Below are 55,343 nucleotides of genomic sequence, written 5' to 3'. Positions count from 1 at the left end.
GAAGCAGTTGTGGACGTGCAGGACACCGATGTCGTGATCATTGGCGCGGGCGCCGCGGGGCTGATGTGCGCCGCGCTGGCCGGCAAGCGCGGCCGCCGCGTGCTGCTCGTGGACCACGCCAACAAGGCCGGCAAGAAGATCCTCATGTCCGGCGGCGGCAACTGCAACTTCACCAACCTGTACACCGAGCCGGCCAACTTCCTCTCGCAGAACAAGCACTTCTGCAAGTCGGCGCTGGCGCGCTACACGCAGTGGGACTTCATCGCACTGGTCAACAAGCATCAGATCCCGCACCACGAGAAGAAGCTCGGACAGCTGTTCTGCGACAACAAGTCCATCGACATCCTGCGCATGCTGCTCGCCGAGTGCGCCGAGGTCGGCGTGACGCCGATGCTGGACACCACCGTCGAGACGATCGAGAAGACGGAGACGGGCTACGCGCTTGCGACCACCGCGGGACCGATGCGCTGCCAGTCGCTGGTGATCGCCACCGGCGGGTTGTCGATCCCGACGATGGGCGCGACCGGCTTCGGCTACCAGGTCGCGAAGCAGTTCGGCCACACGCTGCTGCCCACGCGCGCCGGGCTGGTGCCGTTCACGATCACGGACCAGCTCAAGGACCTGTGCAACGAGCTCAGCGGGACCTCGGTCGACTGCCTGGTCAGCTGCAACGGCAAGAGCTTCCGCGAGAACATCCTGTTCACGCACCGCGGCCTGAGCGGCCCGGCGATCCTGCAGATCTCGTCGTACTGGCTGCCCGGCCAGGCGGTGGAGATCAACCTGCTGCCCGACCTCGACGTGCCAGGCTGGCTCGCGCAGCAGCGCAACGACCGGCCCAATGCGGAGCTCAAGACGCTGCTGGCGGAGCTGTTCACGAAGAAGATGGCGACGCTGATCGGCGAGCAGTGGTTCGTGTCCAAGCCGGTCAAGCAGTACACGCATGCGGAGCTGGAGCAGATCGCCGAGCGCCTGTCCGCGTGGCAGGTCGTGCCCGCGGGCACCGAGGGCTACCGCACGGCGGAGGTCACGCTGGGCGGCGTCGACACCAAGGAGGTGTCGTCCAAGACGATGGAGTCGTTGAAGGCGCCGGGGTTGTACTTCATCGGCGAGGTGCTCGACGTCACCGGCCATCTGGGCGGCTTCAACTTCCAGTGGGCGTGGGCGTCGGCGAACGCGGCGGCGCAGTTCGTGTGAACGGCTGATTTTTCGATCGAAGCCTGAAGGAGAGACAGCCACCAGAGGTGGCTGTCTCATACGGGGCTCTCTATCGCATTGCTGCGAACGACCAGTCCAGCTGGAACCCGATCACTCGGGTGGCTCTGCCCATCTCACCCCGCCCAGACAGAACTTGAGCTTCGAACTTTAGAGTCGTGTGCGGTGTGCCGCAATGGCCTCCATAGGCACTGCGCTTGTCAGTCTCGGGACTACATTCTTCAGTCACTCGCGGCGATCGATTCACACATTGAAGGTCGCGAACTCACGACGAACGCAGCACGTTCTGCTTGACCTGCAGAACCCTTGATCACGCGCAACATCGCAGGAGTGCTTCATCGGAAACATGACCGGCCCGTCATCACCAGGGCCGCCAAGTCATGTGCAGTTCAACGCTGGAGGGCGAGCCGCGCCCTGTTCGAGAAGATTCTTCCGTCATCGAGGTACCGATTGCCGATCACCTGGATGCCGTTCGTGCTCACCACCGGTTCAGGAATGTCGTTCGAGGTGGAAAAGCTTGGGATCTGTCGCACCTCGACCCTTTCGCATTCCGCGTTGACCCGGGGCTCGGCTTCGAGGTCATCGTTGTTGTGGTCTTCTCGTCCCACTGCTTCACACGGTCGTTGGTGCGCGACGGTCGCGCGCAACACGAGATCCCCTCGGATGAGTTGTTCGACGACGGACGCGAGGTGCGCGTGCTCTGCGAAGAGCGAGTCAAGCTTTCGCAACTTCGTCTACCTGCGCTGATCCGGAAGCTGCGAAGCAGCGCCATCCAAGTTGCAGGGGAAGATCCCTTGAACTTCATGTCGTCGGAAGCGATGGACGACAGCGACGTCCGCGATCCGCGCCACTATGTCGTCTTCTTCCAAGTGCTTCGAGATCTCAAACGCAGGCGCCGCCTGCTTCTCAACGTGCAGTCCGCGTATGCGAAAGAATTGATTCGTCAACGCCAGCGAGAGCGGCGACGGGTGTCCCTCTTCAAGATCCTGAAGACAACCAGTCTGGGACAACGAGTTAAGGCCTGACGCCGAACGCGAAGGCCACAAAGACAGACGGCCCCCGAAGGGGCCGTCGCATTGCGAGGTTCTCTATCGCGGAAACCGCGAACTCCCATTCCAGCTGGGACCCGATGACTCGGGCGGCACTACCTTTCTCACCCCGCGCTCAATGTAGATCTTGAGCTTCGCAGTTTATCGACGTCGATACCCCGCCGCAAGATTTCCGGATGACAACGATCAAAGACGGCGCGTGTCGCCTTGTCACACAGCCTGGCGAAGATGGCCCGCTTTCATGCATCGAGGCTCGACATGCGAACGATCGCCCTGCTGCTCCCCATCTGCGCTCTCTGCGGTCTTTCCGCGAACTTCAGCACCTCCGCGCAGGCCCAGACGCCCGCAACCGCAACGCCTGGCACCTCGCTCAAGGCCGCCGCCTGCGTCGAGACCGACCGCATGATGGACTGGCGCGAGATCACTTGCACCCTCCCCGCCGGCGCCGCGCCCCAGCGCTTCAGCTTCCGCGCGACGTTCACCGGCGGGCATGACGACACCTCCGCCAGCATCGCGCCGGAACTCGACGGCCAGCCGTTCGCCTGCGGCACCGGCAGCAAGCTCAGCCTGTTCGGCGAGGACGGCAACGTCAGCGTGTTCTGCCAGTTCGACCGGTCGGCGTTGCCCGCCGGTGCCGCGGCCAAGCTCAAGGTCCTGATCAAGTGGAGCCACGCCGAGTTCGCCGACTACGAGTTCAGCGGCGATTGACGCCATCCCGCCCATCCCGCCCATCCGGACTTTCCCGCTCGCCCGGGAGTGACGAATAGCCGAGTACCCTGCCTCCCGTTCCAATCGACGCCTCGTCGACCAGGGAGAGCACATGACGAAGACGACCCGATCCGCCCCCGCGCTGCCCGTCCGGCGCCGGACCTTGCTCGCCGCCGGCGTCGCCGGATGGATGACTGCCGCGCCCGCCCTCCATGCCCTCGCGGCGACCGGGAAGACCACGTACGGCGCCGCCGACTTCGACGCCTGGGCCGAGCGCACCGCCGCCGCCCGCATGAAGAGCCAGCCCGAACATGCGACGCGCATGCAGTACTTCAACGGCCCCACGCAGGACCGGCTCGACGGTCAATGGGACGAGCGCTCGCGGGCGGCCCAGTTGGCCGACATCGCCCGCGACCGCCAGGCGCTGGACGAGCTCGCCCGCTTCCCGCGCGAGGCGTTGACGCCCACGCAGCGCACCTCCGCCGCGCTCATGGCCTGGGTGATGCAGCAGGACGTGTCCGAAGCCGAGTTCCTCGATCACCGCTACGTCTTCGAGCACATGGCCGGCGTGCACGTCGGTCCGATCACCTTCCTCGTGCAGGAGCACCCGATGCGCGGCGCGCGCGACGTGCGCAGCTTCCTGAAACGGATGGAAGGCCTGGCCGCGAAGATGGACCAGGGCATCGACCGCGCCCGCGCGGCGCAGGCCAAGGGCGTGCTGATGCCGCGCTTCATCACCGCGACGACGATCGGCCAGATCGAGCAGTTCGTCGCCGCGCCGCCGGCAGGCAACCCGCTGGTGATCTCGCTGACCGAGCGCATGGCCGGCCTGAAGGACATGGACGACGGCGCCCGCAAGCGCGCCCGCGCGCGGGCCGAGACCATCGTCGCGAAATCCATCGTCCCCGCGTGGAAGCGCGGCCTGGCGCTGATGCGCGCCCAGTTGCCGCTGACCACCGACGATGCCGGCGTTTGGCGCCTGCCTGACGGCGACAGGTTCTACGCGGCGCGCCTGCGCGCCAACACGACCACCGAGCTCACCGCGGCCGAGATCCACGCCATCGGCCTGAAGCAGGTCGCCCGCATCGAAGGCGAGATGGACGGCCTGCTGCGCCAGCTCGGCTACGCGGACGGCACGATCGAGCAGCGCTACCGCAAGATGGACGCCGACCGGCAGCCCACGGGCGCCGCGCCGCAGGCGCAGCTGCTGGACCGCTACACCGCCTACCTGCGCGACGCCGAGGCGCGCGCTCGATTGATCTTCGACGTGATGCCGAAGGCGCCGGTCGAGGTCCGCCGCGAGCCCGCGCTGACCGAGCCCACCGCCGCCGCGCACTACACGACGCCCGCGCCGGACGGCTCCCAGCCGGGTGTGTTCTGGGCGCCGCTGGCGGGGCCGACCTTCGAGATCGCCGACATGCGGACGCTGGTGCACCACGAAGCGATCCCGGGCCACCACTTCCAGCTCACGATCCAGATGGAGGCCCAGGACCTGCCCTACTTCCGTCGCCGCGCCGCGTACATGGCGGGCTCGGCCTATGTGGAAGGCTGGGCGCTCTACTCGGAGCAGCTCGCCGTCGAGAACGGCTGGTACGACGGCGATCCGGTCGGCCACCTCGGCCAGCTGTACGGCGCCCTGTTCCGGGCGCGACGTCTGGTCGTGGACACCGGCCTGCATGCGATGAAGTGGACCCGGCAGCAGGCGATCGACTACGGCATCACGCCGCAGGAGGTCGACCGCTACGTCACCTGGCCGGGGCAAGCCTGCGCATACATGCTGGGCCGCCTGCGCATCGAGGCACTGCGCGAGAAGGCGCGCCAGCAGCTCGGCGACCGCTTCGAGATCAAGCAGTTCCACAACGTCGTGCTGCTGACCGGCGACGTGCCCTTGACGGTGCTGGAGCAGGTCGTCGACGCGTGGGTCGACAGCCGCCGCGGCGCGGGCTCGGGATCGGCCAACGCCGCGCCCTGAACAATCCCGCCGATCAGGCCCGCTGCGACGCCATCGGCGCGTGTCGGGCCATCAGTTCCTCGATCCAGTCCATGAACACGCGCAGCTTCGCGCTGACGTGCCGGTTGGGCGGATAGGCGAGGTACATCGGCATCGGATCCATGTCCCACTCGGTGAACAGCGGCACCAGTTCGCCGCGCGCCGCGTGCGGATCGGCCATGTAGCGCGGCAGCCAGAGCACGCCCATCCCGGCGAGCCCGGCGGCCAGATAGGCGTTGCCGTCGTCCGCGGCCACGACGTAGCGACCGCGCACCTCGACAGCCTCCTCGCCGCGTCGCATCTCGATGGACATCACCGTGCCCTTGCTGGCGCGCAGGAAACCGACGATGCGGTGGTGAGGTTCCTCGATCTCACGCGGGTGCGCGGGCGTCCCCGCGGCCGCGAGGTAGTCCGGTGAGGCGAAGACGCCGAGCTGCAGATCTCCGACCCGCCGCGCGATCAGCGACGGCACCGTGACCTCGCCGCCGCGCAGCACGGCATCCACGTTATCGCCGATCACGTCGACGATGCGGTCGCTGACGCCCATGTCGAGCTGGATCTCCGGATGTCTCGCATGGAAGTCCGGCAGCGCCGGCATCAGCACCATGCGCGCGAACGGGCTCGGCACGTCGACGCGCAGCCGGCCTCGCGGAGAACTCGTCGCATCCGACAGCGCGGTGTCCGCGTCGTCGAGTTCGGCCAGCACGCGCACGACGCGCTCGTAGTACGCGGCGCCGTCGGGCGTCACCCGGACCTGCCGCGTCGTCCGATGCAGCAGCTTCACGCGCAGCCGCGCCTCCAGCTGCTGCACCAGCTGCGTCACGGTGGTCTTGCTCATGTGCAGCGTCTGGGCCGCCTTGGTGAAGCTGCCCGCCTCCACCACGCGGGCGAAGGCCTGCAGCGCGTCGAATCGATCCATGTCGAGGGATTGTTTGGGGATGCCGAACAGTCATTGTGCGGCTTGCCGGCAAGGCGCAAATGCAGAAGCAGGCGCAGCGGCCGAGACCTGCGGCATGAGGGGTGGCACTTGCCTTGCCGCTGTCGACAGGCAACCATGAACCGCCTCGACAGGAGATTCCCATGACCACCCATCCCGCCCGCGTGATCTCCGAGACGATCGACGTGTCCGCCGACGAGGTCTACGACTTCGCCTGCGCGCCAGAGCGATTGCCGCTGTGGGCGTCAGGTCTCGCCACCGGCATCCAGCAGCAAGCCGACGGCTGGTTCGCGGAATCACCGATGGGTCGCATCCGCGTCGAGCTGGCGCCGCGCAACGCGTTCCGCGTGCTCGACCACGACGTGACGCTGCCGGACGGGCAGCGCTTCCACAACGCGATGCGGGTCACGCCGTCCGGCGACGGCTGCGTGGTGGCGTTTGTGCTCTTGCGCATGCCCGACGTGACCGACGAGGCCTTCGAGAGCGACGCGGCCCATGTGGCGCGCGATCTGGGAACGCTCAAGGCGTTGGTGGAGAAGCGGAACGCCTGATCCCGGGTGGCGGCGGCAGGCCGCCGGCGGTAGATTCGAGCATCGAGTGCCCGGAGACACCGCCATGCGTCCTTCCCTTGCCGCCGCCCGCGTGCTGATCCTCGCTTCGCTCTCAACGCTCGCCGCGCCGTCGGCGCATGCCGAGGACGCCCAGCTCGAACGCTTGAGCTGGCTCGCCGGCTGCTGGGCCGCGGAGAAGGGCGAGCCCGGCTCCGTCGAGCACTGGCTGCCGCTGGCCGGCGGCACGATGCTCGGCATCGGCCGCACGGTGAAGAACGGTCGTACCGTCGAGCACGAGTTCCTGCAGATCCGCCTGAATGCCGAAGGCCAGGTCGTCTACATCGCCCTGCCGTCGCGACAGAAGGAAGCGACCTTTGTCGCGACATCGATCGGCGATCGCGCGGTCACCTTCGAGAACCCGGCGCACGACTTCCCGCAGCGCATCCTCTACAAGGCGGTCGGCGACACCGGACTCGCCGCGCGGATCGAAGGGCAACGCAACGGGGCGACGCGGGGGATCGACTACCCGATGAAGCGCGTGGCCTGCGAGCCGGCCAAGACGCCATGAGTCGGCAGGAGGAACGCCCCATGGACCGATTCACCGGCGGCTGCCTCTGCGGCGATGTCCGCCTCGTCGCGACGGGCCGGCCCTACCGGGTCGGCCTCTGCCATTGCCTCGACTGCCGCAAGCACCACGGCGCGCTCTTCCACGCGTCGGCGATCTTTGCGCAGGACGCCGTCACGCTCTGGGGCGAGACCCACGAATTCCGCGGCCGGCATTTCTGCCCGCGCTGCGGTTCCTCCGTGTTCTCGCGCACCGGCGACGAGATCGAGGTCCACCTCGGCGCCCTCGATGCGCCGGATCAACTGACGCCCACCTACGAGCTGTGGACCGTCCGCCGCGAGACCTGGCTGCCGCCCTTCCCGCTCGTCAGGCACTACGAGCGCGACCGCGATGGCGAGGGCCGCGCAGAGGGCCCTTGAGGAAGCCCATGCGCGTCACGCGTGAGCGTCGGCCACCACGCGCCCTCCGAGGAAGCAGCCCAGCACCTCGCCGTCCGCCGCCCGATGGAATCGCACGTGGATCTCGGATCCCTGCCCCATCGCCCGCCCTTGATGCACGACGACCTCCGCGTCGTCCACCGGCACCAGACCGAGTGTCTTGAGTCCGAACAGCAGCGCCGCCGCGGCGATGCCGGTGGCCGCGTCCTCCGGATACCCCGACGACTTCGGGAACTGCCGCGCATGGACGATGCGGCGCTCCAGCGATTCGACGGCGAACGGGTAGAGCCCCGTCGAGCCGATCTCCTCGCAGAGCGCTTCCATGCGGGAGAAGTCCGGCTTCAAGCCGTCGAGCGCCGCCACCGAGCGCAGGGCCACGAGCGTCTTCACCCGGCTGGTCGCGGCGTTCAGCACCGGATGCGGGAGCAGGTCGTCGGCGGGGACGCGCAACACGTCGGCGATACGCCGCACCACGGCGGCATCGACGATGGGTTCGACGCGTCCCACCGGCTGGGTGATCTCGATGCGCTCCGACGGGGATCCCGACCCGCGGACGAAGCCCTCGACCACGCCGCTGAGCGTCTCGATCCGAGCACGCGGCGCACTCCAGATCCCCGCCTCCCGCAGGCACCACAGCGCGCCGACCGTCGCGTGACCGCACATCTCCATCTCGTGGCGGGGAACGAAGAAGCGGAACCGGAAGTCGGCTTGCGAGGCGTCTTCCGCAGGCAGCACGAAGCCGCTCTCGTGGCCGGCCTCGGCGGCGACGGCACGCATCTGCGCATCGCTCATGCCCACGGCGTCCAGCACGATGGGCGCAGGATTTCCGCCGCTGCCGTCCGCGGCGGCGAAGACGCGCACCCGAAGCGCCTCTCCGCGACCAACCTCGCGAGCACCATGACCGGCATCTGCAGCACGAGCTCCAGCGTGCGACCCCGATGGGAGAGTCATCTGCCCGCTCATTCCATCACCACGCCGGACGTCTTCACCACGTTCGCCCAGTACGGCACCTGCTGGTTCAAGGTCGCCGTGAACTGCGCGGACGTTCCCTCGGCGGGCGCCACGCCGTTGCTCTGCAGCGTGGCGACGGTGGTCCGGTTGGCGAGCACCTTGCGCAGCGCGTCGGAGAGCTGCTTCACCACCGCCGGCGGCGTGCCTGCCGGCGCCACGAGCCCGTACCAGAGCTGCGATTCGAAGCCCGCGAGGCCGGCTTCCTTGAAGGTCGGCACCTCCGGCAGCAGCGCGCTGCGCTGCGTCTGCGCGAGCGCCTTGATCCGGCCGCCGCGGATCTGCTGCACCAGCGTCGCGGGGTTGTCGAAGAGCAGGTCGACCTGACCGCCCATCAGCTCGGTCTGCGCGGGCGACGCGCCCTTGTAGGGGATGTGCACGAGGTCGGTCCGCGTCGCCTGCTTGAACTGCTCGCCGATCAGGTGCGACAGCGAGCCCTGCCCGACCGAGGCGAAGGTCAGCTTGCCGGGCGCGGCCTTGGCGTCGCGGATGAGTTCCGCCAGCGTCTTCGCCGGCAGCGTCGGGCGGGCCACCAGCACGTAGGGCGAGAAGCCGATCAGGCCCACCGGCGCGAAGCTGCGCAGCGGGTCGTAGCGCGCGCCCTTGACCACCGCGAGGGCGACGGCGTGCGTGCTCGTCGTCGCCACGCCCAGCGTGTAGCCGTCCGGCGCCGCATGCGCGACGGCGGCGGAGCCGATGGTGCCGGCGGCGCCGGCCTTGTTGTCGATCAGCACCGTCTGGTGCAGCTCCTGCGACAGCGCGGGCGCCAGGCTCCGGATCAGGGCGTCCGTGCCGCCGCCCGCCGGGAACGGCACCACGATGGTGATCGGACGGCTGGGGTAGGCGTCGGCGAGCGCCGAGGCGACCGGCGCGCACACGGCGGCCGCACCGAGCAGCAGGAAGAGAGAGCGCTTCATGGCGAGTCCTTGGAGGAGAGCGACAGGCCTGAAGGATCGCGATCCCGGCGCGGATGCGCGCCTTCGTTCGGGCCAAACGACTAGAACGATCGGGCCATCGGCAGCGGCGCCGTGCGACGCGGGGCGATGCGCATCCATGCCGCGTGCGGTCCGCCGGCGGGCCCGGCCCTCAGCGTCGCGACGGCGGATGCCCGTACTTCAGCCGGTAGAGCCGGGCGAAGTACGACGGCGTCTCGAACCCGACCAGCAGCGCCGCGTCCATCACGCTGGTCTGCGGGTCCTGCAGCAGGCGCTGCGCACGCTCCAGGCGCTTGCCGTTGAGCAGCTCGATCATGCTGTGACCGGTGCGCTCGCGGAACAGCCGCGTGAAGTGCCGGCGCGACAGCAGGAACTGCGCGGCCACGTCGTCCACCGTGAGCTGCTCCGCCATGTGGGCCTCGAGGTAGGCCAGGATCTCGTGGATCAGCAGGGCGTCCCGCCCGCGATGCGCCGGCAGCGCGTTCGCCGTCGTCAGCGCCGTCGTGACGCACTCGGCGGCGATCAGCCGCTCGGTCGCCTGCATCCGGGGCGAATCGCGGTGCTCGGCGTCCACGCCGGCCAGTTCCTCGCGCAGGCGCAGCATGTGCACCAGCGAGGGACTCATGCGCCAGACGCCGCACGCCGGCGGTGCGGGCAGGACGGTCGGCGCGCCCTTGCCGCCGCCGATGCGCCTGGCGCAGTCTTCGACGAAGGCCTGGTCGACGTACAGCGCCAGGTGCTGCTGCTGCGGCCGGGTCGCCGCCGTCGCGTGCTCGACGCCCGGCGCCACCAGCGCCATGCAGGCGGCGTTGATGCGGAAGGCGCTCTGCTCCTCGCGCACCCGCACCACCATGCCGCCCGAGCGCGGCATCAGCACCATGTACTCGTCGTGCGCGTGGAATTCGGTTTCGTACGACGGCGTGCGGCTGTCGACGATCTTGGCGGTGACCTGGGGCGCCAGGTGGCGGCGATGGGTGTGGAACATGGCGCCGCCATTCTGGCCCGTCGCCGCGGCGATACGCCCAGGCGGGTATCGCAAACATTCATGCGCCCGACGGGGGATCCGTGCTTCAATCGACGCACTGACACACGCGCCCCCGGCGCCATCGGCCTTCGAATGCTCATCGATCTCCCGCTCGAACAGAAGAGCGGCACGCTCGCAGAACAGTTCCTCCGCAGCACTTCCGTGCAAGGCCGCGCCTCCATCGACTATCAGCTCTATGTCCCGCCGGGCGACCGCGACGAACCGCGTCCGCTGCTGGTGATGCTGCACGGCTGCGGGCAGGATCCCGACGATTTCGCCGCCGGCACGCGCATGAACGAGATGGCGCGTCGCAACGGCTGGCTGGTGCTCTATCCGGCGCAGTCGGCCAAGGCCAATCCGCAGGGCTGCTGGAACTGGTTCAAGACCAGCCACCAGGAACGCGGCCGCGGCGAACCCGCGCTGATCGCGACGCTGACGCAGGAGATCATGGCCACCCACCGCGTCGACGCGAACCGCGTCTACATCGCGGGGCTCTCCGCCGGCGGCGCGATGGCGGTGATCCTCGGGCGCGCCTATCCGGAGCTCTTCGCCGCCGTCGGCGTGCATTCGGGCCTGCCGCACGGCGCCGTCGAGGACGCCAACGGCGCGATGGCGATGATGCGCAGCGGACAGCCTCCGCGCCGGGCGACGGACGAGCCGACGAAGGACGCGACGGTTCAACCGACCACTGACGCCAAGGCCGAGAAGCACGCCAAGACCGTCGACGCTGTCCGCCCCACGCCGACCATCGTCTTCCACGGCACGCGCGACATGACCGTGCATCCGCTCAACGGCGAGCAGGTCTACGCCGACGCCACGTCCGGCGTGGCGGGCGCCCAGCGCGTCGAGAACGGCCGCGAGGGCACGCGCGCCTACACCCGGCGCACGCACGTGACGCCGCAGGGGCGCGTGCATGCCGAACTCTGGCTGATCGAAGGCGGCGGCCATGGCTGGTCCGGCGGCGACCAGAGCGCCTCCGGCACCGACTGGCTGGGCCCGGATGCGAGCGATCAGATGCTCTGTTTCTTCATGGCACACCCGCTGGGCGACAATCGTGCATGACCCGCACCGATCCCACCGGCGCCGCACCCGCGGCCCCCGCTGCCTCGCAGCCGCCGGCGGCGCCTAGCGCCACCTCCTTCGACAGCCTGCCCCTGCCGCCCGCGATGCGGGCGAATCTGCAGCAGCTCGGCTACCTCTCGATGACGCCCATCCAGGCCGCCAGCCTGCCGCTGGCGCTGGCCGGCAAGGACCTGATCGCCCAGGCCAAGACGGGCAGCGGCAAGACGGCGGCGTTCTCGCTGCCGCTGCTGACCAACCTGAATCCGCGCCGTTTCGCCGTGCAGGCGCTGGTGCTCTGCCCGACGCGCGAGCTCGCCGAACAGGTCACGCAGGAGATCCGCCGCCTGGCGCGCGCCGAGGACAACATCAAGATCCTGACGCTGTGCGGCGGTGCGCCCATCCGCAACCAGCTGGCGAGCCTCTCTCACGGCGCGCACATCGTGGTGGGCACGCCGGGCCGCATCCTGGACCACCTGCAGCGCGAGACGCTCACGCTGGAGGCGCTGAACACGCTGGTGCTGGACGAGGCCGATCGCATGCTCGACATGGGCTTCGCGGAAGACATCGCCCAGGTGATCGCGAACTGCCCGAAGACGCGCCAGACGCTGATGTTCTCCGCCACCTACCCGGACGGCGTGAAGTCCATCGCGACGCGCTTCATGCGCGCGCCGCAGGAGGTGACGCTCAAGGAAAAGCACGCGGCCGGCAAGATCCGCCAGCGCTTCTACGAGGTCAAGGAGAACGAGCGCCTGCACGCGGTGGGCCTGCTGCTCAACCACTTCCGTCCGGCCAGCACGCTGGCGTTCTGCAACACCAAGCAGCAGTGCCGCGACCTGGTCGCCGTGCTGCAGGCCGAGGGCATCGTCGCGCTGGAACTGCACGGCGACCTCGACCAGCGCGACCGCGACCAGGTGCTGGTGCAATTCGCCAACCGCAGCTGCAGCGTGCTGGTGGCGACCGACGTCGCGGCACGCGGGCTCGACATCGCGCAGCTGGAAGCCGTCATCAATGTCGACATCACGCCGGACGCCGAGGTGCACACGCACCGTGTCGGCCGGACCGGCCGCGCGGACGAGGAAGGCTGGGCCTTCAGCCTGGCCAGCCTCGACGAGATGGGTCGCGTGGGACGCATCGACCAGATGCAGGGCACGGTCACGCCGTGGCATCCGCTGAGCGAGCTCACCACCGAGCCCGGCGCCGAGCCGCTGCATCCGCCGATGGTGACGCTGCAGATCCTGGGCGGCCGCAAGGAGAAGATCCGTCCGGGCGACGTGCTGGGCGCGCTGACCAAGGACCTGGGCTTCGACGGTGCGCAGATCGGCAAGATCAACGTCAACGAGTTCTCGACCTACGTCGCCGTCGAGCGCGACATCGCCGACCAGGCGCTGCGCAAGCTCAACGCGGGCAAGGTCAAGGGCAAGTCGGTGAAGGTGCGTCGGCTGTGAGCGCCGTGGACAGCTTCGCCGCACTGGGCTTGTCGTCGCGCCTCGTGCGCGCCGCCGACGAGCTCGGCTTCGAGGTGCCGACGCCCATCCAGGCGGCCGCGATGCCTCCGATCATTGAAGGCCGCGACCTGCTGGGGTCCGCGGCGACGGGTTCGGGCAAGACGGCGGCGTTCGTCTTCCCGATGCTGCATCGCATCGACTCCCGCGTGCGTCCCGCGCTGCGCCGCACGCAGGCGCTGGTGCTGGTGCCGACGCGCGAACTCGCTGCGCAGGTCGGCGAGACGGTGATCCAGGTCGGCCGTTTCCTCGACGAGCCGCTGAAGGTCTCGGTGCTGTACGGCGGCGTGTCGATCAATCCGCAGATGATGGCGCTGCGCGGCGGTGCGGACGTCGTCGTCGCGACGCCGGGCCGGCTGCTCGACATCATCGAGAAGAACGCGCTGAAGCTCGGCGACGTGGAGTGCCTGGTGCTGGACGAGGCCGACCGGCTGCTCGACGCCGGCTTCGCCGACGAGCTGGCGCAGGTGCTGGCGCTGCTGCCGAAACGGCGGCAGAACCTGCTGTTCTCGGCCACCTTCCCGGAGTCGGTGCAGACGCTGGCGAACCAGTTGCTGCATGACCCGGTCCGGATCGAGATCGCCGGCGAGCCGGCGACCGAAGGCCAGATCGAGGAACACGCGGTCGAGGTCGACGTGGCGAAGCGCACGCCGCTGCTGCGTCACATGATCGAGCAGGGCCAGTGGACGCGCGTGCTGGTCTTCGTCGCGACGCGGTACGCCTGCGATCACGTGGCTGACAAGCTGCGACGCGGCGGTCTCGAAGCCGCGGCCTTCCACGGCGACGAGAGCCAGGGCGCGCGCACGCGCACGCTGGCGGACTTCAAGGCGGGTCGGATCCAGGTGCTGGTCGCCACCGACCTGGGCGCGCGCGGCATCGACATCGCGCGGCTGCCGGTGGTGGTGAACTACGACCTGCCGCGCGCGGCGGACGATTACACGCACCGCATCGGCCGCACGGCGCGGGCCGGTGCGAGCGGGCTCGCGGTGAGCTTCATCAGCGCGGCCACGGAGTCGCACTTCCGGTTGATCGAGAAGCGCCAGGGACGGCGCGTCGCGCGCGAGCGGATCGCGGGATTCGAGCCGACGGAAGTTGCCTCGCCTGAGGCCGCCACCGGCGGCATCAAGGGCAAGCGGCCGAGCAAGAAGGACAAGCTGCGGGCGGCGGCTGCGGCCGAGGCTGCGCGCAAGTGACGGTATCGATCCGACCGCGCCTCTGACATCGACGCCGCATGACCTCCTTCCTGAACCGACTCAGGTCCATGTTCAAGGGCGTAGCGCCTGAACCGGCGCGCGCGCCTGAACCCGAACCCCAACCCGAGCCCAAGGGCGAGGGCGAGGCGTGCGAAGCGCCGCTCGACTACGACAAGCTGATCCACCTCGATGCCGAGAACCTTTCGGAGACGGGCATCCTGTCCGCATACATGAAGCTGCAGCCCCTGCTGAAGCAGTTTGCGGAATCACCCATCGAAGTCATCGAGCACATCGACGATAGCGAGCCGAGCTATGCCATCTCGGCCGCCGGGAAGAGGTTCCAGGTCTGGGACTCTGGCACCACGAACGTCGCCTGCTGGGAGCGGGCGACGGTCGCGTTCTTCGACATCGTCAACGCGAATCTCCAGACCTCTTCCCACAAGTTCTACGCGTTCTACGGCGGCAATGACCTGCACGGCATGTTCCTCACCGAAGAGGAGTTTGCCGCGGCGAGACGGGCCCTCAAGAAGCGGTCGGACTGGCCCTGGCTGCCGGTCGATGTGCCTCCGTACTACGGCTACCCCGACTACTAGGACGTCGGACGTGGCCATCGGTGTCTGCGGCCAGGCCAGTCCCCAGGGGTCGCGGCTAAAGTCGCAGTGCCTATTCAGCCGCGATCAGGGGGTGCCATGGGATCCGACGCCAACACGTTCATCGTCCCCGAGGCGGTGCAGGACTACCTCGCTGCCAAGGCGACTCCGGAGCAGCACGCCGATGCGCAACAGCTAGTCCGATTGCTCACGGCCGTCACAGGCGAGCAGCCCAAGATGTGGAGCGGCAGCATCGTGGGCTTCGGCAGCTACCACTACACCTACGCATCCGGACGTTCGGGGACGTCCAGCCTCGTGGGCTTCGCGCTCCGAGGCAAGGAGTTCGTCCTCTATCTGGCGCCGGACTGGGACGACGCAGAGCACTGGCTCAGCGAGCTGGGGAAGCACAAGGCGGGCAAAGGCTGCCTGTATGTGAAGAAGCTCGCCGACGTCGACTCGGCTGTGCTTGAACAGCTGGTCGCGGCGTCCGTGGAGGAGCTTCGTCGGCGTTATCCGTCCAAGAATCAATAACCGTGCGGCCAGGCCGACAGGCCGCGCCGGAGATCAGGTGGGACGCTTCAGTGCCAGCAGGCATCGGCATTGGCCAAGCGCCATCAGGCCCAACGCCAGGATGTTACGGCTCATGGCCATGCCCTGCAGACCTCGTATGGCCGCGTGCCAGGTCTTGCTCGCCACGTCGGGTCCCTGCGACATGACGGTCTGCCAGACGAGCCTCAAATAGCCGCTCATCGTCAGCAGGAGGAGTCCAGCGCCGACGGCATCCGCCAGCATGATCAGCGCGCGCAACTCAGGGTTGGTCACCACCAGCAGCAATCCCAGCAGGCCGAATACCTTGCGGTGCGTCTTGAAGAACTTCAAGAATTTTTCCATGGTGCATTCTGGCAAGGGCGACGTCAGCGGGTCGTGAAGGTCGGCGGGCCGGGCGCTGCGGTCATTCGCGCAGAGTTCGAGTGACAGTCCCCACGCGAAGTAGGACGAACATTACTCGCCTTACGGCTCGTCTTCGAAGAGCAGGCTCATCTGGATCGAATCGAAGTAATGGCCATCAAAGCGCATGCCGTTGCGCTTCGTCGCTTCGCGCACAAACCCCATGCGCTCATACAACCCAATGGCGTGCTGATTGTCAGCTCGCACCTCAAGCTCGACCCTTGTGATGCCGTTCTGTTTCGCTTTCGCAAGACATGCGGCAAGCAGGCGCCGTCCGACACCTTGCCCTCGATAGGCAGGAAGCAAGCCCACTCCCAGGGAACCGCAATGCCGGTTCGCGTGGGCCCAAGCAGGAAGGATGTCGCACCAACCAACGACCATCGAGCCGTCGATGGCAACGAAGTGCGCAGCACCAGTGGCGACGTTCTCACGAACGAACTCTTTGATGCTCTCGCGCGGCAACGCCTCGATCTGGGCCAGGTACTTCTTCTCCCGGGCCACTGCGTCGAGACAAGCATGGAAACCTTCCGCGTGGGTTTCGGCGATAGGGACGACTTCAACATTCATGGCGACGGATTGTGAACGGCAGAGGCAGGTGCTGATCACGAAAGCGGTGGGCCGAGGGTTCGCTTCTGCTGCAGATCAGCCGTTGGCTTGAGGCTGAGGCTGAGGCTGTTAGCCGACGTTGACACAACGCGTCGTCTGCCAGACGGCCTCGAACAGTTCAGCGGAGATGGCGGTCAGATTGCCGTATTCCGTCAGCGACGCTTCCGTCTCGTCCCACTGTCCTTCGGGTAGGACGCCAAAAGTGTCGGCACTATGGGCTCGGTCGTAGCGCAAGGCAATCCCATTCGCTCCAATCTCTACATAGCGCTTCCAGTAGCCGTCATCACCAATCTCGGAGTACCCGATGTACTCAGGAATTCCGTGGAGGTTCCCGCTTGAGCAGTAGAGGCGGTACAGCATGGGCTTGGTGCGTTAGGAGGTGAGCGGGACTGGGGGGCCGTGCATCGTATGTCCTCTTCCGCTTCCGCTGCGCTGCCGTCGCTGCCTACGGCTGAAAGGCGCCGAACGAGTCCGAGGCTGTATGGCCGCAGTCTCCGAGAATGGTCATTGGAGGGTGTCCGCAGTTCCCGTTGACGCTCACCGCAATCCAAGCGGTTCACGATGACGCACCGGCCCCCAAGGCAGAATCCAGACATACGGGCGAGGCCGGCGGCATGCCTGCCGGGAATCCCATCTTGAAGAACGGAGCAGCATCAATGGCACTGACGAAGAAGGGCGAATACTGGTACGGGACCACTTCCGGAGACACCCAAGCCGAACTGCGCAGCTACAGCGTTGCGAATCGCCATGAGGCCACCAGGTTTGCCACGTCCAAATGCGATTGCGGATGCCGGACCTTCGCGCTGCAGACCGATGAAGAGGCTGGTGTGGCGATCCGCACCTGCACCGACTGCGGGCAGGAGCACCTGATGGGCGACAGTGCGGACTACCTCGAACAAGCCTCGCCGGAGGCGCACGAGTGCGTGTGCGAGAACGAGGTGTTCGAGCTGGTGTCCGGCGTCTCCGTGTACGAAGGAACCCATGACGTGCGCTGGTACTACATTGCCTGCCACTGCGTGGAATGCGACCTGGTCGGGGTCTTCGCAGACTGGAAGTGCGAAGCAGGTGATGCGGCGGCGTTCCTCGCCAAGGTATGAGCATGACGCCATCGATGGACTTGGCCGCTTCAATGCCCTGGCGTTGCGTTGCCGCTGCGGCTTGAGCCGCGTCATCCTGCGATTCCAAGCAGCGCCTCGGTATCAACTCCTGGTTTCGTCGGCAGTACTGTGTTCGTCAACTCCTGGGGCTGGTCGGACTAGGCCCTCACGCATCAGGTGGGATCGAGCATCATCTGGTCGGCGCTGTGCGGGCGGTGGCAGCTGCTTCGGGGCGGTTGACCCTGTGAACCAGTTAATGGCGATCGCCACGAGAAAGACAACCGATCCTGCCCAAGGGATCAGCAGCGTGTGCTGACGATCCAGAAGACGAATCCACCAAGGAACGAAGAAGGCAGAACCCTCCGTGCCGAACGTGGCAGGCGTGAATGCAATTGCAGCAGCTGCAGCGACGCACAGTGCGAACAATCCGCGCATGCGAACGTCCCTCGTCGGCCCTGAGCTTCGGCAGAACCACCAAAGCAGCGCCATGCCCCACAGCGGGTAATAGAAGAGCGCGAGAAAGATGATTTGCATGTCCGTGGGCCTCCTCCCCGGGGAGCCGTCGCTCTCTCAGAACTGCGGCGCACGGAGCGAAAAAGGTCAGCTGCACTACGCTTCTGGTCGAAGCCCGTGCAAGCAATCCTAATGCTCGCCGACCTTTCCACCCAGCACCTCGCTGAGATGCTCCGCAAGCTCCGCCTTCTTGGACTCTGTCTCCGCGTTGCCGATCGCTTGCTGAGCCACCGCCTTCGCTTCGGCGATCTCGCCGACTGCGAATGGAGCAAGCGCCCGCGCGGTCGCGATCAGCCAGTCGCCGGGAAACGCGCCTTGTGCCGGCGCCAGGACCGCAAGTGCTTTCGCAGGCTCACCGTTCCTTCTCAGGTGGTCGGCGAGAAAATATCTCGCCACCTTCACCGCGGGATTGGTTTCCGCAGCGCCCTGCTCCAACTCCAGCGTCAGCACGGTCTCGTACTCGCGCGTGGCTTCTTCGTTCCGACCAAGTTGATGAAGAACGCCGGCGTAGGCGCCGTGCCAATCGGGATACGTCGGACAGATGGCGATGGCACGGCCATAGCGATCGGCGGCCTCCGCGAGCTGGCCTGAGCCCCACAGTTCGAGTGCATCATTCGCCAGCGAATTGGCAAGCTTGTAGTCGGTCATGGCTGAGATGGATCCTACGCAGCGACCGGCTCGGAGTCTCTCTCTCCACTGAGACTCCCGAGGTCGATGGCAAGGACTTTAGCGGCTCAGCGCTGCGCCTCCGCTCCGCACACATGCCGCTCCAGCAACGCGGTCAGGAACTCGGCGCTCTGCTGATGCATCCCGCGCTGGTTGTAATGCGTGCGCGTGAGCACCGCCACCGCGTCGAGCGTGGGCAGGATCAGCACGTTGTTGCCGCCGTTGCCCGACATCAGCCAGGCGCTCGCGCGGCCGCATCGCAGCTCATAGTCGCGGCGCCAGAGGAGCTCACCGTACTCCATGCCGAAAGGCGTTGACCGTCGCACGGTCAGCAGCGTGGCGACCTGTTCCGGCGTCAACACCTGGCCCTTCGGACCGGCGCCTTCGCGAAGCAGCATCTGCGCCAGCGAGGCCCAGTCGCGCGTGCGCAGGCGCAGGCCGCCGCCGGTCATCGTCTCGCCGCTGGGCGAGCGCGACCACTCCAAGGTCGAGAGGCCCAGCGGCTCGAACAGCCGCCGTTGCGCATAGGCCTCCAGCCCGCCCGGTACCCGGCGCTCCAGCACCTGACCCAGCAGGAACACGCCAGCCGTGCAGTACGCAAACGGCCCCAGCCCCTGCGCATCCCGCGCCACCGAGCGCGTGGGCATGTCGCCCGCCCAGCGCAGCCAGCGCGGCTGCGGGTACATGTTCTCTTCGTTGCCGGGGCTGTCGGGCTGGTTGTCGTCGCAGTCGAGCGCGGACGTCATGGTGAGCAGGTCCTCCACCACGATGCCGCGCTTGACGGGACCATCGTTCGCGAAGGGCTGCGCGTCCGAGAGCTCGCCGAACACGGGTGTCTCGCGCTTCAGCAAGCCGTCCTGCGCCGCGGCCGCCACCAGCAGCCCGGTGACGGACTTGCCCACCGACCGCGTGTTGTGCAGGGTCTGCGCATCGGCGCCACGGGCGTACAGCTCGACCACCACCCGGCCGTGGCGCTGCAGCAGCACGCTGGTCGCGCCCGGAAGCGCCTCCAGCGCGGCACGGTCTTGAGCAAGGAGCGCAGCCTCGGCGGGCGTCACCTGTTGCGCTGCGCAGGCGCTCAGAAGCATGACGATCGCGGAAGGCAGGACCCAACGGCGCAGCCGGGCGCCCGACAAGGAACAGAAGCGACGAGGTGTGTTCATGCCGCGCATGTTCCCCGGCCCTTCGGAGCGGCGTCTAGAACGTTTTGAACCCGGCTCGCCACGCCGCTGGCGTGCAGCGGTATTCCGCTCGGAACAGCCGAGTGAAGTGGCTCTGATCCGCGAAGCCCGACTGCATCGCGACCTCGGCGATCGACTGCCCGCCCTTCAGGCGTTGCGCCGCCCGGTTCAGCTGAGCGCGCCGCTGCAATTGGCCGGGCGAGATGCCGTAGTGATGCCGGAACGCCCTCGCCAAGGACACGGGATGAACACCCGCCTCCAGCGCGAGTGCAGAGAGGCGCAGCGGCTGGTCGCATTCGTCCAGGAGCTGCTCCATGCAACGCCGCAGCCAGAGAGGCTCGCGGGCGTCGACGCGCGCAGAAACAGCCGCGTCGCCTCGCCCGGGCACCGTGCGCGTAAGGTGGCACAGACGCTGGGACGCTTCCTCCGAGTCGAGCAGACCGCCCAGGTCCGAAGACAGGGGCAGGCCCGCCAGGCTCAGCGCTGCCTGTCGAGGCGCTCCCAACAGCTGCCGAGCGCCACCGTCGGCCAGCCCGAGCGCCCCTGCGAACCCGGCCTTCACGCTGAGCGCCAGGAAACGCCCACCCGCACCCGCGAAGGTGTCGACATGACGGGTGCCCGGCGGATTCCACAACACGTCGCCCGGTTCCAGCAGCGTGGTCACACCGCGGGCGCTGCTGCGGTAGCGCCCCTCCAGCACGACGACGAAATGCCCGTCCTCGTGCTCATGCGGCTCCACGCGATGCGCGGGATTGTTCGCCAGCAGCCGGGCGATGCTGAAGCCGGCGACGTCACAGCGGGCATCGAAGTGCCCGTAGAACTGCATGTGCTTCAGACGCATGGGAGGAGGCAGCGAGGTAGAAGGCCTCGATCATGCCGCAGGTGCTCCCGCACCCTGCCCCTCCGCAGCGACCCCGTCGAGCCCGCCGGTCAGCCCGGATCGGGCAGCGGATTCAGGCGTAGGTGTTGAGGTTGCGTCCGAGCGAGCCTTCGGTGGCCAGGGCGGGCGGCTGCGGCAGGGCGGCGAGCAGCGCGGCGGCGCCGGATTCCTGGACGTCCATGGCCTTGCGGAGCACCAACAGGCTGGCGGCGTTGCCGACCGTGCCAGGCGTGCCGTTGGAGGCCGAGCTGACGGCTGCGGCGACGCTGGGGGAGTTGGTGATGTTCATGTCAGCAATATCGGCCAATCCAACGCGGGGTTGAGCGCCGAATTCGGTCGACCGGGTCCTCTGTCCCTCAAACGGCTGACTCGCGCGCCGCGCCGCGGTGTCCCGTTCCGATCGGAGATCTCGTTCAACGAAGAGGAACCAGAGGAACCAGGAGAACGCACCATGAACATTCCGCCCTTCATCGCCTTCGCCGCAGCCGCCTTCCTTGGAGGCATGGCCTCCCGGCAGGCGCCAGTCCTGTCGACCTGTCCTCCGGCACCGCCGGATTCATCGGCAAGCCAGGCGCGGGTGTGTTCTCCCAGACCTACACCTTCACCCTCACCAATCCGAACACGGTGAACATCCTGCTGTCGTCGGTCGTCAACGGCGACCATCACCTCGACTTCTCCAGCATCGTCCTGACCGGCCCCTCCGGTCCCATCAGCGCCACCGAGTTCACGCCCGACCCGTTCACCGGCCACGTCATCAGCAACGCCCGCCTGGCGCCGGGCAGCTACACGCTCACGGCCAGCGGCACGAACAGTGCGGCCCTGGCGACCTACGTCGGCACCATCGCGCTGGCGGGAAGTGCCGGTGCGCAGCCTTCGGCGAACGGCGGGCCGCTGGACCTCACCGCGGGCAGCGCCGGCTTCATCGGCACGCCCAGCGCCGGCGCGTTCTCCAACGTCTTCACCTTCTCGATCGGCAGCCCGCAGACGGTGAAGCTCATGCTCTCCTCCGCGGTGGGAGGCGACCAGAACATCGACTTCACCAGCGTCCTGCTGCGCGGCCCGTTCGGCGACCTGCTGGCGGCGGAGTTGACCCGCGATCCGTTTGAAACCTGGACGCTCGCCACCCCGCTGCTCAACCCGGGCAGCTATTCGATCATCGCGTCCGGCATCAACAGCGATGCCGTCGCCACCTACGCCGGCACCCTCGCCTTGTCGCCCCGCGACCCGGATGCGCCGGACAACGACGTGCCCGAGCCGGACTCCGGCGCCCTGGTGATGGCGGGGCTGGGCGCGGCCCTCGTGATGTTGCGGACCGACCGGCGCCGCTTCCGGACGAACCGGCCCGGCGGCGTCCTCAGCCGCCGGCGCTGAGCCGGATGGCGTCGTCCTGCCGCGTCAGCTGGGCGCGGATGAGCTGGTCGCTCTTCACGTGGCGGGTCAGCGGATCGCTCAGTCCGCCGGAGAAGAAGTGCTCCGTCCCGACGACGGTCGCGCCCACGCCGCGCAACAGATGGCCGAGGTTGGGGACCACGTCCAGCTTCACGGAATAGACGTCGATGTGCTGCTCCGCGTCGGCCACATCGATGCCGAGCTTCGCGTACTGGCGCAGCTGCGAGTCGTTGAGCGGCGCGGACGACAAGCCGGTGACCTTCACCGGCGCACCGAGCGAGTAGTTGGCGATCCCCGACGACGCCGCTTCTCCGCCGCCTTTGGAGTGCCCCATCGTCGACACGGAGTAGTCGGCGAACTGGCTGAACTGCGGCGTCTGTTGAAGCTCCTTCAAGGCGCCGACGACGCGCTGCGCCTGGTCGTGGCTCTTCGTCGGCAGTCCGAGCGCGGTCCGCGCGTTGGCGGTCCATTGCGGGATCGCCATCTCCGCGTTGCCCAGCGCCAGCCGCACCGGCGATCCGGCCACGCGGCCCGCCGTCGTCCCGCCGAAGACGGCGGCGATGTCCTTGTCCTTGTGATTCACCAGCACGGACACGACCAGCCCGCTCCGGTTGTCGACGAGCGTGCCGGTCGGGCGCTCGACCTGGCTCGACGGGAGCAGGCCCTTCTGTCCGGGACTGCCGACCCGCTCCGACGCGCTCCAGACCTTGTCCGCCACGGCGGACGACAGCGGATCGCTCGGCTGGTAGTTGCCCTTGGCGATGCGCTGGTAGGGGAACATGCCGGCGTCGAGCTTGTCGCGCAGGGCTTCGTTGGCCTTCAAACGCTGCTCAGGCAGGTGGGCGGTCTTCGCCTCGAAGGTCGGCAGCTGCGCGCCACGCGTGACCGCCGGATGCAGCTCCGGGGAAGATGCGTCAGGCATCATGGCCTTTATGCCGGGAGGCATGGCGCTGCGCGGCGCGACCGCTGTGCGCGAACCCGCCGCGGCAGGCGGCCGACGTTCCCGCAGACCGTCGGCGGCGCCTTCTGGCGGATTGCCCGACGCGCGCCCGGAGCCTGTCGTCGAAGACTTGTCGATGGCCGAAGACCAGGCATCGGCCCCGGGCGTGGCGCCCAGTCCTGAGTGAGGGGAATTGACTCTCATCCCCCAAGCTAACGAGCCCCGCCCGCCGGACGTCAACCGATGCGAAGCAGCGTCCGGAAATCTGAAGTCCGCGCGCGTCGCAACGGTCGCTCAGTCCGGTCGGGCCATGAAGAACTTCTCCCCGAGCTCGAAGTAGTCGCCCGGGCCGCCGCCGCGCAGGATCAGCCCCGCCGCGGCGGTGTCGAACACGCCGTCCTTCAGCAGCGACGGCGAGATGTGCATCAGCACGACCTGACCCAGGATCAGCCAGGTGTCCACGGGCTCGTCGTCCTTGGAGCTCAGCTGGATGAGCTGGGACACCTTGCACTCGAAGGCGACGGGGCTCTCCCCGACGCGCGGCGGCGCCACCTTGACGGAGGCGACCTCGGTCAGATTCCCGAGCTCGAATTCATTGACGCCGTGAGGCACCCGAGCGCAGGTCGCATTCATCGCTTCCGCGAGATCGCGCGTGGCGAGATTCCAGACGAACTCGCCGGTCTCCTCGATGTTCCTCAGCGAGTCCTTACGACCGATGCTGGAGAAACCGATGATGGGCGGCGTGTAGTTCAGCGCCGTGAAGAAGCTGTACGGTGCCAGGTTCACAACGCCGGCCTTGCTCTTCGTCGACATCCACCCGATGGGTCGAGGCCCGACGATCGAGTTGAACGGGTTGTGGGGCAGGTTGGGCGCGGCGGGGTCGTAGGTGTGCATGCCGGAGGTCGGGAACAGCGTCAGCGGGAAGTGCATGAGCCATTCTGGCTGCGGCGGGCTGCCGTCACTTCTTGTGAGGGCTCTTCAACGCTGCCCAGCCGTCGGGCGCATGGTCGTTGACCATGGTCGCCAGATCGAGGAACAGGCGCTGGAAGTACGGCTTCCTCTTCTTGACCGGGGGCTCCGTCGCCAGCAGGTCGGTCAGCGCCTTTTTCCAGCGGAGCAGCGCTTCGTACACCAGGTGCTGTTTCGCGACGTAGTCCTGCGGATTGGTCTGATAGAGCTTGTCCTGGGCGCCGTCCACCCGCGCGAGCGCCGCCGCATGATGGCTGACGTTGAGGTCCTTCAGCATCTTGTTGATGGCCGGGTTCTCGCCCCGCGACGCCGCGACACGCTCGGCGGTCGTGAGCAGGGCGCGGAAATCTGCGACGGCCGCCTGCGTCTTCTGGAAACGCGGCACGTAGGGCTGGAGTTTGGCGGGAACGCCGGTCATGGATACCGCCGGCACTGCGCCGATGGCCGTGTGCGCACCCTCGGTCCATCGGTGAAACAGGTCGATGAAGCCCTGGTTGCCGGAGGCCTCGGGATGCTGGTAGGCGTCGGCCGGCAACTGGTTGCCCGACTTCTGCGAATACCAGGTCTGCATGTCGCGGGCGGAGTACAGCGTGCCGGCGGGGATCAGCACGTTGTTGTCGGTCATCTTGGCCAGGATGTCGCTCACGCCGAAGGCGTGCGGCACCTTGCTCACTTCCTTGACGACGTGGGGCGGACGCCGGAATCTCCCGTTGATGCTGCGACCGCCGACCTTGATGCGCACGACGAGGTGTTCCTCGGACGTCCAGACGTCCTGCCCATAGGGCTCGGCCATTTCGTCCGAGACGTCGTGGAACCGCTCCTGACGGACGTAGCCTTGGCCGGCGAGCGCCTGCACGATGTCCTCGTAGCTCCGTCCGGCGAACTGCGGGAGCGGTGTGGCCCTGGCGGCGAGCGTCTGCGCCTTCTCGAAGGCCGTGGAGTCCTTATCCGAGAGGGTCATGCGCAGGTTGGGGATATCGGTGACAGCCAGGCCGACGCGCAGGAACCAGGCGTCGAAGTCCGTCGCGCCGAGCTGCTGCCGCGCCGTGATCAGCGGTTTCCAGAATCCGTCCGGCGCCTTGTTCGGCACCTTCGTTTCCAACTGGGTCCTCGTCAGGTGCTCGAAGACCAGATTGATCAGCGCCGCGTCGAGCGTCGGGATCGAGGCGGCAAAACGGATCTCGTCCTCGAGCTTGAAACCGTGCGCGCGCAGTTCGGCCGCATCGGAGACGCCGGCCAGGTTGAACGTGGCGCCCCGCTGGACCACGGGTCGTGCCGCCGCCCTCGCACCGTCGCCGAAGAGCCGGGCGATGTCGGCGCGTTGCGCGGTCATGCGCGGCGAGTTCTGGAAGCCCGCCGCGACAGGGCCGGTCGCGTCGACCGGACGGGTCCTCGCGGCTGCGGCGGCGCGCGGCGATGCCGCCGGCCCTCGCGGCTCACTGTCCGCCCGAGAGGGACCTCTCGCTTCGTATGACTGTCGTCCCATGACGGGAGGATCACCGACGCACGACGCCCGTCGCCATCGGCGCCTTGCTGAAAAAACCGCGCAAGAATTCCGAGCGAAGCTTGCCTGGTTGGAGATGGTCGGGCCGCATCGAAGCGCCTCTCAGGAAAGCGACATGCCGAGCTGACTCAAGCTCACTCAAAGAACGCGGCCGACCCCCATGTCTCAATACGGCTGAAATCGACCTCCTGCATCTCCAGCCGCTCAACGAGTTCAAATCGTCCCCCATCCTGGCGGCGGCCATACAGGCGCTCGAGATCTTTCGCCACGTGCTGCGCAGGTTTCGCAAGACCTTGCAGCGCGGACACGTAAGCCTCGAAGAAGCTCAGCCCACGCGCGATTGCATGGCCGAGCAACGCTCCAAGGGCCGCTGAGGGATACAGACGAACCGGCCAAAGATGGGAGATGGTTGCTTGACATCCTGCAGCAAGACCTGGAGCGAGGCCAACTCGCGGGAGCAGGCCCGGGTCGGCGAACCGGGCACCGTCGCAGACATTCAAGAAGAGCAGTCGGCGCTCCTCGGTCTCTGGCGCGAGTCCCCATAGCTCTTCCAAGCCAACCTTAGGCAGGTGGCGCGCCAACTCCAGCTGCACCTCATGCGGTTTCCAGTGGTCGAATTCACCGTGCGACGCGACCCATACGAGATCGAACGCCGCGTCGCGGTAGAGCTCAAGGAAAAGTTCGCGCGTGTAGGTCGGGGGAGCCGGGCGCACGACCCGAACGCCCGCTTTGCTCAATGCATGCTCAACCATGTCGAGCTCCATACCTGCGGAAAGGGCATCACCGCCTCCCCATAGGAGAGCCTTGCGTATCTGTCGGTCTCGGCGGGGTCGCGCCAAGGAAGATGCGATTGGCCAGGTGCGGCCCCATGCCTGCAACTGCGTTGCCTGAATTGGATGACCCTCTGTGGGCAGGATCAGTTGTGCGGATGGATCGCCGGGAATCTCGATGCCCGCCGGGCAGTAGGCATCGATCAACGCCTCAATCAGGCCATCCTGGTGCTCCAGCGGATACCCGGGTCGCTCGGGGATCTCGAGATCGCTGTTGTCTGCGCCGGCGACGGTGGCATAAGTCTGCAAGAACGAGTTCATCGCGCGGGATACGGCGAGCAGCGGCCACTGCGTCTCCCTGGCGAGTTCCACCAACTGCCGCTCGCAAAGATAAGAGGAGCAAGATTCACCGAACGGCAGCGAAACGAGAAGGCGCTCTGAGTCTGGACCGTCGTCGACCGAGCCCTGCCTGTACCAGGTTTGCAGTCCTCGCAGCACCAGATCAGCTCGCCCCATGGCAAGCACCTTCACAAAATACGGTTGAACCAGGATTGTCGAAATCGCCGCCTCTCGGGCAACGCGAACTTGCGTCTGACCGCTCGATCGTCGAGACCGCGCGACTTCCATCAGGGTGATCAATGCCTCGGCGTCGGCTGATCCATGAACGTCTGTGCGCATCAGCGTGGCGTTGAGCTGAACTCTGTCCATGTCTGAAGCATGCGCATTCAGACGTCTCATCGCGTAGTCAGCCCAATGGTGTGAGCCGCGACTCGAAAAGGATCCCCCTGCGGTTGACAAGGCCAATGCGAATGCGTACCGCTGCCGCTTTGCGAGTCGTGCCGCTGTGGCGAATCCTTCGAGTCGCTGCGCCAGATCGGCAGCTTCTTCAGGCTGCTCTTTGGCCATCCAGGTCAAGATGAACGTGCCGAGATGAATGTCCGCGCCGGTGATGAACTGGGGGGGCCGCTCCATCGCGCTATAGAACGTCTTCAACGCAAGAGGCAGCAGATAGACACAAACCTCAAGAAACGCCGTCCTGCGCCTTGCGTACTCGTACAGCGCAGTGAAGAAGGCCACCATGATGTCGTGGAATCTCGGCCATTCGTAGATCACACGAATCCGGTAGAAGTCCTCAACTCTACCCACATACATTTCATGCTTGAAATCGTCAGTGGGAACATTTGTGAGCGCCCATTGAATCCAGTCGCCCATTTCGCTGGTCTCACCGGCAATGAACGCTCGATTGAGCATCACAGTGCCGATAACGAATTGTTCAAAGTCAAGGATGCTCAGTTGAGCTTCGCTCACGTCGGGCCGCGCGAGCGCTGCGCTTTCAATTGCGGCTCGTGCAGTGGGAGAGTCTGCGTCGAGCGTCGCGTCAACAGCAGCGTCGAATCGCCGCCATTTGGCCAATACGAATTGTTGAATCGTCGCCATCGAAAAATTCTCTTTGTCGAATGGTAGATCTTCAGAGCGGGCCAGCGGCGTCGGACTGTGCGGCCCCTTCGAGTCGCAGCGAGTACTCCAACTCGTAGCTGGGCTCAAACTTCAATGTGGTCGCTGTGGCGCCCGAGTAGAGAAACCCATTCTTTTCAAGAGCGCGGATCGAAGCGACATTGTCAATGTTCGCTTCGGCCACAACTTCGACGACACCCCTTCGACAGATCAACTCCTCGATGAGTGCTGCCACCACGCGCGTGGCGTATCCCTGTCGCCAGAAGTCGCGACCAATCGTGTATCCGACGTTGCACCTGCCTGCCCCTTCGACCCGGTAGCGGCAGAAACCCACTGGCCGTTCAGGCGCGTCTTCTCGATGAACTGTGAAGACCTGACCGCCCGATCGAACGTCGACCTCCAGCCGAAGCGCCAGTTCCTCCATGGACCTCGGCGGTGGAAATGTCAGGTATCGGTAGAGATCGTAGTGCTGGAGCAATTCGAAGAGCGCGGGAATCCCTGCGTCTTCCAAGGGCCGGAGGATAATGCTCAATGTCAATCACCTTTGCAATTTGTCTTTTGATCAGTTGCCGATGTGTCTGATGAATCTGTGCAAACCTTTGTGAATACGGCGATCGAATTCACCTCTCGAGGCGATGCGCGCCCAAGTTGACCGCTGTGGTTGATGTCGGATTCAGGCCAAGAGCTGACATAGCCTCTCGGATTGAGCCTATTGCGTCTCGCCAGCCATTCCAGGCTCAACGCTGCGGCCCGTAGGACCAAGGTGCCACTTACGGATTAGTGCTCACGGCCGGAAGAATTCAGCCCAGATCGACCCGCTAGAGTTTGTTGAGATCGACTTCAAGGTCAGCTGACTTGAGTTCCTTCGCTAGCGCGTACCGCCACGCTCCGCCACCGTCGATTTCGATGTAGACGACCCCGTAATAGTCAGAGGGAAGCTCTACACCATTCTCGTATAGGACGCAAACGCGTTTTCGCCCGATCTTGCCCATGAAGTAGCCGAGCTCGAGGACCACGTTTTGCCTCGCCCGGTCTCGCAGAGTCTGTCCATCTGGTTGCTTCCGACCACCGACATCATCAGCAGTCATAAGCACCACCGCGAAATGGACATCGGCGTAGCGTTCGAGCTTTTCAATGATGGTGTCACTCTGGCTGGCCTGTTCATTGAGGATGATGACCTTTAAGCCAAGTTTTTCCAGAAGCCGCGCCGACATCTCACGGATGCCTTGGTTATGTCCGTGAACTAGGAAGACAGTGCTAGGAGCAAAAACATGTCCTGTAGAAAGACCATCCATTAGGTCGTCGCGGACGACGTTCTTGATCGGCTCGATCTCCATAACCGGAGTGTTCGGTGTAACTACGTCCCCCACCTTGACAAGCATCTGGATGACCCGCCCCGAGAAAGGCGCTGGAAATTCCAGTGATGCCTTGTCGGACTCCACAGTCACGTACGTGTCGCCCTGAGTCAAGAAGTCGCCAGCCTTGACCGGCGTTTCGATTACCAAGATTTGGCCGAGTGGCTCGCGTTCTTCAAAGATCGGGCACAGAAGAAATTGCGTCTTGCTCATTTCGCACCGCCGTGGTCAGGTCAGGAGAATTTTACGAGCCTACGTGATCCGGGGGGCGAGCCACGGCAGTCATCGCTGCGCCTTCTTTCGTGCTGCTGTTGCTAAGAAGAATCTTCAACGGTCGAAAGACAAAGTGGAGGTGTCGCATGAGACGTCTTTGAAGGGGCAGTCTCAAGTTATCTCTTTGCCTGCGGAGGTGCCCAAAGTGGAGGTCCAGCATCAGCCGCCTCACCGTTCGGCTAGGATCCACCCGCGCCTAATCACTCATATACCATGCGTTTCACATTCTCGTTGAGCCTTTTTCTGGCCTTGGCTTCCGGCACCGCGAATGCACAGGAAGCACCCGCGTCCAAATGCGTGGTCGTCTTCAGCCAGGGGAGCAACATGTCTCCCAGCGATCCACAGGTCAATCGAATGTGGAATCGGCTGAATGACTCCTTCGGTCAGTTCGTGTCCGCGGAACTGAAAGGGGCCGGACAAAGGGTGATCGAGATGCCTCACCCCGTGGAGGCCACCGACATCGCGGCCAACATGCGCCGTCTCCTGAAGAAAGCGCAACAGGAGGGATGCAATCTGATCGTCAGCACCTCAATGTACGCCGATCAGCAGACTCATCAATTCATGAGCACGCTCCGGATCAATCCGATCACCGCTGAGCGAAGGGAGTTCCCAGCGGGAACGAACTACGCGATTGCTCAGGAAACGTTCAAGAAAGAGCAGGCCGACCCGTTGACGAAGGAGACCCTGGATCGATTGGTGGCGAGCGACATCGCGAAGAGCCTGGTAGGTGACTATCTCAACGCGACGAAATAGGCCCTCACAACGCCGGAATCCGGATCTCCGTCAGCACCCACGATGCGAAGCCGCGGCGCTGGAAGACCAGCCCGGTCCTGCGATCCTCGGCCTGTCCCGCGCGGCGAGCGTAGAGGACGAAGGTGTCGACGCCGGGGCGTTCCGTCGTCCAGATCGGCTCCCGCTTGGCCGACGACTGGCCGCCCTCGGCATCGCCCTCCGGATCGGAAGACGTGCCCTCGGGCTGCTTCGCCCGCGACTCCCGTCGCGGCATCAGCTTGCCCTCCTGCATGATCCGCATGACCGATTCCGGCCGCACGAAGGCGTCCACCATGCGGTCGATCATCGCCGTCGCGAACAGCGAGCCCAGCGCGGCGCCCGCCTTCGCGATGTCGCTGCCGGACTCCGACCGCTCCGTCGCCTTGGCGCCGACCGCCGTCGACAGTTGACCCTTGAGGCTCTCCCGCAGCAGCGGATAGTCGACGCGTTCGTTGAACGCCGTCGCATCGCCGGCCTTCGCCGCGTTCCGCATCTGATGGATCGCCAGCCACGGCGACCAGTACCAGTAGGCGGCGATCGCCAGGACCGCCGCGACCAGCGCGACCTTCGAGAACTTCCGAGCAGTGGGGGTCATCCCTTGCCTAGCATTTGATGCACCGGCACGGAGTGTAGAAAACTCATGAGCCGCCTTCGAGCACCTCCAGCACATTGCGCGCCGCGCCCACGCCCATCTTCACGTAGGCATCCGCGGTCACGCCGCCGATGTGCGGGCTCAGCAGGATGCGCGGCTCGGCGAGGAACGGATGGTCGGCCGTCATCGGCTCGACCGCGAAGCTGTCCAGCCCGGCCGCCAGCACCTGTCCCGATTGCACGGCGGCCAGCAGCGCGGCTTCGTCGATCAGTCCGCCGCGGGCGGTGTTGACGACGATGACCCCGCGCTTGCAGGCCGCGAGCGTGCCCGCGTTCACCAGCCTGGCGTTCTCGGCGGTGAGCGGGCAATGCAGCGAGACGACGTCCGCATCGCGCCAGATCTCGTCCAGCCCCACGCGCTGCACGAACGACGGCACGGACTTGGCGAAGGGATCGAATCCGATCACGCGCATGCCCATCGCATCGGCCACCTTCGCGAAGCGCAGGCCGATGGCGCCCAGGCCGATCAGGCCCACCGTGCGGCCTTCGAGCTCGACACTCTTGTGCGTGGACTTGTCCCAGTGCCCGTCGCGCATGCGGGCGTCGAGCGACACCACGGACTTGGCGCAGGCCAGCATCAGCGCGAGCGCATGTTCGGCGACGGCCGCGGCGTTCGCGCCCACCGCCGCGCGGACCTGGATGCCGCGCTGCGCGGCGGCCGCCTTGTCGATGGTGTCGGTGCCGCTGCCGTGCTTGGAGACGACCTTCAGGCTCGGCGCCGCCGCCATCGCCGCAGCATTCACGCCGCTGTAGCGCACGATGACCGCCACCGGGTCGTGGGCGCCGCACAGTGCGACGATGTCGTCCTGCGTCGGCGTCTTTCCCGCGAAGACCAGCTCGTAGTCCGCCAGCAGCGCGGCCGCCTTGGGCGCGAGGTCCGCGCCGGTGACGAGGATCCTGCCCTTGCTCACAGCGTTTCCCCGCCCTTGATCACGCCGGCGGCGCGCAGCGCGCCGTCGAGCCACGGGGGGCGCAGCGCTTCGCGGTTGCGGATGCCGGCGATGCGTTTGGTCTCCGCCTTCACCTTCTCGTGCGCGAGCGCGATCAGGGACGCCGCCTTGTCGCGCTCCACCACGGTGACGCCGTCCGCGTCGCCCACGATCAGGTCGCCCGGATGGACTGTCACGCCGCCGATCGAGATCGGATGGTTGAGGCGGCCGGAGATCGACTTCGTGGGCCCGTTCGGATTCAGGCCGGCGGCGAACATCGGGAAGCCCAGCGCGCGGATCGCTTCACTGTCGCGCACCGCTCCGTCGATCACCACGGCGGCGACGCCGAGCGCCACGCACTGCTGCGACATGATCTCTCCCATCAAGGCGCTGGACAGATCGCCCTTGCCGTCGACCACGATGATGTCGCCGGGCTGCGCGATCGCCATCGCGGCGTGGATCATGAGGTTGTCGCCGGGGCGGACCTCGACGGTGATGGCCGTTCCGGCGCATCGCATGGAAGGGGCCAGCGGCTGGATGCGACCGTGCAGCGCGCCGCGGCGGCCGGCGACGTCCGCCAGGATCGAGGACGGGAACTCGGACAGCTGCCTGACGATGTCGGCGGGGACGCGTCGGACGTTGCGGATGACGTCGGGCAGCACGGTCGTTTCACTCATGGGAATCTCCAACGGCCTCTCGTGGCCGATCAATCAAATGCGGTGGACGCGACGGGAATCGGCGCCAGCTCTGGTGTCGACATCGACGTCGACGTCGATGACCGCCCTGGCGTCACTCCAGATGGACGTTCGCGTCCTTGATCACCTTGTTCCAGCGCGTCAGGTCGTCCTGGATCAGCTTGGAGAACTCCGCCGGCGTGCTGGTGAGCACGTTCGCGCCTTCGTCGCTCATCTTCTTGACGAGCGCCGGTTGCTTGAGCGCCTTGCCGAACTCGGCGTTCAGCCGCGCGACCACTTCAGGCGGCGTGCCCTTGGGTGCCAGGAAGCCGAACCAGGTCGACGACGAGGCGCCCTTGAAGCCGGACTCCGCCACGGTGGGCACGGCGGCGAGTTCCGGCAGACGCTTGTCCGAGGTCACCGCCAGCGCGCGCAGCTTGCCCTGGCGGATGTGGCCGAGCAGCGTGGGCAGGCTGCCGAGATACAGGTCGACGTTGCCGCTGACGACGTCGGTCAGCGCGGTGCCGACGCCCTTGTACGGGATGTGCGTGAACTTCACGCCCGCCGTGCGCTGCAGCAGCTCCGCGGCCAGGTGGGACACCGTGCCGTTGCCGCCGGAGGCGAAGTTGATGGTGCCGGGGCTCTTCTTCGCCGCGGCCATCAGCTCCGTCATCGTCTTGTGCGGCGACGCGGCGCTGGTGACATAGACGAGCGGCGCGTCCGCGACCAGCGTGATGGGCGCGAGGTCCTTGACCGGGTTGTAGGAGAGCTTGGGGTAGAGCGACGGATTGATCGAGAGGTTGCTGGTCTGTCCCAGCACGAGGGTGTAGCCGTCCGGCGCGGCCTTGGCCACCTCGCCCACGCCCAGGTTGCCGCCGGCGCCCGGCTTGTTCTCGATGACGAACACCCACTTGGTGTTGTTGGCGACCGCCTGGGTGGTTTCACGCGCGATCAGATCGGTGCCGCCGCCCGGCGGGAACGGGACGATCACGCGGATCGGCTTGCTGGCGTAGTTCTGGGCCATTGCCGCGACGCTGCAGCAGGAAAGGACGGCCACCGCGAAGGCCTGGGAGAGTCGCGAGGACCCTGTCGAACGCTTCATCTTGTCTCCTGGACGGACCCGTTGGCGGGTCTCGATGGAACAAGTATTCGACGAATGCAGGATCAGATCCAATCCATTATTCTTGGTAATCGATAAATCTGGCTTTTGATATGGACCTGCGGGATCTGCGCTATTTCGAGACCATCGCCGAGCTGGAACACGTGGGGCAGGCGGCGGAGCGGTTGCACCGGACGCAGCCTGCGCTGACCAGTGCGATCCGTCGTCTGGAGAAGGAAGCCGGTGCGCCGCTTTTCGAGCGCTCAGGTCGCGGCATCCGCCTCACGCCGGCGGGCCGCGTGATGCTGCGATGGGCGCAGCGTTTGCGCTTCGACGTCGAGGATGCGCAGCGCGAAGTGGGCGACATCGGTCGCGGCCTATCGGGCGTGGTCAGGCTCGGCATTGTGCCCACGGCAGCGCAGTACCAGTTGCCTCAAGCCGTGCGACGTCTGTTGCGCGAGGCGCCGGACGTCCGTTTGAAGACGACGGTGTCGCTCGTGGACGTGCTGATGCCGATGCTGCGGGCCGGCGAGCTGGACCTGGTGGTCGGCACAGAAGGCGTGCCCGAATCGGGCTTCGTGTCCCGGAGGCTGGTCGAGGATCACGTCGTCGTCGCAGCGAGCGCGGACCATGAGCTCTTCAACGGCAAGCCGTCCTTGAAGGACTTGAGTACCTACCGCTGGGTGCTGCAGCCTCAGGGCGCGCCGACGCGCGACTGGCTGGACCACACCTTCGTGCGGCGCGGCCTGCCCCGGCCGGACGTGCAGGTGGAGAGCAGCACGCTGCACATGCTGCCCGCGCTCATCGCGGAGACGGGCCTGCTGAGCTTCGTCTCGCGCAAGCACCTCGACGTCACCATCGGCAGCTACCCGCTGCGCGAAGTGGTGCTGAAGGAGACGACCATGAAGCGATGGCTGGTCGTCACCTACCGGACCAACGCCTATCTCTCGCCGGCGGCACTCCGGTTGATGGCGCTCCTGAGCTGACTCATCCCGGCGCGAGGTCCCATCCCGGGACCTCGCGCCGGACTTCGCGGCAGACTTTCGCGGCGGAACTTCGCCGGAGGATCAGTAATCGATCCCCACCCTGATCCCGAAGGTCCGCGGATCGTTCCAGTAGCCGCGCACGAAGCCGCCGCCGTCCTGCGCGGAGTTCTTCGTCATCTTGTTGGTCGCGTTCAGCACGTAGAGCTCCGCATGCCAGTCCTTGGGCGCCTGCAGCCGCAGGCTCGCATCGACCTTCGCGAACGCCTTCTGCCCATCGGAGATGTGCGCGTTGTCCAGGTTGCGCAGGGTGAAGTACATCTTGTCCTGCCACTTCACGTTGACCCAGGGCGTCAGCTCCCAGCCCTCGCCGAAGCGGATGCTCTGCGAGAAGTTCACGCCGAAGCTGTACTTGGGCGACAGCGGCAGGTGGTTGCCGGTGATGTCGTAGATCTGGCGGCCGGCGTTCTCGCGGATCGGGCCGGTGTAGGGGTCAGGACATGCCGGCGCGCCCATCTCGGCGCGCACGCCGCAGTTCCAGCTGTCGCTGAAGGACGGGTAGTCCTTCATCTTGCTGTTGATGTAGCTGAAGAAGGCCCCCAGCCGCGCGCCCTTCCACGGCTTGTAGTCGACCTCCAGTTCCAGGCCGGGGATGTCGACCACGCCGACGTTGACCGTCTGCCACTTGGTGACGATGTCGCAGGTCGGGTTGTCGTCCGGGCACGGGCCCACCTGCTTGACCTTGGAGGCGAAGAAGTCGCCCGTGACCTGCATGTCCTTGTAGCGGCTGTAGAAGAAGGTCGCCGACAGGCTCAGGCGCTTGTCCAGCATCAGGCCCTTGTAGCCGAGCTCGAAGTTGGTGACCGTCTCCGGCTTGTAGGGGAAGAAGGTGTACTGCGGACCCGCCGGGCCGTCGACGCATTCCTTGCCGCCGCAGCGGTCGTCCTTGTCGCCGAAGCCGCCGGCCTTGTAGCCGGTCGACAGCGAGGTGTAGACCATGTCCGCCGGCGTCAGCTGCTTGCGCAGGCCGAGGCGGTAGGTGAACTTCTTCCAGCTCTCGCCGTGGTCGTTGCCCGCGGGCTCGCCCCACAGGCCGTAGGCGCCGGGACCGGCGAACGGCCCCATCTGCTCGGTCAGGTCGCGGCCGTTGTGCGGGCGGAAGCCCGGCGTACCCGGCGTGCCCGGGTCGTAGAGCCCGTTGTAGTACGCCGGCGTCGAGCCGTCGAAGCTGCCGTAGACGCGGCCGCCCTTGTCGGTCTTCTTGTCGAAGCTGACGCGGCCGCCCACCGTCGCGATCCAGGTCGGCAGGAAGGTCCAATCGGCCTGCGCAAAGAGCGCCTTGGCGTCGATCTGCCGATCGGGCTGGGCGTAGTACTGGCTGGTCGGGAAGCCGAAGGGCGCGGTGACCAGCTGCTCCTGCGCGTAATCGATCGCGTTCTTCTCGTGCATCCAGAACAGGCCGGTGACGAGCTGCACCTCGTCGGTGTGATGCTTGAACTGGAGCTCGTGCACTTGCGACTTGTAGGTCGAGCCCAGCGTCAGCGAGGTCTCGTCGCGGATCGGCCAGGTGCCCCAGTCGCCGTCCGGTCCCACCGGCAGCGTCGCCGTGACCTGGCGCGACAACGGGTAGTAGCCGCCGTCGTCGTCCGACTGCTGCGAGCGCTTCTGCGTCGCGTAGGCAAAGCCGTATTCGATCGTGGAGCGGTCGTTGAGCTTCCAGTTCAGGTTGGAGCGCACCGTGTCGATCGACATGTCCGTCTTGCCCGGCACGTTCACCTTCACGTCCCACTTGCCGCCGGGGCAGGCGAAGTCGGTGCCGGCGGCCATGTCGCAATCCTTCATCGCGATCTCGCCGGCGCCGTTGTTCTGGAACTTCTCGTAGGCGACCAGCCATTCGAGGTCGCTGGAGAGCTTCACCCGGCCGGCGATGCGGGCCGCCCACTCGTCGCGGTTGTAGTAGTACTTGCTGCGCGGCACCTTGACGTTGCGGCGCTGGTCGACGTCGGGGATGCCGTCGGCGACGAAGCCGTGCTCGGGCATGTCGACGTCGGTGAAGTCCTGCTGCTGGTTGATCCAGCCGTCGCGCTTGATCGTGCTGACGGTGGCGCGCAGCGCGATCGTGTCGTTGACCGCGATGTTCTGGATCACGTTCAGCTGGCGCTTGCGGTAGTTGCCCAGGTCCAGTTCCGCCGAGCCGTAGGTCGCGCCGAACTCGGGCTTGGCCGGGATGATGTTGATGCTGCCGCCGGTGGAGTTCCGACCGAACAGCGTGCCCTGCGGGCCGCGCAGCACTTCGACCTGCTCCAGGTCGAACATCAGCGCCAGCGCGCCTTGCGGCCGCGGCGAATAGAGACCGCCCACGTGCAGACCGACCGCCGGATCGCCGACCTCGGTGAAGTTGGTCGAACCCACGCCGCGGATGTTGATCTGCACGCCCGAATCAGCGCCCTGCGAGATCTGCAGGTTGGGCACCTTGCCGGAAAGGCCGCGTACATCGTGGATGCCTTCGCGGGTCAGCGACTCCTGCGTCAGCGCCGTCACCGCCACCGGCGTCTGCAGCAGGCCGGAGCTCACGCGCGTCGCGTTCACGGTGATCACGGGGAGCTCGTTCTTCTCTTTCTCGGAGATCTCGCGGCTCTTGGCGTCCGTCTTGGCGTCCGTCCTGGCATCCGTCTTGGTGTCAGGTTTTGCCTCGGCCTGCGGCGCCGGCGCGGTCTGCGATTGCGCGAGGGCCGTGGCGGCCAGCAGGCTCACGGCGGCCGCCGTGGCGGTGGTGGCGAAGGCGGCTCGGAGGGCCGGACGGAAAGCGGCTCGATCGGGTCTCATCACTGGGATCTCCATGGGTCTGGCAGGCAGCCTCCGTCCCGGCGACGAGGCCGTGGACGCTGGCTGAAAGGGGGGAGGCGGTACGGAGCGGACGGATCAGGCCTCGGGACTGGGCTTGAACCGGGACAGCAGGCGGGACAGCGGAACGGTCTCGTTGGTCACGAGCGGCCGCGCCCAGGCGCTCACGCTCAGGATGTAGAGGAGCGTGAGGAAGACGGTGGACATGGCGGCGCGCAGGCCGATGGCGTCGCCCAGCAGGCCGACCAGCAGCGGCACGACCGCGCCGCCGAGGATGCCGGTGCAGAGCACGCCGGAGAACGCGCCGTGGTGGTGGGGCACGGAGTTGAGGCCGAGCGAGAACACCACCGAGAACATCACGGACAGGAAGAAGCCCGAGGCCGGGAAGGCGAGCTGCGCGACGTGCGCGGAGCCGAACAGCGCGAGCGCCACGCTGCCGATCGCCAGCACGGTGAAGCCGGCCAGCACGACGCGGGAGTCGAGCAGTTTCAGCAGGCCGAGGCCCAGCAGGCAGCCCAGCGACATCAGGCCCCAGAAGCCCGCGACCGCGTCGGCGCCGTCGCCGGTGGCGGAGATGCCGTGGTAGGTCTGGAGGAACTGCGACATCCAGTTCGCCAACGTCTGCTCGGTGCCGACGTAGGCCATGATGCCGAGGAAGAACAGGCGGACGTCGCGGCGCGCGAGCAGCTCGCGATAGGCGGACCAGCCGCCGGCGCGCTCGTCGTCCTTGAGCTGGACTTCAGGCAGCGGCAGCGTCTGGTTGGCGACGATCAGCGCGATGAAGCCGACGACGAAGATCCAGTAGAACGGCACCCACGCGAGTCCCTTGGCCGCATCGGGACGTTCCATCAGCAGCTGGAAGGCCATCGGGCTGAGGAACGACGCCAGGCCGAAGACGAGCTGCCCCATCACCGAGAAGAAGGCGAAGTGCGGCTCGCCGCCGGCGGTGCGCATCAGCGGGTTGATCACGACCTGCAGCAGGGCCATGCCCAGGCCGATCACGAACAGCCCGCCGACGGCGGTCATGTAGCTCGGCCACAGCGCGATCGCCAGCGAGCCGATCCCGTTCAGCAGGAAGGCCGTGAGGATGGTGAAGCGCGAGCCCTTGCGTTCCACCAGCAGGCCGCCGGGGATGGACACCAGCCCGTAGGCGAGGAAGAACGAGAACGGCAGGAAGCCCGCCAGGCCCAGGCTCAGGTGGAAGTCCTGGATGATGATCGGCATCAGCGGGCCGATCAGGTTGGTGACGAAGGAGATCACGAACCAGATGACCAGGATGTAGCCGACGATCAAGGCGCGGTGCTTCATGGCGGCTCCTCAGGCGGGGACGTTGGAGGGAAGGCAGTCGGCGAACTCGCCGGCTCGGATGGTCCTGCGCGGGAAGCGCGGCAGGATGGCCCCGGCGGTGCGGCAGCCCGCGGCCAGGCCTTCGGCAAGATCGCCGCCGCGGATGCGCGCGGCGAGGTAGCCGGCGTTGAATGCGTCGCCGGCGCCGATGGTGTCGAAGATGTCGGCGGGCTCGGTGAGGTGCTGGACGCGCCCTCCCGCTTCCAAGCCCAGCGCGCCGCGCGCGCCGACCTTCACGATCAGGCTCGCGCCGGGCTTCAGCGCGCGGCCGATCAGGGCCAGCGCGTCGTCGAGGTGTTCGGTGCCCGCGATGCTCTGCGCCTCCAGCTCATTGATGAGCAGGTGATCGCAGTGCGGCAGCCAGCTCATCACCTCCTCCCGGTTCCAGCCTTCCGGCGGCCAGCCGGTGTCCAGCGCGACGCGGTAGCCGCGGCGTCCGGCTTCGGCCATCAGCGCGGCGTAGCGGGGGCGCAGGTCGGTGAGCAGGAAGGGCGCGGTGAAGAGCGCGATGGCCGGCGCCTCGGTCGGCGCGTCGGCCGGCTGCAGATGCTTGAGCACATGCTCGGCCGACAGCCGCTGCAGGTGTCCGTGCGTGGTGAAGAAGTTGCGCTCGCCGCAGGTGTGCATCAGGCCCACCGAGATGGTGGTCTCGATGTCGCAGATCTCGAGGTCGGTCTCGATGCCGGCGAACTGCTCCGCCAGCCATTGGCCGAAGTGGTCGTTGCCGACTGCGGAGATCAGGTGCGCGCGCTGTCCGATGTGACGCGCGGCCAGCGCCGCGTTGGCGCCGGAGCCGCCCGGGCGCAGCTCGCTGCGGGGCATCAGGAGTTCGGTGCCGAGTTGCGGCCAGCCGGTCAGGCTGCCCAGCACGAGGTCGACGCCGACGTCGCCGACGATGCTGAGCGGGGAATGGGAAAGAGGTCGTGCCGTGTCCATGGGCGCCGACTGTAGGAGCACTCAGAACACAGCGTCAATAATTAAATCCATTGGATTTAAGTAATCAAGGGATTCCCCCAGGTGGCTTTACCCTCACTCCGTCTCGCCCGTCCGACGGTCCATCCGGACTACCCACGCCGAGGTATGGACGCCCGATGGCCCAGCAGCTCGGCCACGTCGGCCTCGCCGCGGCGGTCCTGCTGCAGCGTCTCCAGGCGCGGCGACAGCATCTCGTAGATCGGCAGCACGGCGGCACCGAGGATGGAGCTGTCGTCCTGGCGGTCCGACAGCAGCAGCCGGGTCTCCGCCGTCGCGACGCCTCCACGCACCGAGCGGTGCCACGGCTGCGCGAGCGCGACCAGGTGCTCCACCAGCACCTTGGGCGCCGAGCCGCCGATGACGATCGAGTGCGGGTCCAGCATGTTCTCGATCATGCAGACCGCGTCGCGCAGCCGGTCCGCCGCCTGGCGGCACCACTGGTGCAGCGCCTTGTCCTTCGGGTCCTTCAGGCGCTGGGACAGGTCCAGCGACCAGACGTCGTGGTCGGAGACCTTCAAGGCCTCGGCCAGCGAGTGCATGGAGACGTAGCGCTCCAGGCAGCCGCGGTTGCCGCAATAGCACGGCGTGCCGCCCGGGACGATGGGCACGTGGCCGATCTCGGTGGCGTTGCCGTTCGAGCCGGGATACGCGGCGCGGCCGATGACCAGCGCGCCGCCCAGGCCCAGCCCGAGGTGCAGATAGAAGAAGTTGTCCAGGTTGCGGGCCACGCCGAAGAGCGTCTCGCCCAGGGCGCCGGCAACGCTGTCGATCCGGTAAAAAACGGAAAGCCCCGTGACTTCGCCGAGCTCGTCCAGCACGGACAGGTCGTTCCAGCCTTCGAGCGCCGTCGGCCCGACGAAGCTGATGTCGGTGTGGCCCAGCGGTCCCGGCAGCGCGACGCCGATGCCCCACAGCGGCTCGGTCGATTCGCGGCGCAGCTGCGCGACCAGCTGCAGCATCGCGGCGAGCATCTGGCGGCGGTCGCTGGTGTCCATGTCGACCTCGCAGCGGCTGCGGATCTCGCCGACCAGGTTCACCAGCGCCGCCGAGGCGCGGCCCGGCTCCAGGCTGATCCCGATCGCGTTGCCCGCCTGCGGGTTGAGTTCGAAGGCGATGGGCGGCTGGCCGCGCGACTTGTCGACCTTCTGCCGCCTGGACACGATCAGGCCGATCGCTTCGAGGTCGTTGGTGATGTTGGCCACCGTCTGGGGGCTCAGCGACACCTTGTCGGCGATGTCCTTGCGCGACGCCGCGCCCTGCTGGCGGATGAAGTCCAGCACCACACGGCGGTTGTAGGGCGCGCTGGACTGTTGGGTGGCCCCTCGACTGGTGGTTCTCATGCTGGCGGCTGGTCCTTCGGGTATCCCCCATTCTGACGCAGCTTCACGACGGCATCACGGGGTCCGCTGACAAATCAATTTACACATCCAGTGGTTTTATTTATTGCATCGATGAAATCTTCCGCCTACATTCGCCGCCCATGGGCTGCAGCGACCCACGCCCCCGAGCGCAGGACCGGCTTGGTGAGAGTGGTGGGCAGCGGCTCTCGGGAACCCATTCCCGTGGCGCAGGCCACGCCCCCCTACCCCCGTGTCTTTCGGAGGCAACCACCATGCAATCTCGTACCCCCAGCGTCCGCCGCATCGGCGTGCAAGCGGCGCTCACCGTCCTGGCCCTCGTCTGCGGCTCGTCCCTGACCGGCGTCGCGATCGCGGCCGGCAAGACCAAGGCGCCGAACGCCAGCGGCCAACCCAGCGTCTACGTGCAGGACGGCTGGTTCTACACCAACACCTTCACGGCGACCGGCCAGCCGCTGGTGACGGCCACCAAGGCCGCCGCGGCGGCCGGCGTCATTCCCGTGGGCGACTCGCGCGTCTACGGCAACGTCTTCGACAAGGGCCGCAAGCTGACGGTCAACCAGTGGCAGGCCGTGCTCAGCATGGATGCCTATCCGGAGAACGGCACCACCAACTATCAAGACCCGGAACCCTGGCGCTACTGCGAGGTCGACTACGAGCACAACGAAGGCATCTCCGACTACCGCGGCGACACCTTCGGCCCGGTCGGCGTGACCACGGTCGGCGACTTCCCGGACTACTTCAAGAACGCCTACGCGCCCTACGTGCTGGGCAAGACCGGTGCGACCAACACCGACATGAAGAACTGGGGCGTCCAGGTCACCGGCATCGCGGCGGCGGACATGAAGGCGGACGACTCGCGCCTGGACCCGTATCCGAACCTGTCCCGGACCAACTCGAAGAAGAAGGCGGCGCTGACCAAGATCTGCCAGGCGCTGCAGTCGGACTTCGACAACCGCCAGGCGCAGTACGTGATGAGTCACTATGCCCACATCGACAGCGACAAGCTGCTGCCGGTGCTGGACGCGCTGAAGAAGATCGGCTTCACCAGCTTCAGCCAGTACAACCTGGTCGGCCTGGCCTTCCAGGTGCAGGTGAACACGGGCTCGATCGGCAGCATCTCGGCGTTCACGCAGGTGAAGAACGCGGGCAACTGCGCCAGCATGTCCAACGAGACCTGCTTCGCCACCTACCTGACGGACCAGTACATTCGCTGGCTCTCGTCGTCCAGCCTGGGCGACGACAAGGGCAACTGCTGGCGCGCCAGCATGGCGCTGGACATCTACAAGCAGGACCCGACGATGGGCAACGTCGGCGTGGTGAACAGCGTCATCAACAGCAAGTACCCGAACAACTCCGGCAAGTGCCCGAGCTCGGGCGTGAAGTGGTCCAAGAACATGGCCTGGAACTGATCGCATGAAGACCGACGTCACCGCCCGCGCGGCGCATTCCCCACGACGCTCCGCGCTCGCGGTGGCCGCGGTCTTCGCGGTCGCGGCGGTCCTCGGGACCGCCGCCATGGCCTCGCACGCGGCAACGGACGAACGCAAGACGACGGTCTCCGTCGCCTTGCCGACGGATCCGTTGCTGGTGCAACTGAATCAGGTGGCGCTGGAACGCGCCGGCCCCAAGCGCGCGGTCGTCGAATCGACCGGCGCAGCGAAATCGGGCCGCTACCGTGTGCTCTCGGGCGGCAAGACAGTCGCCGAGGGAGATCTCAAACCGCTGCCGGGATTCTCCGCCTGGGGCTCGGGCAAGCGCTACTTCGAGGCGGACTTCTCAGCGGTGCAGACGCCGGGCGTCTACCGCGTCGAGGCGACGCTGGACGGCAAGCGCGTGACCTCCGCACCGGTCCGGGTGCGTGAACAGGCGCTGTTCGCGACGACGGCGGACAAGCTGCTCGACTACTTCCATCGCAGTCGCCATACCGGCAAGGGCGACCGGCGCATCCGCATCTTCGAGACCGATCGTTTCGTCGACGTGCACGGCGGCTGGAAGGACGCCGGCGGCGACACGGGCAAGTACCTGTCGCACCTCGGCTACGCGAATTTCTTCAACCCGCAGCAGACGTCGATGGCGGCCTGGGCGCTGGCTTTCACGGCGGACTCTTCAGCCGACCTGTACCGCCGCGCGGGGCTGCTCAAGCGCGCCCAGGACGAAGCGTTCTGGGGCGCGGACTACCTGCATCGCATCCTCGACGCCGAGGGCTACTTCTACACGACGGTCTTCGACAAGTGGGGGGCGGAAGGCGCCGAGCGCATGGTCGTCGGCTACGAGGGCGACGACGGGCGCTACACGACGCTCTACCGCTCGGCCTACCGCGCGGGCGGCGGCATGGCGATCGCCGCGCTGGCGCGGGCGTCGATGTTGGCGAAGCAGTCGGGACGGCATGGCAGCGTCGACGGGAAGACCTACCTCGCCGATGCGATCAAGGGCTTCGACCATCTGCAGCAGTTCAACGCGCAGTACACGGCGAACGGCGTCGAGAACATCATCGACGACTACACCGCGCTGATGGCCGCGGTGGAGCTGTTCAGCGCGACGAAGGAGGCGCGTTTCCTTGACGCGGCGCGGACGCGCGCGGACAGCCTGATGCAGCGACAGGCCGCGGACGGCGGCTTCATCAGCGACGGTGGTTCGCGTCCCTACTATCACGCGGTCGAGGCGGGCCTGCCGGTGTTGAGCCTCGGCTACTACCTCGACATCGAGACCGACGACGCGCGTCGTGCGCGCGCCGGCACGGTGATCAAGGCGGCGCTCCAGCACGAGGTCGACATCACGCGGCGCGTCTCCAATCCGTTCGGCTACGCGCGGCAATCCTTCCAGCTCGCGAAGGACGGCAAGGCGGACGGTCCGGTGCTGGAAGGCTTCTTCATTCCGCACAAGAACGAGACCGGCTATTGGTGGCAGGGTGAGAGTGCGCGCCTGCTGTCGCTGAGCACCGCAGTGGCGGTGGCAGGCCGCAAGGTGTCCCCTGCCCTGCCGGCCGACTGGGCCGCGTATGCGCAGGACCAGGTGGATTGGACACTGGGCAAGAACCCCTACGGCATCTCGATGCTCTACGGCTTCGGCAAGCGCAATCCGCCGACGGTGGCGTCCAGCGCCGGCGACATGTTCGCGGGCGGCATCTCCAACGGCATCACCGGCGCGGTCGGCAGCGACACCGGCGAGGGCATCGCCTTCGGACCCGGCCCGGACGACGAGCAATGGCGCTGGGTGGAGCAGTGGATCCCGCACTCGACGTGGATGCTGCTGGCGGCGACGTCGATGGCGCGCTGAGTCGAGCCTTTCGCGTAGCTCAAGGCATTCTTATTCGCTCTCTTGCGGGAGAAAGCAAGAAAGCTTCAGCACGTCCACCGCCGCTGGCCCTCACCCCCACCCTCTCCCGCAGCGCGGGAGAGGGGGCCACCCCAGTGCTCCTGCCCCGAATGCCTCGGTGCATTCTCACTCCCTCTCCCGCTTGCGGGAGAGGGCGGGGGTGAGGGCCAGCGGACTCGGCAGTCAATGAACTCCCCCATGCTGGTGAGGTTCAAGAGCGTCGCTCCAACGCAAACTCGTCCGCCATGGACGACGTCGAGCTTCCCCACCCTGGTCGGAAACGCGCTTCCCGGTCGCTCAGGCGATTCAGCACCGACGCCGAGCGCGCGCTATGGTGCCGCCTGCGAGATCGACGGCTCGCGGGCTGCAAGTTCAGGCGCCAACATCCCATCGGACCGTACTTCGCGGACTTCGCCTGCGTTGAAGCGGGCCTCGTCATCGAGCTCGATGGGGGACAGCACGGCTGCCCTGGCAATGCTGACTACGATGCTCGCCGCACAGCCGACATGCGTGCCCATGGGTTTCATGTCCTGCGATTCACTAACCGCGAGGCGCTCCTGCAGCTCGACGATGTGATGGCAGTCATCCTGCGATTGCTGTCTGTTCGTTCGTAACGCTGCTAGCCCTCACCCCTGCCCTCTCCCGCAAGCGGGAGAGGGAGTCACCCCAGTGCTCCTGCCCCGAATGCCTCGGTGCATTCCCACCCCGCCCGCTTGCGGAGGAGGGAGCCACTCCAGTGCTCCTGCCCCGAATGCCTCGGTGCATTCTCACTCCCTCTCCCGCTCGCGGGAGAGGGCGGGGGTGAGGGCCAGCGGACTCGGCAGTCAACAAGCCTTTGCCTGAATCAACGCAGATGACGCACGAGGAACTCCGCAGTCCGGTCCAGCGCCAGACGCGCACTCGCGAGTTCCTGCGTATTGAGCTGGAACACGTGATGCAGGCCTTGCCAGACCTGCAACTCGACGTCGGTGCCGGCGGCTTCGGCGGCGCGGGCCATGCGGATCGCGTCATCGCGCAGGACCTCGTCGCTGCCGACCTGGATCAGCGTGGGCGGCAGTCGCAGGTCGGGCTCGAACAGCGGCGAGGCGCGCGGATCGTCCGCCGGCGTCGCGCCGAGATACGCCGCCGCCGAAGCCCTCAGGTAGTCGACCGCCAGCAGCGGATCGACGACCGCCGGATCGCGGGCGCTCTCGCCGCTCAGGCTCAGATCGGTCCACGGCGAGAAGGTCGCGATGGCCGCCACCGGCAGGCCGCGCCGCCGCGCCTCCAGCACCGTCGCGAAGCTCAGGCCGCCGCCGGCGGAATCGCCGACGACCGCGACGGACTCGAAACGTTCTGTCAGTGCGGCCAGCGCCGACACCGCCAGATCGCGCGCCGTCGGCCACTGCGCCTCCGGCGCCAGCGGGTACTCCAGCGCGAAAGCCGGCACACCCGAGCGCGCCACGATCTGGCTGACGAAGCCGGCGTACGGCCCCGCGTGGCCAAGGCCGTAGCCGCCGCCATGCAGGAAGAGGATCGCGCGTCCGGCGCGCGTCGCGGCCGCATCGGCGGGCTCGCACCACCAGCCGGGGGCCGGCGCGTCGAACACCTGGCTCGTCGTCACGCCCGGCGCCATCGGCGTCGCGCCGATGAAGCGGTCATAGACCTCGCGCGGCGTGCCCGGTGTGGTGGACCAGAAGCGGCTGAACTGCGCGCGCAGTTCGCGCGAGGCGGCCACGTCGGCCGCCATCAGAGGGATCGTTTCCGTGCTCATGCCGGTGCTCCCAGGCTGCGGCCGGCAAGGTGCCAGGCCATCATCATCGTGGTGATGTTGGGCGGTGCGCTGGGGACCAGCGGCATGATCGACGCGTCGATCACGAACAGCCCGTCGATGCCGAACACGCGGCCGCCGCCGTCGACGACACCGTCGCCCGGCCGCCCCATGCGGCAGGTGGAAGTGGGATGCGCGTACCCGTCGAGGTTGCGTGCGATCGCAGGGGCGAGGTCGTCGCCGTCGGACACGTCCGCGCCCGGCGCCATCTCCGCATGGACCAGGTCCGCGAACGGCGGCTGGCGGCCGATGGCGCGGGAGATCCGCACCGCCTCCAGCATCCGCGAACGATCGCGCCCGGTGCCGAGGAAGTTGTAGCGGATGCGCGGCGCCGATCGCGGATCGCGGTCGACGATCTCCAGGCTGCCGCGCGCCTCCGGCTGCGTCAGTGCCACGGCCAGCACGATCGCGCCGCCGGTCGGGCTGAGCGCCGGATCGAACAGGTGCGTGGCGGAGACGTGCAGGTCCAGATCGCCGGCTTCCGCTTCCGACGACGCGGCCCACAGGATCGCGCCCGCCGCCGGATGCATGCCGGCCGCCTCCGGCGTCAACGCGTAGACGTTGTAATAGAACGGATGCTCCTGCAGGCCCTCGCCGACGGGAAGATCGGCCACCAGCGGCACGCCGAGCCGCGAGAGCACCGCCGCCGGTCCCACGCCGGAGCGCATCAGGATCGCCGGGCTGCCGAAGGCACCCGCGCTGAGGATCACCTCGTTCGCGCGCCAGGTCTTGCCATCGGCATCAACGACGCCCACGGCGCGGCCGTCCTCGATGAGCACCTTGTCGATCTCGACGCCGCCGTGGATCGTCAGGTTGGGCCGCGCACGCACGGCCTCGTCCAGGAAGGCGATGCCCGTGTTGATGCGACGCCCGGAGATGACGTTGAGCGGATACGGCGACACGCCGGCCTGGTCGCCGCCGTTGAAGTCGTCCACGCGGGCGAAGCCCAGGTTCGCGGTGGCGTCGACGAAGGCGTTCAGCGCCGGCGTCAACTCGTCGGGACGACGATGACGGATCGGCAGCGGGCCGCTGCGGCCGCGGAAGTCGTCCTCGCCGTCGGGCGTGTTCTCGATGGCCTTGAAGGCGGCGAGCACCTCCTCCCAGTCCCAGCCCTCGACGCCGAGCGCGCGCCACTTCGCGAAGTCCTCGGGCCGCGAGCGCATCGCCACCGCCGCGTTGACCGCGGAGCAGCCGCCTATCGTCTTGCCGCGCGGCGCGCGGATGCTGCGCCCGTCGATACCGGTCTCCGCCGTGTAGCCCCAGTCGTGACCGTCGGGGCCGCCGGCCGTGTCCGCATCGGCCAGGTCGCGCGGGAAGACGTTGGGGCGGTAGGCCTGCCCGGCTTCGAGCAGCAGAACCCGTCGCGACGGGTCCGCGCTCAGCCGGTGGGCGAGCACGGCGCCGGCCGAGCCCCCGCCGACGATGAGGGTGTCGTAGGCGGCGGTCATTGCTTCAGCGCTCCGGCGACCTGGCCCATCAGCACGGCGAAGGGCATGTCCAGCGCGGCGTAGACCTCCAGCGCCTTCGGATCGGCGTTGTCGGCCATGATCTCGACCATCAGCGTCGCGTAGTCGGAGACCTCGATGCCCAGGGCCGTCAGGCGGGCGACACCGGCCTCGCGCTTGGCGGCCGAGAAGGTGCCGCAGGCGTCGATGGCGACGATCGGCTGGAAGCCTTCTTCCTGCGCGGAGATCGCCGGCAGCGAGGCGCAGACCTCGAAGGACAGCCCCGCGATGATCAGGTGGTCGCGGCCGGTGGCCTTGACCGCGTCGACGAAGGGCGCGAAGTCCCAGGCGTTGACGGTGGAGCGGTCCATGATCTCGCCGCCGCCCAGCGCGTCCTTCAGCTCAGGCGCCGTCGGGCCCCACATGCTGTCGCGGGCGGTGGTGATCGCCACCACCGGCAGGCCCAGCACCTTCGCCGCCTTGGCCAGGCCGACGACGTTGTGCTTGAGCTCGCTGACGGTCATGTCGCGGACGCCGGTGAGCAGGCCCACCTGATGGTCGATCAGCAGGACGGCGGTGTTGTCGCGATTCATGCGGGTGCGCTTGGTCTTCATGGTGGTTCCTTGAGGGTTGAAGGACTCCGGATCGGTCGCCGCTCGGGGACGTCCCCGGGTGGATCCCGAGGGGCCTGGCGCTGTGCTGCCGGAGTGAACTCATTCCATCCGACGGCCCCCGGTGGATCAACGGGGCTGCGTTGAATCGACCTTCCAACGGGTCGGAAGAAGCGCGCGGATCCGGCGCTCAAACGACGCCACAATCCGCTCGCTCACCGTTCACCCGAGGCTTCCAGGAGGAGGCCGCCGAGACACATCGACGAGAGCACGCCGACAAGAGGACGCCCATGCTCGATCTCAACGATTTCAGATACTTCGTCGAAGTCGCCGACCGCGGCGGCCTGTCCGCCGCGGCGCGCGCGCTGGAGCGGCCCGTGTCGACGATCAGCTACCGCATCCAGCAGCTGGAGCGCGAGCTGGGCGTCACGCTGTTCGCGCGGACCTCGCGGCAGGTGTCGCTCACCGAAAGCGGCATGGAGTTCTACAGCCACGCCGTGGCCACGCTGGCCCGCGCGGACGAGGCGGAGCTGGCGATGCGCAGCCTTTCGAAGGAGCCCGCCGGGACGGTGCGCTACACGGTGGCGACGGCGACGGCGCAGTTCGCGATGGCGCGCATGGTGTCCAGCTTCCTGGAGAAGCACCCGAAGGTGGAGATCGTCCAGCACGCGGGCGACAACAACGTGGACATCGTGGCGGACCGCTTCGACTTCGCGATCCGCGCGTACTCGGGCGCCCTGCCCGATTCGACGATGGTGCAGCGTCCGCTGGCGGAGGCGCCGTGGCACCTGTTCGCATCGCCCGGGTATCTGAAGACGGTGGGCACGCCGGAGACGCCCGACGACCTGAGCGGCTGCGCCAGCCTGTTCATGAAGCGCGACAGCGTCACGCCGTCGTGGCGGCTGCGCCGCGCGGACGATCCGGAGCAGGTGGTGCAGGTGGGCATCCGGCCGCGGATCCTGGGCTCGTGCATGGTGACGCTGAAGCAGGCGGCGGCGGCCGGCCTGGGCATCGTCGCCCTGCCCGCCTACGTGTGCCGCGACGACGTGCGCGCGGGGCTGCTGCAGCGCGTGCTGCCCGACTGGATCGCCGCGGACGCCACGATCACCGTGCTGATGCCCAGCCGCCGCGGCATGACCGCTGCCACACGCGCGTTCATCGAGCACATCGCCGACGCGTTCCCTGAGGCGGTGCGATTGGACTGATCGCCGACGCGCCCCGGCGCGCGCCGCGCCGAGGCCGTCCCGGCGGCCCGCCATCATCCAGCCGGTTGGAAGCAGCATCCGGTTCCGACGGCTTCTCCGGGCGGAGTCCGGCCTCCAGAATTTCCCTGAGGACGCGACTCGCGCGTCCGCTGGAGCACACCCCATGGACCCCACCGACACCCTCGCGACCGCGGAGGTCGCCGCCGACCGCGTCGGCGACACGATCACCGGCAGCCCGCACGCCATCGGCCGCAACTTCACGGCGCGCCATTTCTCGGAAGAGATGTTCCGCGGCCGGATGGACCCGCTGCTGATGGTCGACCACTTCGTGATGACCGGACCGACCTTCGCGCCGCATCCGCACGCGGGGATCTCCGCGGTGACGATGATGTTCGAGGACGCCACCGGCGGCTTCTTCAACCGCGACACGCTGGGCAAGCGCTTCACGCTGCGCGCCGGCGACCTGTACTGGCTGGCCGCGGCGGGCGGCGCAGCGCACGAGGAAGTGCCAGAGCCCGGCGCGCGCACGCACGCGCTGCAGATCTTCGTGAACCTGCCTGGACGTCTGAAGCACGGGCCCGCGCATTCGCTGCTGGTGCGCGCGGAGGACATCCCGGTGATCGAGGACGACGGCCATCGCGTGCGGGTCGTGCTGGGCCGGTCCGGCGACGTCGCCGGCGCGACGGGCACGCCGGAGCCGTTCACGCTGCTCGACATCGCGCTGTCGCCCGGCGGCACCTTCTCCCACCCGCTGTCGTCGGACGAGCAGGCGTGGATCTACGTCGTCTCGGGCGCAGCGACCTTGCATGCACGGGAGCAGGCGCGGGTCCTGCCGGAAGGTCGCGCCACCACGGTGCGTGCCGGCGAGGAAGGCATCGTCCGTCTGGAGGCCGGCGTTGACACGCATGCGGTGCTGTTGGCCGCGAAGCCGATCGGGGAAACCTTCGTCAAGCACGGACCCGTCGTGATGTCGACGATGGACGACGTGCGCAAGGTGCTCATCGACTATGCCGACGGGCGCTTCGGCGAGTTGCCGCTGGAGCGCTGAGCGACAGGACGAGCCCCACGTGCCGGCGCTGCGGCACTTATCATGAGCGCCCCTTCTGAAGCGCCGCGCGAGTGACCACGACCCCGCCCGACAACGACAGCAGCCGCCGCGGCGATCGCACCGCGTTGATGCTCGACGAGATGGTGGCCTTCTGGCACGTCGTCGAGCACGGCGGCTTCTCGCAGGCCGCGCGGGCGCTGGGCGTGGAGCCGTCGTCGATGAGCCGCAGCGTGGCGCGGCTGGAGCGAGCGCTGTCGGCCAAGCTGCTGATCCGCGGGCCGCGTTCGATGGCGCTCACCGAGCTCGGCGAGCAGGTGCTGCGCGAATGCGCGTCCATCCGCGACGCCGCTGGCAACGTGCACGCGCTCGCCGCGCGCTACGGCGCCCGGCCGTCCGGCGTGCTGCGCGTATCGGCGCCGGTGGTGCTGGGGCAGCTGTGGCTGGCGCCTCGGCTCGCCGCCTTCGCGGCGGCGTATCCGGACGTCGATCTTCAACTCTCCTTGAACGACCGCCCGGTGGACGTCGTCGCCGAGCGCGTCGACGTCGCGCTGCGCATCACGGCGCAGCCGCCGCAGGACCTGGTCGCGCGCAAGCTCTTCGACACGCCCTACGTGCTGGTGGCCTCGCCGGCGTACCTGGCGGCGCACGGCGCGCCGGAGCGTCCGGAGATGCTGACCCGACATCGCTGCATCCACCTGGGCTTCGGCGCGTTCGACGCCAACTGGCCGCTGAAGCGCGGTGGCGAGCAGATGACCGTCGCCATCGCGCCGCGGCATGCGATCGGCAACAGCCTCGCGCTCGCCGCAGCGGCGGAGCAGGGAGCGGGGATCGCGCTGCTGCCGCTGTTCTCCGCGCAGGCAGGGTTGGACGCCGGGCGGCTGGTGCGCGTCCTCGACGCGTGGACACCCGCCGGCACGTATGAGCGTGCCGCCTATCTGCTCTACGCCGCAGGGGCGCGGGTACCGCCGAAGGTGAAGGCCTTCGTCGAACACATGAGCGCGGCGAGCTGACCGGGTGACCGGGTGACCGGGTGGCCGGGTGACCGGGTGACCGGAAGATCGAGTGGCCGAGGGATCGGCTGAGCGGCTGTTCAGCCGATCACGCGGCCTTCGGTGATGACGGCGCGGTACTTGGCGCCACGGAAGCGGTGCTGCGCGGCGGCCTGGTAGGCCGGGCTGAAGTACCAGGCTCGCGCCGCTTCCAGCGACGGGAAGGCGAGCAGCACCACACCCTCCATCGGCGCGCCCTCGACGACCTCATGCGCGTCGTAGGCGGCGAGCACCTGCACGTCGTGCCCGTCGAAGGTCGCGCCGACGGCGGCGCCGTACTTCGCCATCTCGTCGGCGTCGAGGGTCGCTTCCTTGATGAAGAAGATGTAGGCGGGCTTCGCCGCTGTCGTGCCAGCGGTCGCAGCGGCCGCAGCGGACGGGGAGGAGGAATCTTGGGACATGGCGTGCCTGTCGAGGTTGAACTTCTGACGCGTCGCCGACGTGGCGCGCGCAGGCAATGTAGGCCGGCGGGACGCCGCTGAGAAGGCGGCCTCCGCCCGAACTCTTTCAATCGGCATTTGAAGATCCGAGGACGCCGCCTGATCCGGCCTCGTCCGAGCTCTCCGTGCTTACCCGCATTCGCCCCGGCCGGCAGCGATCCGGGCGACAGCGCTAACATTCGCCGATGGGCACGCAACAGCAGTACATCGACGCGATCGGCCGCATGGCCGTGGTGCCGACCATCCTGGACGCCACCGCGCGTCTGACCGGGATGCGTTTCACCGCCGTCGCCCGCGTGACCGACACCTCCTGGACCGCCTGCGCCGTGCGCGACGAGATCGCCTTCGGGCTCAAGCCCGGCGACGAGCTGGAACTGGTCTCGACGATCTGCAACGAGATCCGCCAGCACGGCCGCCCCGTCATCTTCGGCAGCGCCAGCGAGCACGAACACTTCCGCCACCACCACACGCCGAAGCAGTACGGCTTCGAGAGCTACGTCTCGATCCCGATCTTCCGCGCGGACGGGTCGTTCTTCGGCACGCTGTGCGCGATCGACCCGCAGCCCGCGAAGCTCGACGATCCCGTGCTGCAGCAGACGCTGGAGCTCTTCGCCAAGCTGATCGCCACCCAGCTGGACGCGCAGGACCTCGAAGACCAGCGCTCGGCCGCGCTGGCCGCCGCGGCCGACGCCCGCGAGCTGCTCGAATGGGAGAACCAGCGCATCACCGCGCTGCTCAACGAGCGCGAGCAGGTGGAGCGCGTCATCACGCGCGAGCTCAACGACACGCGCCGCCTGCGCGACGTCGCCGCACGGCTCATCGGCACCGACGGCGGCTCGACGCTGTTCGGCGAGATCCTCGAGGCGGCCATCGAGATCATCGACGGCGACGCCGGCACGATCCAGCTGCTCGACGAGCAGACCGGCACCTTGACCTTCCTGGCCTCGCGCGGCTTCAGCCCCGAGGTCACGGCGCACTTCGCGGTGGTCGACGCGTCGTCGGGCTCGCCCTGCGGCCGGGCGCTCGCCGCGGGGCAACGGACCTTCGTGCGCTTCGACGACCCGGACGATCCGGACCTGGACGGCTCCAACCGCCTCCATCTCGGCGACGGCGTGCGCTGCGCCCAGTCCACGCCGCTGCTCAGCCGCTCGGGTCGTCCGATCGGGATGTTCTCCACGCACTGGGCGGAGCCGCGCGAGCTCAGCGAACGCGAGCTGCGTTTCCTCGATCTGCTGGGCCGGCAGGCCGCCGACCTGATCGAGCGCAACCAGGTGCAGGAAGCCCTGCTGGCGCGCGAACGCGAGCTGAACGAGGAAGCCCGCCGCAAGGACGAGTTCATCGCCGTGCTCGCGCATGAATTGCGCAATCCGCTGGCGCCCATCCGCAGCGGCATCGAGGTGCTCAAGCGCGCCAACGGCGACGTCAGGCTGATCGAGCGCGTGCGGCCGATGATGGAGCGGCAGATCGCGCAGGTCGTCCACCTGATCGACGACCTGCTGGACGTCTCGCGGATCCGCTCGGGCAAGGTGCAGCTCAAGCGCGAATGGGTGAGCCTGCGATCGCTCGTCGAGAGCGCGCTCGAGGCGCATCGCAGCCAGATCGTCGCCGGCGGCATCGATCTCGTCGTCGATCTCGACGATCCGGAACGGCTGCTCGACGTCGACCCGACGCGGCTGTCGCAGGTGATCTCGAACGTGCTGCACAACGCGGTGAAGTTCACCGCCGCGGACGGCCGCATCACCCTCCGTGCGATGGTCGAGCCGGCCGCGTCCGGGGACGGACTGGAGCAGGTGCTCCACATCAGCGATTCCGGCGTCGGCATCGCCGCGGACGTGCTGCCCAACATCTTCGACCTGTTCACGCAGGCGCGGTCCGACAGCTCGCGGCACGGCGGGATGGGGATCGGCCTGGCGCTGTCGCGCAGCCTGATGGCGCTGCACGGGGGCTCGATCGAGGCGAGCAGCCTGGGCGCCGGTCACGGCAGCGAATTCGTCATCCGGTTGCCGGCGAGGACGCCCGTCGCCGTCGCGACGGCACCCGTGCGCGACGACGGCGACGCAGATCTGGCGGGCCTGCGGGTCCTGGTGGTCGACGACAACCAGGACGCCGCCGACGGCGTCGCCATGCTGCTGTCGATGTGCGGCGGCGAGGTCCGCGTGGCCTACGACGCGACGCGCATCGTCGACGAGGTGCGGACCTTCGAACCCGGCCTCGTCCTGCTGGACATCGGCCTGCCGGGCATCGACGGCTACCAGGCCTGCCGGAACGTGCGCGAGCAGGTCGGCCACGGCGTGAAGATCGTGGCGCTGACCGGCTGGGGCCAGGAGGAAGACCAGCGCCGCGCGACGGCCGCCGGCTTCGATGCGCACCTCACGAAGCCGGTGGACTTCACCAGCCTGGCGCTGATCGCCGCGCGAGCCTCGCAGGCGTCCATCGCGTCCATCGCGTCCACGGCATCCGCGGCGACGAAGTCCGCCGAACTCAGGGCGGAGTGAGACGGCGAGCCGTCCTGAACGCCGTCGGATCCACGCCGAATGCGGTCTTGAACGCCGCCCAGAAGCTGCTCCTGCTCTTGTAGCCGAGGTCCAGCCCGATGGCCTTCACGGAGCGGTCCGTGCTCGTGAGCAGCGTCTGCGCCTGCGCCATCCGCAGTCGTGTGAGATAGCCGAACGGCGACATCCCGTACAGCTGCGAGAAGCCTTGGTGGAAGGCCGTGCGGCTCATGCCCGCCCGTTCCGCCAGTTCCTCCATGGAGTGCGCGTGGGCCAGGCTGGCCCGCATGAACTCGGCCGCGCGGGCCAGTCGCAGCGTCCGGGGATCGCGCGCCGGCAGCACGACCTGGTCCCGCATCAGCGTCGTGAACAGCCGCTTGACGATGCAGTCCACGACGACGCCGGCGCCCGGCGCCGACGAGCGGGACTCGTCCAGCAGCTCGCCCTCGACGGTGCGCAGCAGATCGCTGCCGCCGATGGCGGTCTTCATCAACGCCCCGTCTTCGGTGATCCAGGGATTGCCGTCCGCGAGCAGCGGTGCGATGCCGCCGAAGACGAGCCTCGTCGGCGCCTCGTCCGCCGACGAGGCGTTGCGGATCATGGGCCGCGGACAGCGCAGCGCGGCGAGGCTGCCGGCGCCCAGCACGTGTTGCCCGGTGAACGGGCAGTCCAGCGCCAGTCGCCCCGCCAGCACCACGACCAGCAGGCTGGGCCAGGTGCCGGCGGACACCGGTTGCCAGTCGTCCGCGGGCTCGTTGAGATCGAAGGCCCCCGCGGTCAGTTGCAAGGCCTGGAGCAGGTGGTCGAGGGAACGGGCGGACATCTTCAGGACGGCGGCGACGAGAGCAGCGAGGGCGACGATGACCGTGACTATGCGCTGCGGGAACGGCTGGCGTCGATGGACGACAACGCCGGGGCGGCCGATTCTGACCGATGCCGAACCAGCACCGGACCGAGCCGAACCATGGGCTTCCTATCGTTGAGG

General features: G+C 67.5%; 54 protein-coding genes. 23 read left to right on the top strand and 31 right to left on the bottom strand.

Features of this window, described 5'->3' with window-relative positions; genetic code table 11:
* The first annotated feature begins 15 nt into the window (after positions 1 to 15).
* The 4 genes from ACQZ13_RS04680 to ACQZ13_RS04665 all read left to right on the top strand — a co-directional run bounded on the left by ACQZ13_RS04680 (position 16) and on the right by ACQZ13_RS04665 (position 4,941).
* On the top strand, positions 16 to 1,194 hold the full coding sequence (locus ACQZ13_RS04680; protein WP_431050079.1) for an NAD(P)/FAD-dependent oxidoreductase: 1,179 nt from the start codon (positions 16 to 18) through the stop codon (positions 1,192 to 1,194).
* A gap of 398 nt (positions 1,195 to 1,592) precedes the next feature.
* The gene (locus ACQZ13_RS04675; RefSeq protein WP_431050078.1) at positions 1,593 to 2,237 is read left to right on the top strand and encodes a hypothetical protein; all 645 of its coding nucleotides are present in this window, start codon (positions 1,593 to 1,595) and stop codon (positions 2,235 to 2,237) included.
* Between the two features lie 282 nt (positions 2,238 to 2,519).
* Complete coding sequence (locus ACQZ13_RS04670; RefSeq protein WP_431050077.1) at positions 2,520 to 2,969, top strand: hypothetical protein; 450 nt, start codon at positions 2,520 to 2,522, stop codon at positions 2,967 to 2,969.
* 112 nt (positions 2,970 to 3,081) lie between these two features.
* Positions 3,082 to 4,941, top strand: coding sequence for a DUF885 domain-containing protein (locus tag ACQZ13_RS04665; protein WP_431050076.1), 1,860 nt, complete (start codon positions 3,082 to 3,084; stop codon positions 4,939 to 4,941).
* A gap of 13 nt (positions 4,942 to 4,954) precedes the next feature.
* Here ACQZ13_RS04665 and ACQZ13_RS04660 read toward each other — a convergent pair whose 3' ends face one another.
* On the bottom strand, positions 4,955 to 5,878 hold the full coding sequence (locus ACQZ13_RS04660) for a LysR substrate-binding domain-containing protein (RefSeq protein ID WP_431050075.1): 924 nt from the start codon (positions 5,876 to 5,878) through the stop codon (positions 4,955 to 4,957).
* Positions 5,879 to 6,039: 161 nt separating this feature from the next.
* Here ACQZ13_RS04660 and ACQZ13_RS04655 point away from each other — a divergent pair, with 161 nt between their 5' ends.
* From ACQZ13_RS04655 to ACQZ13_RS04645, 3 genes are all read left to right on the top strand, one after another.
* On the top strand, positions 6,040 to 6,447 hold the full coding sequence (locus tag ACQZ13_RS04655; RefSeq protein WP_431050074.1) for an SRPBCC family protein: 408 nt from the start codon (positions 6,040 to 6,042) through the stop codon (positions 6,445 to 6,447).
* Between the two features lie 64 nt (positions 6,448 to 6,511).
* Entirely contained in the window at positions 6,512 to 7,015 is a 504-nt protein-coding gene (locus tag ACQZ13_RS04650) for a DUF6265 family protein (RefSeq protein ID WP_431050073.1), read from the top strand.
* 20 nt (positions 7,016 to 7,035) lie between these two features.
* Positions 7,036 to 7,431: a GFA family protein gene (locus tag ACQZ13_RS04645; protein ID WP_431050072.1), complete on the top strand. Its 396-nt coding sequence runs from the start codon at positions 7,036 to 7,038 to the stop codon at positions 7,429 to 7,431.
* 15 nt (positions 7,432 to 7,446) lie between these two features.
* On the opposite strand, the gene ACQZ13_RS04640 is transcribed toward ACQZ13_RS04645, so the two are convergent.
* The 3 genes from ACQZ13_RS04640 to ACQZ13_RS04630 form a co-directional block, all read right to left on the bottom strand.
* Positions 7,447 to 8,310 (bottom strand): PhzF family phenazine biosynthesis protein, encoded by an 864-nt coding sequence (locus ACQZ13_RS04640; RefSeq protein WP_431050071.1) that lies wholly within the window; start codon positions 8,308 to 8,310, stop codon positions 7,447 to 7,449.
* 98 nt (positions 8,311 to 8,408) lie between these two features.
* Positions 8,409 to 9,374: a Bug family tripartite tricarboxylate transporter substrate binding protein gene (locus ACQZ13_RS04635; RefSeq protein WP_431050070.1), complete on the bottom strand. Its 966-nt coding sequence runs from the start codon at positions 9,372 to 9,374 to the stop codon at positions 8,409 to 8,411.
* Between the two features lie 169 nt (positions 9,375 to 9,543).
* On the bottom strand, positions 9,544 to 10,377 hold the full coding sequence (locus tag ACQZ13_RS04630; RefSeq protein WP_431050069.1) for a helix-turn-helix domain-containing protein: 834 nt from the start codon (positions 10,375 to 10,377) through the stop codon (positions 9,544 to 9,546).
* A gap of 132 nt (positions 10,378 to 10,509) precedes the next feature.
* On the opposite strand from ACQZ13_RS04630, the gene ACQZ13_RS04625 reads away from it, so the two are divergent.
* From ACQZ13_RS04625 to ACQZ13_RS04605, 5 genes are all read left to right on the top strand, one after another.
* Positions 10,510 to 11,478, top strand: coding sequence for an extracellular catalytic domain type 1 short-chain-length polyhydroxyalkanoate depolymerase (locus ACQZ13_RS04625; RefSeq protein WP_431050068.1), 969 nt, complete (start codon positions 10,510 to 10,512; stop codon positions 11,476 to 11,478).
* Positions 11,479 to 11,582: 104 nt separating this feature from the next.
* A complete protein-coding gene (dbpA, locus tag ACQZ13_RS04620) occupies positions 11,583 to 12,923 on the top strand; it encodes an ATP-dependent RNA helicase DbpA (protein ID WP_431053122.1) in 1,341 nt (446 codons plus the stop codon).
* On the top strand, positions 12,920 to 14,173 hold the full coding sequence (locus tag ACQZ13_RS04615) for a DEAD/DEAH box helicase (RefSeq protein WP_431050067.1): 1,254 nt from the start codon (positions 12,920 to 12,922) through the stop codon (positions 14,171 to 14,173). Before dbpA ends, ACQZ13_RS04615 begins: the two co-directional genes overlap by 4 nt.
* Before the next feature lie 38 nt (positions 14,174 to 14,211).
* The gene (locus tag ACQZ13_RS04610) at positions 14,212 to 14,766 is read left to right on the top strand and encodes a hypothetical protein (RefSeq protein ID WP_431050066.1); all 555 of its coding nucleotides are present in this window, start codon (positions 14,212 to 14,214) and stop codon (positions 14,764 to 14,766) included.
* Positions 14,767 to 14,862: 96 nt separating this feature from the next.
* Entirely contained in the window at positions 14,863 to 15,294 is a 432-nt protein-coding gene (locus ACQZ13_RS04605; protein ID WP_431050064.1) for a DUF1801 domain-containing protein, read from the top strand.
* 33 nt (positions 15,295 to 15,327) lie between these two features.
* On the opposite strand, the gene ACQZ13_RS04600 is transcribed toward ACQZ13_RS04605, so the two are convergent.
* The 3 genes from ACQZ13_RS04600 to ACQZ13_RS04590 form a co-directional block, all read right to left on the bottom strand.
* Positions 15,328 to 15,654, bottom strand: a complete 327-nt coding sequence (locus ACQZ13_RS04600; RefSeq protein ID WP_431050062.1) for a hypothetical protein — start codon at positions 15,652 to 15,654, stop codon at positions 15,328 to 15,330.
* 120 nt (positions 15,655 to 15,774) lie between these two features.
* Positions 15,775 to 16,278, bottom strand: a complete 504-nt coding sequence (locus ACQZ13_RS04595) for a GNAT family N-acetyltransferase (RefSeq protein ID WP_431050061.1) — start codon at positions 16,276 to 16,278, stop codon at positions 15,775 to 15,777.
* Positions 16,279 to 16,386: 108 nt separating this feature from the next.
* Entirely contained in the window at positions 16,387 to 16,677 is a 291-nt protein-coding gene (locus ACQZ13_RS04590; RefSeq protein ID WP_431050060.1) for a hypothetical protein, read from the bottom strand.
* Positions 16,678 to 16,973: 296 nt separating this feature from the next.
* Here ACQZ13_RS04590 and ACQZ13_RS04585 point away from each other — a divergent pair, with 296 nt between their 5' ends.
* Complete coding sequence (locus ACQZ13_RS04585) at positions 16,974 to 17,414, top strand: hypothetical protein (RefSeq protein WP_431050059.1); 441 nt, start codon at positions 16,974 to 16,976, stop codon at positions 17,412 to 17,414.
* Positions 17,415 to 17,516: 102 nt separating this feature from the next.
* Here the strand turns inward: ACQZ13_RS04585 and ACQZ13_RS04580 are convergent, their stop codons facing one another.
* From ACQZ13_RS04580 to ACQZ13_RS04560, 5 genes are all read right to left on the bottom strand, one after another.
* Positions 17,517 to 17,948 carry a hypothetical protein gene (locus tag ACQZ13_RS04580; RefSeq protein WP_431050058.1) on the bottom strand — a complete coding sequence of 144 codons (432 nt, stop codon included), beginning with the start codon at positions 17,946 to 17,948 and terminating at the stop codon, positions 17,517 to 17,519.
* 108 nt (positions 17,949 to 18,056) lie between these two features.
* Positions 18,057 to 18,575, bottom strand: a complete 519-nt coding sequence (locus ACQZ13_RS04575) for a tetratricopeptide repeat protein (RefSeq protein WP_431050056.1) — start codon at positions 18,573 to 18,575, stop codon at positions 18,057 to 18,059.
* 86 nt (positions 18,576 to 18,661) lie between these two features.
* Entirely contained in the window at positions 18,662 to 19,756 is a 1,095-nt protein-coding gene (locus ACQZ13_RS04570; protein WP_431050055.1) for a serine hydrolase domain-containing protein, read from the bottom strand.
* A gap of 34 nt (positions 19,757 to 19,790) precedes the next feature.
* Positions 19,791 to 20,615 (bottom strand): AraC family transcriptional regulator, encoded by an 825-nt coding sequence (locus ACQZ13_RS04565; RefSeq protein ID WP_431050053.1) that lies wholly within the window; start codon positions 20,613 to 20,615, stop codon positions 19,791 to 19,793.
* Between the two features lie 112 nt (positions 20,616 to 20,727).
* Complete coding sequence (locus tag ACQZ13_RS04560; protein ID WP_431050052.1) at positions 20,728 to 20,943, bottom strand: putative motility protein; 216 nt, start codon at positions 20,941 to 20,943, stop codon at positions 20,728 to 20,730.
* Between the two features lie 290 nt (positions 20,944 to 21,233).
* On the opposite strand from ACQZ13_RS04560, the gene ACQZ13_RS04555 reads away from it, so the two are divergent.
* Positions 21,234 to 22,025 carry an FxDxF family PEP-CTERM protein gene (locus ACQZ13_RS04555; RefSeq protein ID WP_431050051.1) on the top strand — a complete coding sequence of 264 codons (792 nt, stop codon included), beginning with the start codon at positions 21,234 to 21,236 and terminating at the stop codon, positions 22,023 to 22,025.
* Here the strand turns inward: ACQZ13_RS04555 and ACQZ13_RS04550 are convergent.
* From ACQZ13_RS04550 to ACQZ13_RS04525, 6 genes are all read right to left on the bottom strand, one after another.
* Positions 22,009 to 22,965 carry a hypothetical protein gene (locus tag ACQZ13_RS04550; protein ID WP_431050050.1) on the bottom strand — a complete coding sequence of 319 codons (957 nt, stop codon included), beginning with the start codon at positions 22,963 to 22,965 and terminating at the stop codon, positions 22,009 to 22,011. The two genes, ACQZ13_RS04555 and ACQZ13_RS04550, sit on opposite strands and share 17 nt — an antisense overlap.
* Before the next feature lie 312 nt (positions 22,966 to 23,277).
* A complete protein-coding gene (locus tag ACQZ13_RS04545; RefSeq protein WP_431050048.1) occupies positions 23,278 to 23,913 on the bottom strand; it encodes a flavin reductase family protein in 636 nt (211 codons plus the stop codon).
* 28 nt (positions 23,914 to 23,941) lie between these two features.
* Positions 23,942 to 25,285 (bottom strand): hypothetical protein, encoded by a 1,344-nt coding sequence (locus ACQZ13_RS04540; RefSeq protein WP_431050046.1) that lies wholly within the window; start codon positions 25,283 to 25,285, stop codon positions 23,942 to 23,944.
* 305 nt (positions 25,286 to 25,590) lie between these two features.
* Positions 25,591 to 27,663 carry a CHAT domain-containing protein gene (locus ACQZ13_RS04535; RefSeq protein ID WP_431050045.1) on the bottom strand — a complete coding sequence of 691 codons (2,073 nt, stop codon included), beginning with the start codon at positions 27,661 to 27,663 and terminating at the stop codon, positions 25,591 to 25,593.
* Between the two features lie 31 nt (positions 27,664 to 27,694).
* Complete coding sequence (locus ACQZ13_RS04530) at positions 27,695 to 28,213, bottom strand: GNAT family N-acetyltransferase (protein WP_431050044.1); 519 nt, start codon at positions 28,211 to 28,213, stop codon at positions 27,695 to 27,697.
* Between the two features lie 286 nt (positions 28,214 to 28,499).
* On the bottom strand, positions 28,500 to 29,249 hold the full coding sequence (locus ACQZ13_RS04525; RefSeq protein ID WP_431050042.1) for a TIR domain-containing protein: 750 nt from the start codon (positions 29,247 to 29,249) through the stop codon (positions 28,500 to 28,502).
* A 273-nt stretch (positions 29,250 to 29,522) separates the two neighbouring features.
* Between ACQZ13_RS04525 and ACQZ13_RS04520 the strand changes: the two genes are divergently transcribed.
* Entirely contained in the window at positions 29,523 to 30,062 is a 540-nt protein-coding gene (locus ACQZ13_RS04520; protein WP_431050041.1) for a hypothetical protein, read from the top strand.
* 4 nt (positions 30,063 to 30,066) lie between these two features.
* Here the strand turns inward: ACQZ13_RS04520 and ACQZ13_RS04515 are convergent, their stop codons facing one another.
* From ACQZ13_RS04515 to ACQZ13_RS04500, 4 genes are all read right to left on the bottom strand, one after another.
* A complete protein-coding gene (locus ACQZ13_RS04515) occupies positions 30,067 to 30,675 on the bottom strand; it encodes a DUF2939 domain-containing protein (protein ID WP_431050040.1) in 609 nt (202 codons plus the stop codon).
* A gap of 43 nt (positions 30,676 to 30,718) precedes the next feature.
* Complete coding sequence (locus tag ACQZ13_RS04510) at positions 30,719 to 31,642, bottom strand: NAD(P)-dependent oxidoreductase (RefSeq protein ID WP_431050039.1); 924 nt, start codon at positions 31,640 to 31,642, stop codon at positions 30,719 to 30,721.
* Positions 31,639 to 32,337: an RraA family protein gene (locus ACQZ13_RS04505; RefSeq protein WP_431050038.1), complete on the bottom strand. Its 699-nt coding sequence runs from the start codon at positions 32,335 to 32,337 to the stop codon at positions 31,639 to 31,641. Before ACQZ13_RS04505 ends, ACQZ13_RS04510 begins: the two co-directional genes overlap by 4 nt.
* Before the next feature lie 112 nt (positions 32,338 to 32,449).
* Positions 32,450 to 33,436, bottom strand: coding sequence for a Bug family tripartite tricarboxylate transporter substrate binding protein (locus ACQZ13_RS04500; protein ID WP_431050037.1), 987 nt, complete (start codon positions 33,434 to 33,436; stop codon positions 32,450 to 32,452).
* 110 nt (positions 33,437 to 33,546) lie between these two features.
* Between ACQZ13_RS04500 and ACQZ13_RS04495 the strand changes: the two genes are divergently transcribed.
* Positions 33,547 to 34,419 (top strand): LysR family transcriptional regulator, encoded by an 873-nt coding sequence (locus ACQZ13_RS04495; RefSeq protein ID WP_431050036.1) that lies wholly within the window; start codon positions 33,547 to 33,549, stop codon positions 34,417 to 34,419.
* A gap of 81 nt (positions 34,420 to 34,500) precedes the next feature.
* Here the strand turns inward: ACQZ13_RS04495 and ACQZ13_RS04490 are convergent, their stop codons facing one another.
* From ACQZ13_RS04490 to ACQZ13_RS04475, 4 genes are all read right to left on the bottom strand, one after another.
* Entirely contained in the window at positions 34,501 to 37,242 is a 2,742-nt protein-coding gene (locus ACQZ13_RS04490; RefSeq protein WP_431050034.1) for a TonB-dependent receptor, read from the bottom strand.
* 96 nt (positions 37,243 to 37,338) lie between these two features.
* Positions 37,339 to 38,568 (bottom strand): MFS transporter, encoded by a 1,230-nt coding sequence (locus ACQZ13_RS04485; RefSeq protein ID WP_431050032.1) that lies wholly within the window; start codon positions 38,566 to 38,568, stop codon positions 37,339 to 37,341.
* 9 nt (positions 38,569 to 38,577) lie between these two features.
* Positions 38,578 to 39,543 carry a carbohydrate kinase family protein gene (locus ACQZ13_RS04480; protein WP_431050031.1) on the bottom strand — a complete coding sequence of 322 codons (966 nt, stop codon included), beginning with the start codon at positions 39,541 to 39,543 and terminating at the stop codon, positions 38,578 to 38,580.
* A gap of 128 nt (positions 39,544 to 39,671) precedes the next feature.
* Positions 39,672 to 40,922: an ROK family protein gene (locus tag ACQZ13_RS04475; RefSeq protein WP_431050030.1), complete on the bottom strand. Its 1,251-nt coding sequence runs from the start codon at positions 40,920 to 40,922 to the stop codon at positions 39,672 to 39,674.
* Between the two features lie 272 nt (positions 40,923 to 41,194).
* On the opposite strand from ACQZ13_RS04475, the gene ACQZ13_RS04470 reads away from it, so the two are divergent.
* From ACQZ13_RS04470 to ACQZ13_RS04460, 3 genes are all read left to right on the top strand, one after another.
* The gene (locus tag ACQZ13_RS04470; RefSeq protein ID WP_431050029.1) at positions 41,195 to 42,352 is read left to right on the top strand and encodes a hypothetical protein; all 1,158 of its coding nucleotides are present in this window, start codon (positions 41,195 to 41,197) and stop codon (positions 42,350 to 42,352) included.
* 4 nt (positions 42,353 to 42,356) lie between these two features.
* Complete coding sequence (locus ACQZ13_RS04465; protein ID WP_431050028.1) at positions 42,357 to 44,219, top strand: glycoside hydrolase family 9 protein; 1,863 nt, start codon at positions 42,357 to 42,359, stop codon at positions 44,217 to 44,219.
* Between the two features lie 284 nt (positions 44,220 to 44,503).
* Complete coding sequence (locus tag ACQZ13_RS04460) at positions 44,504 to 44,872, top strand: endonuclease domain-containing protein (protein WP_431050027.1); 369 nt, start codon at positions 44,504 to 44,506, stop codon at positions 44,870 to 44,872.
* Between the two features lie 230 nt (positions 44,873 to 45,102).
* On the opposite strand, the gene ACQZ13_RS04455 is transcribed toward ACQZ13_RS04460, so the two are convergent.
* The 3 genes from ACQZ13_RS04455 to ACQZ13_RS04445 are packed head-to-tail and all read right to left on the bottom strand — an operon-like array spanning position 45,103 to position 48,127.
* Positions 45,103 to 46,011: an alpha/beta hydrolase gene (locus ACQZ13_RS04455; protein ID WP_431050026.1), complete on the bottom strand. Its 909-nt coding sequence runs from the start codon at positions 46,009 to 46,011 to the stop codon at positions 45,103 to 45,105.
* The gene (locus ACQZ13_RS04450) at positions 46,008 to 47,516 is read right to left on the bottom strand and encodes a GMC family oxidoreductase (protein WP_431050025.1); all 1,509 of its coding nucleotides are present in this window, start codon (positions 47,514 to 47,516) and stop codon (positions 46,008 to 46,010) included. The genes ACQZ13_RS04455 and ACQZ13_RS04450 overlap by 4 nt, the downstream gene beginning before the upstream one ends.
* Positions 47,513 to 48,127 carry an isochorismatase family protein gene (locus ACQZ13_RS04445; protein ID WP_431050023.1) on the bottom strand — a complete coding sequence of 205 codons (615 nt, stop codon included), beginning with the start codon at positions 48,125 to 48,127 and terminating at the stop codon, positions 47,513 to 47,515. The genes ACQZ13_RS04450 and ACQZ13_RS04445 overlap by 4 nt, the downstream gene beginning before the upstream one ends.
* A gap of 287 nt (positions 48,128 to 48,414) precedes the next feature.
* On the opposite strand from ACQZ13_RS04445, the gene ACQZ13_RS04440 reads away from it, so the two are divergent.
* From ACQZ13_RS04440 to ACQZ13_RS04430, 3 genes are all read left to right on the top strand, one after another.
* Positions 48,415 to 49,329: a LysR substrate-binding domain-containing protein gene (locus ACQZ13_RS04440; RefSeq protein ID WP_431050021.1), complete on the top strand. Its 915-nt coding sequence runs from the start codon at positions 48,415 to 48,417 to the stop codon at positions 49,327 to 49,329.
* Between the two features lie 163 nt (positions 49,330 to 49,492).
* Positions 49,493 to 50,377 carry a pirin family protein gene (locus tag ACQZ13_RS04435; RefSeq protein WP_431050020.1) on the top strand — a complete coding sequence of 295 codons (885 nt, stop codon included), beginning with the start codon at positions 49,493 to 49,495 and terminating at the stop codon, positions 50,375 to 50,377.
* 71 nt (positions 50,378 to 50,448) lie between these two features.
* Positions 50,449 to 51,387 (top strand): LysR family transcriptional regulator, encoded by a 939-nt coding sequence (locus ACQZ13_RS04430; protein WP_431050019.1) that lies wholly within the window; start codon positions 50,449 to 50,451, stop codon positions 51,385 to 51,387.
* Between the two features lie 80 nt (positions 51,388 to 51,467).
* On the opposite strand, the gene ACQZ13_RS04425 is transcribed toward ACQZ13_RS04430, so the two are convergent.
* A complete protein-coding gene (locus tag ACQZ13_RS04425; protein WP_431050018.1) occupies positions 51,468 to 51,827 on the bottom strand; it encodes a DUF1330 domain-containing protein in 360 nt (119 codons plus the stop codon).
* 224 nt (positions 51,828 to 52,051) lie between these two features.
* Between ACQZ13_RS04425 and ACQZ13_RS04420 the strand changes: the two genes are divergently transcribed.
* Entirely contained in the window at positions 52,052 to 54,361 is a 2,310-nt protein-coding gene (locus ACQZ13_RS04420; RefSeq protein ID WP_431050016.1) for a GAF domain-containing protein, read from the top strand.
* Here the strand turns inward: ACQZ13_RS04420 and ACQZ13_RS04415 are convergent.
* A complete protein-coding gene (locus tag ACQZ13_RS04415) occupies positions 54,348 to 55,181 on the bottom strand; it encodes a helix-turn-helix domain-containing protein (protein WP_431050015.1) in 834 nt (277 codons plus the stop codon). The two genes, ACQZ13_RS04420 and ACQZ13_RS04415, sit on opposite strands and share 14 nt — an antisense overlap.
* Positions 55,182 to 55,343: the final 162 nt, after the last annotated feature.

The sequence above is a fragment of the Roseateles sp. L2-2 genome, from assembly GCF_050613215.1.
GTDB classification, from domain to species: Bacteria; Pseudomonadota; Gammaproteobacteria; order Burkholderiales; family Burkholderiaceae_C; genus Roseateles; species Roseateles noduli.
This window is presented reverse-complemented; position numbering and strand designations above follow the sequence as displayed.

Bases quoted from the DNA above. Each gene is read 5' to 3' on its own strand.
- ACQZ13_RS04675 (WP_431050078.1), top strand. From the start codon at position 1,593: ATGTGCAGTTCAACGCTGGAGGGCGAGCCGCGCCCTGTTCGAGAAGAT.
- ACQZ13_RS04670 (WP_431050077.1), top strand. From the start codon at position 2,520: ATGCGAACGATCGCCCTGCTGCTCCCCATCTGCGCTCTCTGCGGTCTT.
- ACQZ13_RS04665 (WP_431050076.1), top strand. From the start codon at position 3,082: ATGACGAAGACGACCCGATCCGCCCCCGCGCTGCCCGTCCGGCGCCGG.
- ACQZ13_RS04660 (WP_431050075.1), bottom strand. From the start codon at position 5,878: ATGGATCGATTCGACGCGCTGCAGGCCTTCGCCCGCGTGGTGGAGGCG.
- ACQZ13_RS04655 (WP_431050074.1), top strand. From the start codon at position 6,040: ATGACCACCCATCCCGCCCGCGTGATCTCCGAGACGATCGACGTGTCC.
- ACQZ13_RS04650 (WP_431050073.1), top strand. From the start codon at position 6,512: ATGCGTCCTTCCCTTGCCGCCGCCCGCGTGCTGATCCTCGCTTCGCTC.
- ACQZ13_RS04645 (WP_431050072.1), top strand. From the start codon at position 7,036: ATGGACCGATTCACCGGCGGCTGCCTCTGCGGCGATGTCCGCCTCGTC.
- ACQZ13_RS04635 (WP_431050070.1), bottom strand. From the start codon at position 9,374: ATGAAGCGCTCTCTCTTCCTGCTGCTCGGTGCGGCCGCCGTGTGCGCG.
- ACQZ13_RS04630 (WP_431050069.1), bottom strand. From the start codon at position 10,377: ATGTTCCACACCCATCGCCGCCACCTGGCGCCCCAGGTCACCGCCAAG.
- ACQZ13_RS04625 (WP_431050068.1), top strand. From the start codon at position 10,510: ATGCTCATCGATCTCCCGCTCGAACAGAAGAGCGGCACGCTCGCAGAA.
- dbpA (WP_431053122.1), top strand. From the start codon at position 11,583: ATGCGGGCGAATCTGCAGCAGCTCGGCTACCTCTCGATGACGCCCATC.
- ACQZ13_RS04610 (WP_431050066.1), top strand. From the start codon at position 14,212: ATGACCTCCTTCCTGAACCGACTCAGGTCCATGTTCAAGGGCGTAGCG.
- ACQZ13_RS04605 (WP_431050064.1), top strand. From the start codon at position 14,863: ATGGGATCCGACGCCAACACGTTCATCGTCCCCGAGGCGGTGCAGGAC.
- ACQZ13_RS04600 (WP_431050062.1), bottom strand. From the start codon at position 15,654: ATGGAAAAATTCTTGAAGTTCTTCAAGACGCACCGCAAGGTATTCGGC.
- ACQZ13_RS04595 (WP_431050061.1), bottom strand. From the start codon at position 16,278: ATGAATGTTGAAGTCGTCCCTATCGCCGAAACCCACGCGGAAGGTTTC.
- ACQZ13_RS04590 (WP_431050060.1), bottom strand. From the start codon at position 16,677: ATGCTGTACCGCCTCTACTGCTCAAGCGGGAACCTCCACGGAATTCCT.
- ACQZ13_RS04585 (WP_431050059.1), top strand. From the start codon at position 16,974: ATGGCACTGACGAAGAAGGGCGAATACTGGTACGGGACCACTTCCGGA.
- ACQZ13_RS04580 (WP_431050058.1), bottom strand. From the start codon at position 17,948: ATGCAAATCATCTTTCTCGCGCTCTTCTATTACCCGCTGTGGGGCATG.
- ACQZ13_RS04575 (WP_431050056.1), bottom strand. From the start codon at position 18,575: ATGACCGACTACAAGCTTGCCAATTCGCTGGCGAATGATGCACTCGAA.
- ACQZ13_RS04570 (WP_431050055.1), bottom strand. From the start codon at position 19,756: ATGAACACACCTCGTCGCTTCTGTTCCTTGTCGGGCGCCCGGCTGCGC.
- ACQZ13_RS04565 (WP_431050053.1), bottom strand. From the start codon at position 20,615: ATGCGTCTGAAGCACATGCAGTTCTACGGGCACTTCGATGCCCGCTGT.
- ACQZ13_RS04560 (WP_431050052.1), bottom strand. From the start codon at position 20,943: ATGAACATCACCAACTCCCCCAGCGTCGCCGCAGCCGTCAGCTCGGCC.
- ACQZ13_RS04550 (WP_431050050.1), bottom strand. From the start codon at position 22,965: ATGCCTGACGCATCTTCCCCGGAGCTGCATCCGGCGGTCACGCGTGGC.
- ACQZ13_RS04545 (WP_431050048.1), bottom strand. From the start codon at position 23,913: ATGCACTTCCCGCTGACGCTGTTCCCGACCTCCGGCATGCACACCTAC.
- ACQZ13_RS04540 (WP_431050046.1), bottom strand. From the start codon at position 25,285: ATGACCGCGCAACGCGCCGACATCGCCCGGCTCTTCGGCGACGGTGCG.
- ACQZ13_RS04535 (WP_431050045.1), bottom strand. From the start codon at position 27,663: ATGGCGACGATTCAACAATTCGTATTGGCCAAATGGCGGCGATTCGAC.
- ACQZ13_RS04525 (WP_431050042.1), bottom strand. From the start codon at position 29,249: ATGAGCAAGACGCAATTTCTTCTGTGCCCGATCTTTGAAGAACGCGAG.
- ACQZ13_RS04520 (WP_431050041.1), top strand. From the start codon at position 29,523: ATGCGTTTCACATTCTCGTTGAGCCTTTTTCTGGCCTTGGCTTCCGGC.
- ACQZ13_RS04515 (WP_431050040.1), bottom strand. From the start codon at position 30,675: ATGACCCCCACTGCTCGGAAGTTCTCGAAGGTCGCGCTGGTCGCGGCG.
- ACQZ13_RS04505 (WP_431050038.1), bottom strand. From the start codon at position 32,337: ATGAGTGAAACGACCGTGCTGCCCGACGTCATCCGCAACGTCCGACGC.
- ACQZ13_RS04500 (WP_431050037.1), bottom strand. From the start codon at position 33,436: ATGAAGCGTTCGACAGGGTCCTCGCGACTCTCCCAGGCCTTCGCGGTG.
- ACQZ13_RS04495 (WP_431050036.1), top strand. From the start codon at position 33,547: ATGGACCTGCGGGATCTGCGCTATTTCGAGACCATCGCCGAGCTGGAA.
- ACQZ13_RS04490 (WP_431050034.1), bottom strand. From the start codon at position 37,242: ATGAGACCCGATCGAGCCGCTTTCCGTCCGGCCCTCCGAGCCGCCTTC.
- ACQZ13_RS04485 (WP_431050032.1), bottom strand. From the start codon at position 38,568: ATGAAGCACCGCGCCTTGATCGTCGGCTACATCCTGGTCATCTGGTTC.
- ACQZ13_RS04480 (WP_431050031.1), bottom strand. From the start codon at position 39,543: ATGGACACGGCACGACCTCTTTCCCATTCCCCGCTCAGCATCGTCGGC.
- ACQZ13_RS04475 (WP_431050030.1), bottom strand. From the start codon at position 40,922: ATGAGAACCACCAGTCGAGGGGCCACCCAACAGTCCAGCGCGCCCTAC.
- ACQZ13_RS04470 (WP_431050029.1), top strand. From the start codon at position 41,195: ATGCAATCTCGTACCCCCAGCGTCCGCCGCATCGGCGTGCAAGCGGCG.
- ACQZ13_RS04465 (WP_431050028.1), top strand. From the start codon at position 42,357: ATGAAGACCGACGTCACCGCCCGCGCGGCGCATTCCCCACGACGCTCC.
- ACQZ13_RS04460 (WP_431050027.1), top strand. From the start codon at position 44,504: ATGGACGACGTCGAGCTTCCCCACCCTGGTCGGAAACGCGCTTCCCGG.
- ACQZ13_RS04455 (WP_431050026.1), bottom strand. From the start codon at position 46,011: ATGAGCACGGAAACGATCCCTCTGATGGCGGCCGACGTGGCCGCCTCG.
- ACQZ13_RS04450 (WP_431050025.1), bottom strand. From the start codon at position 47,516: ATGACCGCCGCCTACGACACCCTCATCGTCGGCGGGGGCTCGGCCGGC.
- ACQZ13_RS04445 (WP_431050023.1), bottom strand. From the start codon at position 48,127: ATGAAGACCAAGCGCACCCGCATGAATCGCGACAACACCGCCGTCCTG.
- ACQZ13_RS04440 (WP_431050021.1), top strand. From the start codon at position 48,415: ATGCTCGATCTCAACGATTTCAGATACTTCGTCGAAGTCGCCGACCGC.
- ACQZ13_RS04435 (WP_431050020.1), top strand. From the start codon at position 49,493: ATGGACCCCACCGACACCCTCGCGACCGCGGAGGTCGCCGCCGACCGC.
- ACQZ13_RS04425 (WP_431050018.1), bottom strand. From the start codon at position 51,827: ATGTCCCAAGATTCCTCCTCCCCGTCCGCTGCGGCCGCTGCGACCGCT.
- ACQZ13_RS04420 (WP_431050016.1), top strand. From the start codon at position 52,052: ATGGGCACGCAACAGCAGTACATCGACGCGATCGGCCGCATGGCCGTG.
- ACQZ13_RS04415 (WP_431050015.1), bottom strand. From the start codon at position 55,181: ATGTCCGCCCGTTCCCTCGACCACCTGCTCCAGGCCTTGCAACTGACC.